The organism is Blautia stercoris (genome assembly GCF_054657695.1).
This window is the reverse complement of sequence record NZ_BAAHYF010000002.1, coordinates 57,501-115,171: the sequence shown is the minus strand read 5'-3', so window position 1 is coordinate 115,171 and position 57,671 is coordinate 57,501. Positions and strand designations below refer to the sequence as shown.

46 protein-coding genes, 7 tRNA genes and 1 rRNA gene (2 of these 54 cut by a window edge) are annotated in these 57,671 nt (G+C 39.5%); 13 read left to right on the top strand and 41 right to left on the bottom strand.

Annotation, left to right across the window (positions count from 1 at the left end; genetic code table 11):
- The 10 genes from rplA to ACYQ2D_RS10260 form a co-directional block, all read right to left on the bottom strand.
- Positions 1–449 carry the 5' portion of a 50S ribosomal protein L1 gene (rplA, locus tag ACYQ2D_RS10305; protein WP_022302585.1) on the bottom strand. Its footprint begins 247 nt before the window's first position, so only the first 449 of its 696 coding nucleotides appear in the window; it begins with the start codon at positions 447–449; the stop codon falls past the left edge of the window.
- 60 nt (positions 450–509) lie between these two features.
- Complete coding sequence (gene rplK, locus ACYQ2D_RS10300; protein WP_022302586.1) at positions 510–935, bottom strand: 50S ribosomal protein L11; 426 nt, start codon at positions 933–935, stop codon at positions 510–512.
- A 78-nt stretch (positions 936–1,013) separates the two neighbouring features.
- On the bottom strand, positions 1,014–1,529 hold the full coding sequence (gene nusG, locus ACYQ2D_RS10295; RefSeq protein ID WP_117457568.1) for a transcription termination/antitermination protein NusG: 516 nt from the start codon (positions 1,527–1,529) through the stop codon (positions 1,014–1,016).
- A 15-nt stretch (positions 1,530–1,544) separates the two neighbouring features.
- Positions 1,545–1,748, bottom strand: coding sequence for a preprotein translocase subunit SecE (secE, locus tag ACYQ2D_RS10290; RefSeq protein ID WP_022302588.1), 204 nt, complete (start codon positions 1,746–1,748; stop codon positions 1,545–1,547).
- 20 nt (positions 1,749–1,768) lie between these two features.
- Positions 1,769–1,933, bottom strand: a complete 165-nt coding sequence (rpmG, locus tag ACYQ2D_RS10285; protein WP_207726723.1) for a 50S ribosomal protein L33 — start codon at positions 1,931–1,933, stop codon at positions 1,769–1,771.
- A 186-nt stretch (positions 1,934–2,119) separates the two neighbouring features.
- Entirely contained in the window at positions 2,120–2,473 is a 354-nt protein-coding gene (locus ACYQ2D_RS10280) for an Hpt domain-containing protein (RefSeq protein WP_117457567.1), read from the bottom strand.
- 382 nt (positions 2,474–2,855) lie between these two features.
- A complete protein-coding gene (locus tag ACYQ2D_RS10275; protein WP_117457566.1) occupies positions 2,856–3,908 on the bottom strand; it encodes a sulfate/molybdate ABC transporter ATP-binding protein in 1,053 nt (350 codons plus the stop codon).
- Position 3,909: 1 nt separating this feature from the next.
- A complete protein-coding gene (gene modB / locus ACYQ2D_RS10270) occupies positions 3,910–4,608 on the bottom strand; it encodes a molybdate ABC transporter permease subunit (RefSeq protein ID WP_117457565.1) in 699 nt (232 codons plus the stop codon).
- Between the two features lie 207 nt (positions 4,609–4,815).
- Entirely contained in the window at positions 4,816–5,709 is an 894-nt protein-coding gene (gene modA / locus ACYQ2D_RS10265) for a molybdate ABC transporter substrate-binding protein (protein ID WP_459785376.1), read from the bottom strand.
- 181 nt (positions 5,710–5,890) lie between these two features.
- The gene (locus ACYQ2D_RS10260) at positions 5,891–6,721 is read right to left on the bottom strand and encodes an AraC family transcriptional regulator (RefSeq protein ID WP_117457564.1); all 831 of its coding nucleotides are present in this window, start codon (positions 6,719–6,721) and stop codon (positions 5,891–5,893) included.
- A gap of 189 nt (positions 6,722–6,910) precedes the next feature.
- Between ACYQ2D_RS10260 and ACYQ2D_RS10255 the strand changes: the two genes are divergently transcribed.
- The gene (locus ACYQ2D_RS10255) at positions 6,911–7,072 is read left to right on the top strand and encodes a hypothetical protein (RefSeq protein ID WP_459785375.1); all 162 of its coding nucleotides are present in this window, start codon (positions 6,911–6,913) and stop codon (positions 7,070–7,072) included.
- A 163-nt stretch (positions 7,073–7,235) separates the two neighbouring features.
- On the opposite strand, the gene ACYQ2D_RS10250 is transcribed toward ACYQ2D_RS10255, so the two are convergent.
- Both ACYQ2D_RS10250 and ileS read right to left on the bottom strand, forming a co-directional pair.
- Positions 7,236–9,698 (bottom strand): glycogen/starch/alpha-glucan phosphorylase, encoded by a 2,463-nt coding sequence (locus tag ACYQ2D_RS10250; protein WP_022302597.1) that lies wholly within the window; start codon positions 9,696–9,698, stop codon positions 7,236–7,238.
- 134 nt (positions 9,699–9,832) lie between these two features.
- Positions 9,833–13,030, bottom strand: coding sequence for an isoleucine--tRNA ligase (gene ileS / locus ACYQ2D_RS10245; RefSeq protein WP_117457562.1), 3,198 nt, complete (start codon positions 13,028–13,030; stop codon positions 9,833–9,835).
- A gap of 681 nt (positions 13,031–13,711) precedes the next feature.
- Here ileS and ACYQ2D_RS10240 point away from each other — a divergent pair.
- Positions 13,712–15,403, top strand: coding sequence for an AAA family ATPase (locus tag ACYQ2D_RS10240; RefSeq protein WP_117457561.1), 1,692 nt, complete (start codon positions 13,712–13,714; stop codon positions 15,401–15,403).
- 67 nt (positions 15,404–15,470) lie between these two features.
- On the opposite strand, the gene ACYQ2D_RS10235 is transcribed toward ACYQ2D_RS10240, so the two are convergent.
- Positions 15,471–15,809 (bottom strand): helix-turn-helix domain-containing protein, encoded by a 339-nt coding sequence (locus tag ACYQ2D_RS10235; protein ID WP_117457560.1) that lies wholly within the window; start codon positions 15,807–15,809, stop codon positions 15,471–15,473.
- A 434-nt stretch (positions 15,810–16,243) separates the two neighbouring features.
- Positions 16,244–17,587: an MATE family efflux transporter gene (locus ACYQ2D_RS10230; protein ID WP_117457599.1), complete on the bottom strand. Its 1,344-nt coding sequence runs from the start codon at positions 17,585–17,587 to the stop codon at positions 16,244–16,246.
- 369 nt (positions 17,588–17,956) lie between these two features.
- Here ACYQ2D_RS10230 and ACYQ2D_RS10225 point away from each other — a divergent pair, with 369 nt between their 5' ends.
- On the top strand, positions 17,957–19,333 hold the full coding sequence (locus tag ACYQ2D_RS10225) for a D-alanyl-D-alanine carboxypeptidase family protein (RefSeq protein ID WP_117457559.1): 1,377 nt from the start codon (positions 17,957–17,959) through the stop codon (positions 19,331–19,333).
- On the opposite strand, the gene ACYQ2D_RS10220 is transcribed toward ACYQ2D_RS10225, so the two are convergent.
- From ACYQ2D_RS10220 to ACYQ2D_RS10190, 7 genes are all read right to left on the bottom strand, one after another.
- Positions 19,327–20,274 carry a 3'-5' exonuclease gene (locus ACYQ2D_RS10220; protein ID WP_117457558.1) on the bottom strand — a complete coding sequence of 316 codons (948 nt, stop codon included), beginning with the start codon at positions 20,272–20,274 and terminating at the stop codon, positions 19,327–19,329. The genes ACYQ2D_RS10225 and ACYQ2D_RS10220 overlap by 7 nt on opposite strands.
- 142 nt (positions 20,275–20,416) lie before the next feature.
- Complete coding sequence (gene ftsH / locus ACYQ2D_RS10215) at positions 20,417–22,264, bottom strand: ATP-dependent zinc metalloprotease FtsH (RefSeq protein WP_187559149.1); 1,848 nt, start codon at positions 22,262–22,264, stop codon at positions 20,417–20,419.
- A gap of 190 nt (positions 22,265–22,454) precedes the next feature.
- Complete coding sequence (locus ACYQ2D_RS10210) at positions 22,455–23,246, bottom strand: sigma factor (RefSeq protein ID WP_459785374.1); 792 nt, start codon at positions 23,244–23,246, stop codon at positions 22,455–22,457.
- A 24-nt stretch (positions 23,247–23,270) separates the two neighbouring features.
- Positions 23,271–24,593, bottom strand: a complete 1,323-nt coding sequence (locus tag ACYQ2D_RS10205) for a sodium-dependent transporter (RefSeq protein WP_117457555.1) — start codon at positions 24,591–24,593, stop codon at positions 23,271–23,273.
- 82 nt (positions 24,594–24,675) lie between these two features.
- The gene (iscB, locus tag ACYQ2D_RS10200; RefSeq protein ID WP_117457554.1) at positions 24,676–26,031 is read right to left on the bottom strand and encodes an RNA-guided endonuclease IscB; all 1,356 of its coding nucleotides are present in this window, start codon (positions 26,029–26,031) and stop codon (positions 24,676–24,678) included.
- Positions 26,032–26,562: 531 nt separating this feature from the next.
- Positions 26,563–29,397 (bottom strand): toll/interleukin-1 receptor domain-containing protein, encoded by a 2,835-nt coding sequence (locus ACYQ2D_RS10195; protein ID WP_459785371.1) that lies wholly within the window; start codon positions 29,395–29,397, stop codon positions 26,563–26,565.
- Complete coding sequence (locus ACYQ2D_RS10190; protein WP_459785370.1) at positions 29,381–32,152, bottom strand: hypothetical protein; 2,772 nt, start codon at positions 32,150–32,152, stop codon at positions 29,381–29,383. The genes ACYQ2D_RS10195 and ACYQ2D_RS10190 overlap by 17 nt, the downstream gene beginning before the upstream one ends.
- Before the next feature lie 146 nt (positions 32,153–32,298).
- Here ACYQ2D_RS10190 and ACYQ2D_RS10185 point away from each other — a divergent pair, with 146 nt between their 5' ends.
- A complete protein-coding gene (locus ACYQ2D_RS10185; protein ID WP_117457551.1) occupies positions 32,299–32,808 on the top strand; it encodes a CinA family protein in 510 nt (169 codons plus the stop codon).
- A 65-nt stretch (positions 32,809–32,873) separates the two neighbouring features.
- Here ACYQ2D_RS10185 and ACYQ2D_RS10180 read toward each other — a convergent pair whose 3' ends face one another.
- Both ACYQ2D_RS10180 and ACYQ2D_RS10175 read right to left on the bottom strand, forming a co-directional pair.
- Entirely contained in the window at positions 32,874–34,178 is a 1,305-nt protein-coding gene (locus ACYQ2D_RS10180) for a glycoside hydrolase family 27 protein (protein ID WP_117457598.1), read from the bottom strand.
- A 205-nt stretch (positions 34,179–34,383) separates the two neighbouring features.
- Positions 34,384–35,661 carry a galactokinase gene (locus ACYQ2D_RS10175; protein WP_459786165.1) on the bottom strand — a complete coding sequence of 426 codons (1,278 nt, stop codon included), beginning with the start codon at positions 35,659–35,661 and terminating at the stop codon, positions 34,384–34,386.
- A gap of 117 nt (positions 35,662–35,778) precedes the next feature.
- Between ACYQ2D_RS10175 and ACYQ2D_RS10170 the strand changes: the two genes are divergently transcribed.
- The 7 genes from ACYQ2D_RS10170 to ACYQ2D_RS10140 all read left to right on the top strand — a co-directional run bounded on the left by ACYQ2D_RS10170 (position 35,779) and on the right by ACYQ2D_RS10140 (position 43,169).
- On the top strand, positions 35,779–36,681 hold the full coding sequence (locus ACYQ2D_RS10170; protein ID WP_459785369.1) for a helix-turn-helix transcriptional regulator: 903 nt from the start codon (positions 35,779–35,781) through the stop codon (positions 36,679–36,681).
- Positions 36,682–36,847: 166 nt separating this feature from the next.
- Positions 36,848–37,666 carry a methyltetrahydrofolate cobalamin methyltransferase gene (locus tag ACYQ2D_RS10165; protein ID WP_459785368.1) on the top strand — a complete coding sequence of 273 codons (819 nt, stop codon included), beginning with the start codon at positions 36,848–36,850 and terminating at the stop codon, positions 37,664–37,666.
- Positions 37,667–37,728: 62 nt separating this feature from the next.
- Positions 37,729–38,361 (top strand): corrinoid protein, encoded by a 633-nt coding sequence (locus ACYQ2D_RS10160; protein ID WP_117457549.1) that lies wholly within the window; start codon positions 37,729–37,731, stop codon positions 38,359–38,361.
- Between the two features lie 190 nt (positions 38,362–38,551).
- Positions 38,552–40,279 (top strand): ASKHA domain-containing protein, encoded by a 1,728-nt coding sequence (locus tag ACYQ2D_RS10155; protein WP_459785366.1) that lies wholly within the window; start codon positions 38,552–38,554, stop codon positions 40,277–40,279.
- Positions 40,280–40,357: 78 nt separating this feature from the next.
- Complete coding sequence (locus tag ACYQ2D_RS10150) at positions 40,358–40,897, top strand: DUF2284 domain-containing protein (protein ID WP_372555640.1); 540 nt, start codon at positions 40,358–40,360, stop codon at positions 40,895–40,897.
- A gap of 30 nt (positions 40,898–40,927) precedes the next feature.
- On the top strand, positions 40,928–41,563 hold the full coding sequence (locus ACYQ2D_RS10145; protein ID WP_022302778.1) for a cobalamin B12-binding domain-containing protein: 636 nt from the start codon (positions 40,928–40,930) through the stop codon (positions 41,561–41,563).
- 22 nt (positions 41,564–41,585) lie between these two features.
- The gene (locus ACYQ2D_RS10140) at positions 41,586–43,169 is read left to right on the top strand and encodes a PucR family transcriptional regulator (RefSeq protein ID WP_459785365.1); all 1,584 of its coding nucleotides are present in this window, start codon (positions 41,586–41,588) and stop codon (positions 43,167–43,169) included.
- Here the strand turns inward: ACYQ2D_RS10140 and ACYQ2D_RS10135 are convergent.
- Entirely contained in the window at positions 43,166–44,698 is a 1,533-nt protein-coding gene (locus ACYQ2D_RS10135) for a PucR family transcriptional regulator (RefSeq protein WP_459785364.1), read from the bottom strand. The genes ACYQ2D_RS10140 and ACYQ2D_RS10135 overlap by 4 nt on opposite strands.
- 326 nt (positions 44,699–45,024) lie before the next feature.
- Between ACYQ2D_RS10135 and ACYQ2D_RS10130 the strand changes: the two genes are divergently transcribed.
- A complete protein-coding gene (locus tag ACYQ2D_RS10130; protein ID WP_117457544.1) occupies positions 45,025–46,014 on the top strand; it encodes a uroporphyrinogen decarboxylase family protein in 990 nt (329 codons plus the stop codon).
- 77 nt (positions 46,015–46,091) lie between these two features.
- Here the strand turns inward: ACYQ2D_RS10130 and trhA are convergent, their stop codons facing one another.
- From trhA to ACYQ2D_RS10085, 9 genes are all read right to left on the bottom strand, one after another.
- Complete coding sequence (trhA, locus tag ACYQ2D_RS10125) at positions 46,092–46,754, bottom strand: PAQR family membrane homeostasis protein TrhA (RefSeq protein ID WP_117457543.1); 663 nt, start codon at positions 46,752–46,754, stop codon at positions 46,092–46,094.
- A gap of 242 nt (positions 46,755–46,996) precedes the next feature.
- On the bottom strand, positions 46,997–47,542 hold the full coding sequence (locus ACYQ2D_RS10120) for an NADH peroxidase (protein WP_117457542.1): 546 nt from the start codon (positions 47,540–47,542) through the stop codon (positions 46,997–46,999).
- 95 nt (positions 47,543–47,637) lie between these two features.
- Positions 47,638–48,057 carry a Fur family transcriptional regulator gene (locus ACYQ2D_RS10115; RefSeq protein WP_022302784.1) on the bottom strand — a complete coding sequence of 140 codons (420 nt, stop codon included), beginning with the start codon at positions 48,055–48,057 and terminating at the stop codon, positions 47,638–47,640.
- A gap of 79 nt (positions 48,058–48,136) precedes the next feature.
- The gene (locus ACYQ2D_RS10110; RefSeq protein WP_459786164.1) at positions 48,137–48,415 is read right to left on the bottom strand and encodes a GIY-YIG nuclease family protein; all 279 of its coding nucleotides are present in this window, start codon (positions 48,413–48,415) and stop codon (positions 48,137–48,139) included.
- 207 nt (positions 48,416–48,622) lie between these two features.
- The gene (locus tag ACYQ2D_RS10105; protein WP_117457540.1) at positions 48,623–49,444 is read right to left on the bottom strand and encodes a M23 family metallopeptidase; all 822 of its coding nucleotides are present in this window, start codon (positions 49,442–49,444) and stop codon (positions 48,623–48,625) included.
- Between the two features lie 73 nt (positions 49,445–49,517).
- Positions 49,518–50,402 carry a SpoIID/LytB domain-containing protein gene (locus tag ACYQ2D_RS10100; protein WP_459785362.1) on the bottom strand — a complete coding sequence of 295 codons (885 nt, stop codon included), beginning with the start codon at positions 50,400–50,402 and terminating at the stop codon, positions 49,518–49,520.
- A 96-nt stretch (positions 50,403–50,498) separates the two neighbouring features.
- Positions 50,499–51,062, bottom strand: a complete 564-nt coding sequence (gene mnmM / locus ACYQ2D_RS10095) for a tRNA 5-(aminomethyl)-2-thiouridylate-methyltransferase MnmM (protein ID WP_117457538.1) — start codon at positions 51,060–51,062, stop codon at positions 50,499–50,501.
- Positions 51,059–52,351, bottom strand: coding sequence for an O-acetylhomoserine aminocarboxypropyltransferase/cysteine synthase family protein (locus tag ACYQ2D_RS10090; protein WP_022302789.1), 1,293 nt, complete (start codon positions 52,349–52,351; stop codon positions 51,059–51,061). The genes mnmM and ACYQ2D_RS10090 overlap by 4 nt, the downstream gene beginning before the upstream one ends.
- A 108-nt stretch (positions 52,352–52,459) precedes the next feature.
- Positions 52,460–52,771, bottom strand: coding sequence for a hypothetical protein (locus ACYQ2D_RS10085; protein ID WP_187559174.1), 312 nt, complete (start codon positions 52,769–52,771; stop codon positions 52,460–52,462).
- A 125-nt stretch (positions 52,772–52,896) separates the two neighbouring features.
- Between ACYQ2D_RS10085 and ACYQ2D_RS10080 the strand changes: the two genes are divergently transcribed.
- A complete protein-coding gene (locus ACYQ2D_RS10080) occupies positions 52,897–53,670 on the top strand; it encodes a DUF6062 family protein (protein ID WP_117457537.1) in 774 nt (257 codons plus the stop codon).
- A gap of 564 nt (positions 53,671–54,234) precedes the next feature.
- On the opposite strand, the gene ACYQ2D_RS10075 is transcribed toward ACYQ2D_RS10080, so the two are convergent.
- The 8 genes from ACYQ2D_RS10075 to ACYQ2D_RS10040 form a co-directional block, all read right to left on the bottom strand.
- Positions 54,235–54,307: transfer RNA gene (locus ACYQ2D_RS10075), tRNA-Lys, on the bottom strand.
- Between the two features lie 39 nt (positions 54,308–54,346).
- Positions 54,347–54,419: transfer RNA gene (locus tag ACYQ2D_RS10070), tRNA-Phe, on the bottom strand.
- A 19-nt stretch (positions 54,420–54,438) separates the two neighbouring features.
- Positions 54,439–54,512, bottom strand: a tRNA-Met gene (locus ACYQ2D_RS10065).
- A 13-nt stretch (positions 54,513–54,525) separates the two neighbouring features.
- A tRNA-Thr gene (locus tag ACYQ2D_RS10060) sits at positions 54,526–54,598 on the bottom strand.
- 41 nt (positions 54,599–54,639) lie between these two features.
- Positions 54,640–54,721, bottom strand: a tRNA-Tyr gene (locus tag ACYQ2D_RS10055).
- A gap of 20 nt (positions 54,722–54,741) precedes the next feature.
- Positions 54,742–54,814: transfer RNA gene (locus ACYQ2D_RS10050), tRNA-Val, on the bottom strand.
- 30 nt (positions 54,815–54,844) lie between these two features.
- Positions 54,845–54,918, bottom strand: a tRNA-Asp gene (locus ACYQ2D_RS10045).
- An 81-nt stretch (positions 54,919–54,999) separates the two neighbouring features.
- Positions 55,000–57,671, bottom strand: a 23S ribosomal RNA gene (locus tag ACYQ2D_RS10040); it runs 215 nt beyond the window's last position.

Sequence of the window (57,671 nt, the reverse complement as noted above, 5' to 3'; positions counted from 1 at the left end):
GTTACGTCCATTGTTACTGTACCAGCTTTTGGGTTTGGCATTAAGCCTTTTGGTCCAAGTACACGACCCAGACGACCAACAACACCCATCATATCCGGTGTAGCTACTACTACGTCGAAATCTAACCATCCTTCGTTCTGGATCTTCGGAATTAATTCTTCAGCTCCTACGAAGTCTGCTCCTGCTGCCTGTGCTTCATCAGCTTTTGCATTTTTAGCAAATACTAATACACGAACAGTTTTACCTGTTCCGTGAGGAAGTACAACTGCACCACGAATCTGCTGGTCAGCATGACGTCCGTCACATCCTGTTCTGATATGCGCTTCGATTGTTTCGTCAAATTTAGCTACCGCTGTTTTCTTAACTAAAGAGATAGCTTCTTCTGTTTCATATAAATTTGCGCGATCCACTGCTTTTGCAGCTTCTACATATTTCTTTCCGCGTTTCATATTAATAACCTCCTAGTGGTAATTGCGGGAATGTCCCTCCCACGTTCGTTTGATAGTTAATTACTCTTCTACAGTGATTCCCATACTTCTTGCAGTACCAGCGATCATGCTCATAGCTGCTTCAAGAGAACCTGCATTTAAGTCTGGCATTTTCATTTCTGCAATTTCCTGGATTTTTGCTTTGGAAATTGTAGCAACTTTTGTTTTGTTAGGAACGCCTGAACCAGATTTGATGTTACAAGCTTTCTTTAACAGAACTGCTGCCGGCGGAGTCTTTGTGATGAAGCTGAAGCTTCTGTCCGCATATACAGTAATAACAACAGGGATGATTAAGTCACCTTTATCTGCTGTTCTTGCATTAAATTCCTTTGTAAACTGTACAATGTTTACACCGTGCTGACCCAGAGCAGGACCAACCGGTGGTGCTGGTGTTGCCTTTCCAGCTGGAATCTGTAATTTAATATATCCTGTTACTTTCTTTGCCATTTTGGCACCTCCTAATAATGTGGTAATGTCGGGGATTTCCCTCCCACGGGCCTGTGACCTACGGCCCTTTTACTTTTGTTACAATTTCTTTACTTCCGCGAATCCGATTTCCAACGGTGTTTCGCGTCCCATCATCTCAACATTTATTGTTACCGTACGTTTTGCTTCGTTGATGCTCTGGATTACACTCTCTGTGTCTTTCCATGCACCACTTGTGATAACAACGCTGTCACCCACTTCAAAATCAATCTGAACTACTACGTTCTGAATTCCAAGACGTTCCATCTCAGCTTCTGAGAGAGCAACCGGCTTGGAACCCGGACCTACGAACCCTGTAACACCTCTGGTGTTTCTTACAACATACCATGTGTCGTCATTCATTACCATGTGAATTAAAACGTATCCAGGGAACATTTTTTTCTGGACAATTCTACGTTTGCCATCTTTGTTCTCTTCTACGTCCTCTAAGGGTACGCGAACTTCTAAAATTTGATTTTCCAGGTGTCGGTTCTCAATTGTCTTATCAATGTTGGCTTTTACCTTGTTTTCATACCCTGAATAGGTATGTACAACATACCAATTTGCTTCTGACATGCTTTCACCTTATCCTTACTTAATCAATAAATTCAATGCCTGCAGAGCTGCACTGTCAACTGCTGAAATAAGTACACCTATAATCGCAGTAATAACTACAACAGCAACGGTCTGTTTTACCAGTGTCTGCTGTTCCGGCCAGACTATCTTTTTAAATTCAGCCTGAAGTCCTTTGGTCCAGCTTTTCTTTGGAGCTTTTCCTTTTTTCTCTGCTTCCATAGCTTCACCTCACAGCCAGATTATTTTGTTTCTTTGTGCAAAGTATGAGCCTTACAGAACTTACAGTACTTTTTAGTTTCCATACGTTCCGGATGGTTCTTTTTCTCTTTTGTCATGTTGTAATTACGCTGTTTACATTCTGTGCATGCCAATGTGATTTTTACGCGCACGACTTCCACCTCCATGTGTCTTTTATCGCCGGCAGATTCACGTTTCTGCCTTTGCAACGTTTCCTTGTTTACCGCGACAAATCTTTTTTTATCCTTTGTTTTAGGCACAAAAAAAAGACCCACTTCCACTGTCGCTTTTCCAGTCTAACATAGATGCAGGTCTTTGTCAATTACTTTATTTTCTTTTAACACTCATATCGTTTATCGTTTTTTATATTCCGTAATTGTTTCACGGATTTTGTTGTAATCCTTACATACTTTCTCTACCTGTTCTGCATCTGGCATAACCTTTCTGGAACGCAAAGCCTCTGTCAATACAGAACTTGATTCTGCAAGATTGTCAAATCCCATGTTCTGTGCAACACCTTTTAAAGTATGCGCCGCACGAAATGCAGCTTCCAGATCTTCCTCCTCCAGCGCTTTTTTCAGATTTTCAAAACTTGGATCTTCTTCAAATTTAAATAAAAATTTTTCTACTAATTTTTCATTATACAGACGCCTTACGGTATCTTCATAATTACCGCCTAATGCATCATAACACTCTTTTAATGTCATTATTTTCCATTCTCCTTAAAGTCAAATTATTTTATTCTATCTTTTAATAATTTTTGCCACATACTTTTGTCCGTTACTAGTCAGCGTAAATTAAGTAGCTGCTATATTGACGCTGAATGATTTTCTTATATACAAGACGGAGGAATGAGGCGTAGCGGTGGCTACGACGATTGACGACAACGCAGTAGATTAAAAATCAGGCAAGTCAATATGGTGGTTACTTAAATATTCGGTGTACTAGTAACATAAAATACTTTATATTATTTGTCAAGTTTCTTTTCCCAGAAAAACAAGAAAAGGAAAAAAGAAATTTTCTTTTCTCGTTTCCCTTTTCTCATTTGTGATAACAATAAAAAAAACTGTCTTTTGTCAATCAGCTTTTTCACTCAAGAAGCATGAGAGACTTTTTCGGAAACACCATATAAGATGGTAATGGTTGTTCCGTTGTCTCTTTTAAATCCGGTTTTTCTTCGATATACCAAAGTCTCTTGCTCTTTGGATTTTCAGCATTTTTAAACAAATGCTGATTCTCAAACGGAGTCTCTGTATAACCGGCCGATACAATTTTCATGGAATTTATTTTTTCCGGCACGTCCGACGGTTTCATATAGTGTGCCCGAATCCCAATATATTTTATGGAATCTTTTACTTCTTCTTCCGTTTCAAATACAAAATCCCAGTCCCTGGCATACACACTGTGACTGCCTCTTTTTTCTGCCGCAGAAATATTTTTACAGCCGGTCAATCTCGCTGCTTCCATCTTTCTCGGATTTGCAAAAATATCGGTTGTCTTTCCTTTTAAGATACAGCTGCCTTTTTCAAGCAGTACCATATTGTCACAAAAACGATAGATTTCATCCCTTGAATGAGAAACCATCAGTACATCCTTTTGGTATTCTTCAATCAATTCCAGCATTTCAAGCTGAAGCGTATCTTTTAAAAATCCATCGAGCGCAGAAAATGGTTCATCCAACATAATTATTTCCGGCTGATGGAGCAACATTCTTGCAAGTGCAACCCTCTGCTGTTGTCCGCCGGACAGCTGGGAAGGATATCTTTTTTCCAAACCCGAAAGTTCAAAACGTTCAAGCTGCTCTTTTATCTTCGCCCGTTTTTCTTCTTTTTTGCCCTCCATTACAACCATCAGATTCTGTTCTACGGTCATAGTCGGAAATAAGGCATAATTTTGAAATAAATATCCGACATTTCTTTTCTGAACCGGAAGATTAATTTTCTTCTCGGAATCAAACAATACTCTTCCATTTAATACAATTCTTCCGCTGTCCGGTTTTTCAATTCCGGCAATACATTTTAAGGTCATGCTCTTTCCACAGCCCGACGCGCCGAGGATTCCCATGCATCCCTCTTTTGTTTCAAATTCCACATCCAATGTAAATCCGAAAAATTTTTTCTTTATCTTTGCCTGTAGTGCCATATCACATCCACCTGTTCACATTTTTCATATTTTTTCCTGATATCAGATTGATGAGTGCCACAATCAGGAACGATAAAATTACAATCACACAGACCCAAAATGCAGCGGTATCCCAGTTTCCTGCGGCGACCTCCGAAGCAATTGCCACGGATACCGTTCTGGTTTTTCCAAGAATATTTCCGGCAAGCATGGAAGTTGCCCCATATTCTCCAACTGCTCTTGCAAATGCAAGTACCGTACCGGATGCAAGTCCCGGAGCTGCCATCGGAACAACTACCTTCCAGAAAATTTTTCTCTCAGACATTCCAAGCGTTCTCCCCGCATAAATCACATTTACGTCAATCTGTTCAAATGCTGCTCTTGCATTTCGATACATAAGTGGAAATGCAATGACAAGTGCCGCAATCACACAGCCCGGCCAGGTCTGAACCAGCTTAATGTCAAACTGTGTGTATAAATACTTTCCAAATGGTCTCCGCAGACTGAAAATCAGTAACAGAAAGAAACCTGCTACCGTAGGAGGAAGTACCAGTGGAAGTGTCAATAATCCATCTACAACTGCTTTTGCGGTATTGTTTAATTTCATAATAAACCTTGCGGCTGCAATTCCTGCAAAAAACGCAAGCACAGTCGCAAGAATACCTGTTTTCAGAGAAATAAAAAGAGGACTCCAATCTATTGTCTCCAAAATTTCATTCATAGATCTTCACCCCCTTTTCAATTTTACTTTTATGTATTTTATTTTTTACTGTTCTGTATACTGTGTCAAGTGGATATTCGCAATCCGCTTCGCTACTTGCTCATAACCAAATAGCTGCTACGCAGCTTATCAGAAGGGGCTTGCCCCCTCCTGATACAAGCAAGTCCCCACCCCTGCTTATTGCTTTTCGCAATTGAAACAGGGAACTTACTTGATTTGGTTAAATCCTGCTGCTGTTAATAATTCCATTGGTGATGGGTCTGTTGCAACATATTCTTTAAATTCTTCTGCTGCTTTTACTTCTGCATCACTTGCTTCTTTATCTTCAATTAATCCAATCGGATAGATAGCCGGGTCAACCTGGTCTGCTGTTGCTTCCGCAATTACTTCAACTTTATCTGCCATAGAAGCTGCATCTGTTGCATATACAACACCAACTTCGTTGCTTCCTTCTGCTACCGCTGTAAGCACTGCTGTAACATTTGCACCTTCGTTGATTTCCATCGCCATTACATCATCAAGATTTCCGATATTTTCAAATAATTTTCTTGCATACTGTCCAACCGGAACATCTTCACCTGCAAGTGCAAGGCTGGAAGCCTCTGTAATATTATCAAATCCGGTAACTGCTGTTTCTTTTCCGGTTGGTTTGATTAATACGATTTTATTTTCCAGTAAATTTGTCACAGAACCATCGATTACATAACCTTCTTCAGTTAAAGCATCCATCTGCTTTGTAGCTGCCGAGAAGAAAATGTCGCACTGTGCGCCTTCTTCAATCTGAGTCTGAAGAGTTCCTGAACTATCTGCATTGTAGATAATGTTTACATTCGGATGCTCCGCCTCATAATTTGCTTTAATTTCTTCCATTGTGTTCTTTAAGCTGGCTGCGATAAACACATAAACATCTGTCTTTTCACCGGAAGCCTCTGTCTCATCTGCTGCATCAGCTTCTTCTTTGTCTGTCTCGTCCGCTGCTGCATCTTCTTTTGTGTCTTTTGCACTGCTGTCACCAGAATCACTGCTTCCTGAGCCACAGCCTGCAAACATGGTTGCACCAAGTGTCATAGACAGTAAAAGTGCCATCATTTTTCTCTTCATATTTATTTTCTTCCTTCATACATAATAACTATAATTTTTATGGTTATATTTTAGAAAACAATTCGGTTAATGTCAACTAATACCGGCAATAAATTACAGGTTTTCTCCATTTTTCTAATTGCTACCAGTATGCAGAACCTTTTTAAACATACTGAAATTCATTATAGTAACTATATAGTAACTATTTTCTTCGTGCCCTCAGTTCCCTTGGTTTACATCCATACGTTTCCTGAAACATCTTATTAAATAATTTATAATTGGTAAATCCATGTTTTTCAGTTATATCAAGGATATTTTCTTTGGTACTGCATAAATCATGATAAATGTGCATCAACCGGATTTGATTTAAATATTTTGAAAATGTAACACCCATATTTTCTTTAAAAAAACGGCTGAAATACTCACGACTCAGATAAAATCGTCCGGACACTTCTTCTAATGACAATCGTTCTGTATGATGTTCTTCAATATAATCGGTAATCTCAGAAAGCCTCTCCAGTCTTGTGTCATCTTCCCGTAACGTAATCGCAGTCTTTGGATAGGAAAAAGCGAATAACAGCTTTGACATAATCTGAAGCGCAATCGCCTGCCGTTCCAGCCGATAGCCAAGTGGCTGATTGACATAAAGAGGCGGCAATTTTTTTAACAGGTCGCAAATCTGAAAATAATCTTCCAGATTTGTTCTTAATAATTCACTTCTTCGGCAGCTGATTCTATACTTTTCCAGATTTGGTTCTATCTGAATCATCGCACTTCTTGAAAAATGAATCACTATCATCATGGAAGCCCTGGCGCACCTTGCTTCATGAATCTGATTGGAATCCACCACAATAAATTCTCCGGCAATCATCTTATATTCTTTTCCTTCGATTAAAATGGTACCGACTCCATTTAAAATATACATCAGTTCAATTGCTCCATGCCAGTGAGCCGGTGTGTATTCTCCCTGATTGGTATGATACTTGATATTAATACCATTTTTTTCCAATTCAAACAAAGGTTCATAAATCATATTAACTTCTCCAAATTTTGCACGCCATTGCGTGCTTTCTTTATTTCTGTCGACTTCCTTCCATTTTTGTATACAATGTCAATATTAACCGAATTAATAGCTAAAAACTCATCTAAACACTTCATATCTTTCATGCTATTATAACACTCGTAAAGAACAAAGAACAGTATAAAAAAGGAGATGTTAATTATGGCAAGTACTACAGCTACAGCTATGGTAAAAGCAAATAAAGAAGTTAAAAAAGTTACATTATGGGAACGTTTTAAAAACTATTTAATTGAAAACGTTGATATCATTGCACCAGGTATTATCATGATGAATGGCGGAACCTATTTTCCAAAACTGAAATAATAGGCTCCGCCTTTTTTTTATCCTTTAATCTGCCGTTATTTCTGCCTCCTGCGTACCATTTACATTCAAAGTTTTCCAAATTTAGAGCAGCAAAAAAGCCCTCTGACAAAACTTAAAGTTTTGCCAGAGGGCTTTCTAAAATAAATTTTAATTCGTTTTACAATTAGTCCTCAATTGTAACTTTGTCCAGATGCCAGATTTCATCCACGTACTGCTGAATGGTTCTGTCAGAGGAGAATTTACCGGAGCATGCTGTATTTAAGAGTGCTTTCTTAGCCCAACCTGCTTCATCTCTGTAAGCTTCTTCTACTCTTCTTTGTGCGTCTGCATAAGATTTGAAGTCAGCTAAAATAAAGTAAGTATCTGCACGGTCACTGCAGTTTGTATTTAATAAGGAATCATAGATTTCACGGAACATTTCAAAGTCGCCGTTTGAATAAGTACCGTTAATCAACTGCATTAATACATTTCTGATGTCCGGGTCATTATTAAAGTACTGCATTGGGTCATATCCGCCATTATTTTCGTAGTTGATAACTTCATCAGAAGACAGACCGAAGATAAATGCATTTTCTTCGCCTACTTCTTCTACGATTTCAACATTTGCACCATCCATTGTACCAACGGTAAGTGCACCGTTTAACATGAACTTCATGTTACCGGTTCCGGATGCTTCTTTACTTGCTGTAGAAATCTGTTCGGAAACATCAGCTGCAGCAAAGATGATTTCAGCGTTGGATACACGATAGTTTTCAATAAATACAACTTTTAATTTTCCGTTGATGGAAGCGTCGTTGTTGATCACGTCTGCAACTGAGTTAATCAGTTTGATTGTCAGTTTTGCACGTCTGTAACCAGCGGCTGCTTTGGCACCGAAGATAAAGGTTCTCGGATAAAAATCTCTTTCCGGATGTTCTTTAATCTGATTGTACAGATACATAACATGCAGAATGTTCATTAACTGACGTTTGTATTCGTGAAGTCGTTTTACCTGAACATCAAAGATGGAGTTCGGGTCTACTTCAATTCCGTTATGTTCTAAGATATATTTTGCAAGACGCACTTTATTCTGGTATTTAATGTTCATAAATTCCTGCTGTGCTTTCTTGTCATCGGCATAAACTTTTAATTTAGCAAGCTGTGGCAGGTCTGTAATCCATTTGTCTCCGATGTGGTCTGTAATCCACTCTGTCAGAAGCGGGTTTGCATGAACCATGAAACGTCTCTGAGTAATACCGTTTGTCTTGTTATTGAATTTTTCCGGATACATTTCGTAGAAATCTTTTAATTCCTGTTTTTTCAGGATTTCGGTATGCAGTCTTGCAACACCGTTTACAGAATAACCACCTGCGATTGCAAGATGTGCCATCTTAACCTGTCCATCATAAATAATAGCCATTTTGCGGACTTTTTCCTGATTTCCAGGATATTTCTGATTGATTTCCTCGATGAATCTGCGGTTGATTTCTTCGATAATCTGGTAAACTCTAGGAAGCAGTTTGGAGAACAGCTCGATTGGCCATTTTTCCAGAGCTTCTGCCATGATTGTATGGTTTGTGTAAGCACAGGTATGTGTTGTGATATCCCATGCATCATCCCATTCGAGTTTTTCTTCATCCAGAAGGATACGCATTAATTCAGCAACTGTCATTGTCGGATGAGTATCATTTAACTGGAAGGTTACTTTCTTCGGCAGGTCATGAATGTCACTGTGTTTTTTCTTGAATTTTGCGATTGCTGCCTGAATACTTGCAGAAATAAAGAAATACTGCTGTTTTAAACGAAGCTCTTTACCTGCATAGTGATTATCATTCGGATAGAGTACGTCACAAATATTCTTTGCAAGGTTTTCTGCTTCTACCGCTTTTCTGTAATCACCTTTATCAAATAAGTCTAACTGGAATTCATTCATTGCTTCTGCATCCCAGATACGAAGAGTGTTTACAATTTTGTTGTTGTAACCAACGATTGGCATATCATAAGGTACGGCACGTACTGACTGATAACCTTCCTGAATGAAGTTGTTTCTGCCTGTAGCCGGGTCGTATTCTACACGAACATATCCGCCGAATTTTACTTCTTTTGCATATTCCGGACGACGAAGTTCAAATGGATAGCCATCTTTCAGCCAGTTATCCGGAACTTCTACCTGATATCCGTTTTCGATTTTCTGTTTGAACAGACCATAGTGGTAACGGATACCACATCCATAAGCACAGTATCCAAGTGTTGCAAGGGAGTCTAAGAAGCAGGCTGCAAGTCGTCCAAGACCACCATTACCAAGTGCCGGATCCGGCTCCTGGTCTTCAATTGTATTTAAATCCAGTCCTAACTCATCAAGTGCTTCTTTTACTTCTTTGTATGCACACAGGTTGATTAAGTTATTACCAAGTGCACGTCCCATTAAGAACTCCATGGAAAGATAGTACACAATCTTCGGATCATCTTTTTCATACTGTTTCTGTGTCAAAAGCCAGTTATCAATAACTACGTCTTTTACCGCCAGAGAAACTGCCTGGAAAATCTGCTCCTGACTTGCCTCATCCAAGGTCTTTCTATAAAGCATCTTTACATTCTCTTTTACACTTTTCTTGAATTCTTCTTTTCTGAAATGTGAATCTAACATACTTTTCCTCCTCTGATTTTTTCTGTGTTTTTTCATCTTTTTCTTCTCAAACATCCCAAAACACAAAATTATATTAATTATGGGAGTCCCCTTCTTCAAGAGACTCCCATAGTAATATACTGCATGCGGCAGAATTATTCGGAAATTTTTTCTACTCCTAATGTTACTTTTTCAGAGTTGATTTTCCACTCTTTGACATATCCGGCTGTTTCTGTGTAAACAACATCTTCTGCTAATACCTCGGATTTGATATCTGCTTCGTGAGCACGGAAAATCCCCTCAATTACATCATTACCGCTTAAGGAAATTTTAATCTTATCCATAACTTCAAATCCGGCTTCTTTACGCATTGTCTGTACTTTACTAATGATTTCTCTTACATATCCCTCTTCAATTAACTCCGGAGTCAGATTTGTGTCAAGTACTACTGTGATGTCATTGTCTGATTCTGAAACGTACCCCTCCATCTGAGCAGTATCAATAAGTAAATCACTCTCTAATAATACAATCTCTTCACCAGCAATGTCAAGTTTCAGCTCACCGGTTGCCTTAAGTTCATCCATTGCTTTATTTCCATCTAATTCAGCCAGTGCTGTTTTGATTGCATTTAAGTGTTTTCCATATTTCGGACCTACTGTTCTAAGCTGTGGCTTAAAGCTGTAGGAAGTAAATTCTCTTACGTCATCGGTAAATGCCATCTCTTTTACATTTAACTCATCTTTGATGATATCAGTGTAGAAATCAGACAGAGTAAAGGATGCCTTTACAAACATTTTTCCAATTGGCTGACGGTTTTTGATATTTGCTGTATTTCTGCAGGCACGTCCCATAACCACAATTTCCAGAAGGTCTTCCATGTTTTCTTCGAGTTCTTTGTCAATCCATGCTTCATTTACAGCAGGGAAATCACAAAGATGGATACTTTCCGGAGCTGTTTTATCAATGCTTCTTACCAGATTCTGATAAATATCTTCTGTCATAAACGGAATCATCGGTGCAGCTGCCTTTGCAACTGTTACCAGTGCGGTGTACAGAGTCATATAGGCATTGATTTTATCCTGTTCCATTCCTTTTGCCCAGAAACGTTCACGGCTTCTGCGGACATACCAGTTACTCATATCATCTACAAATTCCTGAAGTGCACGTGCTGTTTCCGGAATTTTGTAATTTGCCAGATTGTTGTCTACCGTCTGAACTAAAGTATTTAACTTAGACAGTAACCATTTGTCCATGACAGCGAGTTTGTCATACTCTAATGTATATTTTGTTGCGTCAAATTCATCAATGTTTGCATACAGTACAAAGAATGCATAGGTATTCCATAAAGTACCCATGAATTTACGCTGTCCTTCCTGTACGGCTTTTCCGTGGAAACGGTTTGGCAGCCATGGAGCACTGTTTACATAGAAATACCAGCGGATTGCATCTGCACCGTAAGTTTCGAGTGCGTCAAACGGATCAACTGCATTTCCTTTGGATTTACTCATCTTCTGACCATTTTCATCCTGTACGTGACCAAGAACGATAACATTCTGATATGGTGCTTTATTAAATAATAACGTAGATTCTGCAAGCAGAGAGTAGAACCATCCTCTTGTCTGGTCAACTGCCTCAGAAATAAACTGTGCCGGGAACTGCTTTTCAAATACTTCTTTATTTTCAAATGGATAGTGATGCTGTGCAAATGGCATTGCTCCTGAATCAAACCAGCAGTCAATTACTTCCGGTACACGATGCATGGTCTTTCCGCATTTCGGGCAAGGCATTGTGATTTCATCAATATATGGACGATGAAGTTCTACTGTTTTGGCTTTTTCGTCACCACTGAGTTTGCAGAGTTCTTCACGGCTTCCGACAGACTGCATACATCCACATTCACATTCCCAGATATTTAATGGAGTTCCCCAATAACGGTTTCTTGAAATACCCCAGTCCTGTACGTTTTCCAGCCAGTCACCGAAACGACCTTTTCCGATGCTTTCCGGAATCCAGTTGATGGTATTGTTATTGCGGATTAAGTCCTCTTTTACTGCTGTCATCTTGATAAACCAGGATTCTCTTGCATAGTAGATAAGAGGAGTATCGCATCTCCAGCAGTGCGGATAATCATGCTCGAATTTCGGAGCATCGAATAATAAACCTTTTGCATCCAGGTCTTTTAATACTTCAGGGTCTGCACTCTTGACATTCGGGTCTTTTTCCATTTCTGCTTTAGAAGGTTTTGCTCTCATTCCTGCAAATGGAGTTTCTGCTGTCATGCATCCCTTTTCATCTACGAATTTAACCAGCGGAAGGTCATATTCACGACCCACACGGGCATCGTCTTCACCAAATGCCGGTGCGATATGAACGATACCGGTACCATCGGACATGGTTACATAATCATCACAGATTACATAATGTGCTTTCTTATGCTGTTTTTCTGCTTCTTTTGCTGCACATTCATACAATGCAACATAAGATTTTCCTTCCAGATCTGTTCCTTTATAAGTTTCCAGTACTTCGTAGGCCGGTTTGTCTTCTTCCGCTAATTTTCCAAGAACTTTATCAAGCAGAGCTTCTGCCATATAATAAACATAACCGTCAACTGATTTTACTTTACAGTAAGTATCCGATGGATTTACACAAAGTGCAACGTTTGAAGGCAGAGTCCATGGGGTTGTGGTCCATGCAAGGAAGTAAGCATCTTCACCTACTACTTTAAAACGAACCACTGCGGAACGTTCTTTTACTGTTTTATAACCCTGTGCAACTTCCTGAGAAGAAAGTGGTGTTCCACAACGAGGGCAGTAAGGTACAATCTTAAATCCTTTGTAAAGCAGGTTTTTATTCCAGATTTCTTTTAATGCCCACCACTCGGATTCGATGTAATTGTCGTCATAAGTAACATATGGATTTTCCATATCAGCCCAGAAACCTACGGTAGAGGAGAAATCTTCCCACATTCCTTTGTATTTCCATACACTTTCCTTACACTGCTGGATAAACGGCTCCATACCATAAGCTTCAATCTGCTCTTTTCCATCCAGACCCAGTTTCTTTTCTACTTCCAGTTCTACAGGAAGTCCGTGGGTATCCCATCCAGCCTTTCTTGGAACCATATAGCCCTTCATTGTACGATATCTCGGAATCATATCCTTGATAACACGTGTTAACACGTGACCGATATGTGGTTTTCCGTTTGCAGTCGGAGGACCATCATAGAACGTATAGGTTTCTCCCTGCTTTCTCTGCTCCATACTTTTTTTGAAGATATTATTATCTGCCCAGAATTTTTCCGTATTTTTTTCTCTTTCTACGAAATTCATATTCGTATCGACTTTCTGATACATCGTGTTACTCCTTTCTTTTTTTAAAAAGAATCTCTCTTGCGAGATTCTCCGCCTGCGGCGGGTCGCTTTTGCGACATGTTTCCATACCGACGCAGTGCGAACCTCGCGGAGTGTTTTTATCATATAGAAACGAGGTTTTCTATATGATAAAAAAAACTCTCGCCCTGCAACAGGACGAGAGTAAATCACTATCGTTTCATACCACCTCTTACACATACCAACATACGCGTTCCTTTTAACGGAGGAAAACCGGCATCCCTTACTTTTTATCTCAATCGAAAATTTCAGGCAGCAACTCCGGAGTGATTTTCTTTTGTTCTTACTCGCATCGGGCTTCCACCGTCCCCGACTCGCTGTTGCTTTCAACAACAAACTACTGTCTCCATCACCGTTTTTATCTTGCTTTATTATAAATAGGGAAAGAGGGAAATGTCAAGGGGGAATTCACAGTATTAACCGTTTCATGCAAGATGGCAAAATCAGAACTTGTTGCAGATATAGTATAAATCCCATTCGATTCTATAATCTGCTTCACCAATTCTCTATATCGCCAAGGCTTTCCCTTGTAAAATAAATTACTTCATGATAGGCTATATATACACATGAATATACACGTAAATTCACTTATCATTTTATATAGATACCGGTGCAGAAAATAAAACAGGAAAGGAAAGATAGAACATGCAGAAAATACCACTTCCAACAGGAATTGATGATTTTAAAAAGCTTCGCAGTAATAATAATTATTATATAGATAAAACTATTTTAATTGAACAGGTCGTAGAAACCCGAAGTGAAGTTACTTTATTCACACGTCCACGTCGTTTTGGAAAATCATTAAATATGAGTATGCTTCAAAATTTCTTTGAAATCGGAACAGACCCTTCCTTATTTAATAACCTGTATATTTCAAAAAATACAAACCTGTGTGAAAAATATCTTGGAAAATATCCTGTCATTTTTATCAGTTTAAAAGGAATTGATGCAGATTCCTACGAAAAAGCCCGTGCACAGCTGATAAGAACGTTAAACCGTGAAGCAAGAAAATTCCAATTTCTTTTAGAAAGTGACAAGTTAACAACCATTGATAAAAAATTGTTTTTGGAACTTTTAGACCGAAACATGGAAGAAGATGCGATTACCAGCAGCCTTCAGGAATTAACGGAATTATTGGAAATTCATTATAGCCAGAAAGTTATAGTACTGATTGATGAATATGATGTGCCCTTAGCAAAGGCGCATGAAAATGGTTACTATGACAAAATGGTTCTTCTGATTCGGAATCTATTTGGAAATGCTCTAAAGACAAACACCAGTCTTGCATTTGCTGTCTTAACTGGATGCCTTAGAATTGCAAAAGAAAGTATTTTTACCGGTCTCAATAACTTTAAAGTCTATTCCATTACCAATGTTCAGTTTGATGAGACTTTTGGCTTTACTGACGCAGAAGTAAAAGAAATGCTTCATTACTATGAACTCGACGATAAATACGAAGAAGTACGAGAATGGTACGATGGATATCACTTTGGAAAAGCAGATATCTACTGTCCATGGGATGTGGTAAATTACTGCAATGACCATTTGAATAATCCAGATGCAGAACCGGAAAATTACTGGATGAATACGAGCGGAAACAGTATTATCAATCACTTTATCGACAGCATAAATGAACCGGATATGCTTACGAAAACAGAATTAGAAAGACTTGTAAATGGAAAACTGGTGCGTAAACGAGTCGATAAAATGATTACTTATAATGAATTGTATTCCACAATGGATAATCTTTGGAGCACCCTTTTTATGACCGGATATCTCACACAGCAGGGGAAAGAAAGTGACGGACGCTACTGTCTGGCAATCCCAAACAGAGAAATCCGAAATATTATTACTGAACGGATTCTTACACTGTTTCGGAATGAGGTGAAAAACGATGGCAAAATGGCGGAAAAATTCTGTCAGGCATTGATAAATCAACAGCCGGAAAAAGTCGAAGAACTGTTAAACGCTTATTTACAAAAAACAATCAGTATCCGAGATACTTTCGTACAAAAAGCATTTAAAGAAAACTTCTATCATGGTATCTTACTTGGAATTTTAAGCTATAAAAACAATTGGGATGTCTCATCCAATCGAGAATCTGGAAATGGATTCAGTGACATTTTGATTGAAACCGATGATCCAGAAGTCGGAATTGTAATAGAAGTCAAATATACCGATGACAATGGCTCACCGGAAAGTGACTGCAAAAATGCCTTAAAACAGATTGAAACGAAAAATTACGCACAGGCGCTGGAACAGGATGGAATTCGGAAAATTTTGAAATATGGAATTGCGTTTCAGATGAAGAAATGCTGCGTTAAAACTCAAGGTTGAATCATATCTGAAAACCAGTCAAACCATTAGGTACGGGGAATTTAACATATTCTCCGTACCTGATGCATTATACTAAAGCACAATATGAATTCCATTTGGTTCTATAATCTGCTAACTGATTTGCAATACGCTCCTGCTTTTTTGATGGTTCTCCTGCATAAAAAGCGATTTTATTGAAAGTAAAATGATTGATTTCAGGAATTGAGATAGAATCTTTTAAGAAAAACTCTACATCTTTTCCCAATGCCTGTGCTATTTTTTCCATATCTGTACCACTTTCATCCTGCACTCCGGTTAACAAGCGAGATAATTTATTCTTATCAATCCCTGTCAGCATACTAAGACAGTTCTGCTTAATTTTCATCTCCGACAGATATTTGTTTAAATTATTTATAAATTTTGTCATGTTATTCTATCCTCTTTAGTGTTGTGACGGTTTACACTTTATAATATATCATACACCTTTCTTCTTATTTATCGATATTTTTCTTATTTATCGATATTTTTCCTATTTTTTGAGATTTTAAATTGTTTTTTTGCTTTAATTTGATTTTTATTTTTTATTAATCTATTATATTTTCTTATTTTTTGAGTGTTTCAACGAATGGAAATAAAATAGAAGCTTCCAATTCTACTTCTATGTAAATTGAAGCTATTAAATTTAATAGCGACTTATAAATTTGATAGTAACTTTAAAAATAATCACCTCCAGGCTATAATGAAGCAAAATGATAGCTTAAAGGTGATTTTATATGGCGAGATATAAGAAAAAATTAGAGAACGTCCTCCCCCAACCGCTAAGCCGGTTGAGGGAGAACAAGCGAATATTCCGTATCGTGGTTACGATTTTTCGAATCCGTACATCCATTTTCCTCGTAAGAACAGATACAGAAAGATCACGGAACTGATACTCCAGGTTAATGGGTATGCCCAGAAAATCACTCGTATATCTGGGAGAATACGAACTGCCACAGTAATGTAGCTTACGCGAAACAGACACCAGTCACATAACATAACGATCATTGGAACGGAGGCATTGCCTGAGCCACGAAGTACTGCTGCGATACAATGAGAAAATGCCAGCAAACAATAAAATAATGCAATAATTCTAGCCTGCATGACTCCATAATGCACAACATCAGGATCTCTGTTAAAGGCTGTGATCAGTATCGGTGCTGCCGCATATATGATAATACCTATCAATTCTGCAATCGCAATCGAACAAAGTACACCAAATTTTGCTCCCTTTTTCGCCCGGTCATACTGTTTTGCACCCAGATTTTGACTGACAAAGGTTGTCAGAGCCATCGTAAAACAGGTTACCGGCAAAAAGGCGAATCCCTCTATCTTAGAATATGAGCCACATCCTGCCATTGCCATTTTTCCAAATGCATTTATATTTGACTGTACAAAAACATTTGCGATCGCAATCACTGAATTCTGAAAACCGGATGGTACACCATTCTGGATGATCTGCTTTAGCATAAAACTGTCAAAGCGAATCTCTCGCAATTCCAGACGGTATTCCTCTTCCACTCGCAGCAGATGAACCATACAGAGCAGTGCACTGACAAACTGTGAAATTGCAGTCGCAAGTGCTGCTGATCCGACACCCATACCAAGACCTGCGATAAAGAAAATATCCAGAACGACATTGACACAGGAAGAAATAATCAGATATATCAGTGGATGACGTCCATCACCGACTGACTGCAGAACTCCAACAAAGATATTGTACATGACAACACCTATAGAGCCTGCAAAATATGTACGGAAATACACAATAGATTCTGGGAGCACATCTGCAGGAGTTCCCATCAATACCAGGATCTTTGGTGCCAGAAACATCCCCAGAACGGTCAGCAAAGCACCGGACACAAGCCCGAATGCAACCGTTGTGTGGATTGCCTTTTGCAGAAAGTCACTTTTTTTAGCTCCATAATATCGTGCAATAACAACACCTGCACCCATGGCAATGCCGTTAATAAAACCTACCATTAGAAAAATCAGATTTCCGGATGAACTGACCGCCGCCAACGCATTACTTCCAAGAAAATTTCCTACAATCAGGGAATCAGCAGTATTGTACAATTGCTGAAACAGATTTCCCAGAAACAATGGAATTGCAAAAAAAATGATCTTTTGGGAGATACTTCCCTCTGTCATTCTCAGACTCTTTTTCATAGCCAAAATTACCCTTCCCCTTCCTGCGTTCTTTGCGTGAATAGAGATAAAGGACTGCTCTTTATGGCAGTTATCTCTCTATAATTAGTGAACTACTCAGCTACAAATAACCGAGCTTCTTGCTTAAAAATTAATTGGCTTTCTGTCGGTTAATAAATGATAGAAAAAACCAGTCTAATCATATCACTTACCCTTTATGTTTTCAAATAAAATCCTTAATTTTTCTCATCTAATCTCATTTTTTTTCATTTTCTTAATGAATCCTTAGTTGAGATATCGCCATAAATGGACTATACTATTAAAATGTGAGTGTCAAAGTTAATTTTGCCACTTACCAATGTACATTTTTTTATAAGGGGTTTTTATTTTATGAATCATTTAAAACATCGGGTAATCTCTGCTGTCTGTTCGATTACCCTTTTATCCGGCACTTTTTCACTTCCGGTTTTTGCCGCCGACGCAAACTCTTCCGAAAACACGGAAGCAATTTCTCAGACTTCTGAAACTGCTGCACCGACTGATACTACAACTGCCCAATCTTCTGATCCAGCTTCTACAGATACTACATCTGGCACACCGCCGACTGACCCAAATGCTCCGCCTGAAAGTTACAACTGGGAAGTTCAATCCGATTCCTGGGCTTCCTGGCCAAAAGGTCCGCAAGTCGCTGCCGAAACTGCCATTTTAATGGACGTCGATTCAGGCGAAATTTTATATGCAAAGGGAATTGATGAAAAGCGCTATCCTGCAAGTACCACAAAGATTATGACTGCATGGCTTGCGATTGAAAACAGCAATTTATCCGACCAAATCACGTTTTCCACAGATGCCGTCTACAGTATTGAACCCGGAAGCACCCACATTGGAATCAAACCGGGTGAAATTCTTACAATGGAGCAAAGCCTTTATGCGGTTCTGCTTGCTTCCGCAAATGAAGTCTCCAATGGCGTAGCCGAATATGTCGGCGGTGGAAGTATCTCTGCTTTTGTCGATAAAATGAATGAACGTGCTGCGTCCCTTGGCTGTAACAACACACATTTTATGAATCCAAGCGGTCTGCACGATGACAATCATTATACAACCGCACGTGACCTGGCTACAATTGCCCGTTCCGCTTTCCAAAACAAAATTTTCCGAAAAATCATTGGAACAGAATATTATATAGAACCAAAAACAAATCTCACTGATGAAGAACGCTGGCTTAATAATCATAATAAAATGCTGCTCTCCGGTGAAAAACATTATGATGGCTGTCTTGGCGGAAAAACCGGCTACACCACAACCGCCGGAAATACTTTAGTCACCTTTGCCGAGCGTGACAACATGCGTCTGGTCTGCGTTGTCCTTGCCGACACCCTGCGTTTTCAGTACAGTGATACGGCTTCGCTGTTTGATTATGGATTTGGGAATTTTCATAAAGAAGTGATAACAGAAAATCAGCCGGAAACTACTGTTCAATTACTGCCTGCGGATGCGTTTTCGCTGAAAATGACAACTCCCGAATTTCTCTCCTGCGTGGAAAACGGCAACTGCGTAACCCTGCCAAATGATGTGTCTTTAGATTCGGTTACTTATGAAACACGCGTGGAAGGCGATTCCGTATTTACTGACTGTCTCTTTAACAATCAGATATTAATGACGAAACAGGTAAAGATTTTACCATCAAAATCAATTCAAAAATCATTTAAAGCGATGAATCAAAAAAAGACATCAAAATCAAAAAAGGCGAAAAAAAGACATCACTGATGTCTTTTTTCACGCCTTTTTTCCCGAAGCAGATTTCGTTTTTCCCGAATCTCAACTGCTTCTTCTTCATTAATTTTCTTTACTGTTTTTACTACATAATAATTGCCTTCATCGGTTTTCTTCAACCGGATTTTCCCTTTTAAATAACCGTGTTCCGGACAGTATGCCAGGCAGACATGGGATTTGGTATTCATAGAAAACCAGCGTATTTTCTTCTTTGCTGTATTATTACAAACAATGCATTTTGTACTTACGACTTCCCTGTCTTTCATTGCGTCTTCTTTTGTTGGAAATTCTCTTGAAATATATTTTGAATAATTCTCAAACATGACATGAATTTCTTCTTTTTTGGATTTTGGATTCTGATAAGTATCAATCGAGTAATTTTTCTCAACCACCTCAATCGGCAATTTTGCAAACACCTCCGCCGTATACCAGGCATCATGAAGTGCACGGTGAAAACTCTCTGTCTTTTCTATTTTAAGAAAATCAATTGCATATTCCAGGGAACGGCAGTTTTTTTTACCCTCACAGGCAATCCCAAAGATTTTCTGAAGGTCATAATAACGAACCGGTCCTTCTAAGAAATGCAGCATGGTATAGTATTTCAAATTTCGCTGAAGTTCAATCAAATCAGTTGGTCCCCAGGTACAAAATACAACGTCCTCTCCACACCATCTCAAAAAACGCCTTACTGATTTTGAAAAAGAAAGCCCGCTCTCTAAGGTATTTTTATCAATGTTTAAAATTTCTTTTGTTCGATAATGAAGTCTGTGATAGACAGCCGGTTTTACAATCTGCTGGAATTTATCAATTACTTCTCGATTTTCATCTAATTTTACCGCTCCAAATTCAATAATTTCAAACGGCAATCTTTTATTTTCACGGTCTTTTCCATAAGGACACTGGTTCCACTCTAAGTCAAATACAATATAATTCATTTCTTTCTTCTCACTAACTAACTATTTACTCTGCTGCTGTAATATTACCATGATGACCTCTTATTCGCAACTGAAAATCATAGTACAGAAAAAAAAGCAATACATACTTTTACAAATATGTATCGCTTCTTCTCTTTGTTTTTTATTCTTCCGCTCCAATCTGCGGCATTGGCTCTGCCAGAATTTTCATAAATTCTTCACCTGTAATTGTTTCATTATCGTAAAGATATTTTGCAAGCTGATGCAGTTTTCCGATATTATCCTCAAGAATCTTATAAGCTTTTGCATGCTGGGTTTTTACCAGTTCCACAACTTTTTTATCAATCTCAGTCTGAGTTTCAAATGAGCATGCAAGGGAAGTATCCCCACCTAAGTACTGGTTCTGAACACTTTCCATTGCCACCATATCGAAATCATCACTCATACCGTAACGGGTAATCATACCTCGGGCAAGCTTTGTCGCCTGCTCAATATCATTGGACGCACCAGTTGTAATGGAATGGAAAATCAATTCTTCCGCAGCTCGTCCCCCGGTAAAGGTTGCAATCTTATTTTCGAGTTCTTCTTTTGACATCAGATAATGCTCGCCATCTTCCACCTGCATTGTATAACCAAGTGCACCGGAGGTTCTCGGAATAATCGTAATCTTATGAACCGGTGCAGAATTTGTCTGCATCGCTGCTACAAGAGCATGTCCGATTTCATGATAGGAAACAATCAATTTTTCTTTTTCTGAAAGTACACGGCTCTTCTTCTGATAACCGGCAATAACAACCTCGATACTTTCTTCCATATCAGCCTGTGTTGCAAATTTTCTTCTGTCACGCACCGCACGAAGCGCTGCCTCATTTACGATGTTGGCAAGTTCTGCACCGGACGCACCGGACGCTGCTTTTGCAATTTCTCTAAAGTCCACATTATCTGAAACTTTAATCTTTTTCGCATGTACTTTTAAAATTTCTTCACGTCCCTGCAGATCCGGAAGTTCAACAGGAATTCGTCTGTCAAAACGACCCGGACGAAGCAGTGCAGGGTCAAGTGAATCCGGACGGTTGGTTGCTGCCAGAATAACAACACCTTTTGAACCGTCGAAACCATCCATCTCTGTCAAAAGCTGGTTCAAGGTCTGCTCACGCTCATCATTTCCACTGATATTTCCGTCTCGTTTTTTACCGATGGTATCAATCTCATCGATAAATACGATACATGGGGCTTTTTCATTTGCCTGTTTAAATAAATCTCTTACCTTTGCTGCACCCATACCAACAAACATTTCAACAAACTCCGAACCCGAGATAGAGAAGAACGGCACATTTGCTTCACCGGCTACTGCCTTTGCAAGCAGGGTTTTACCGGTTCCCGGAGGGCCTACAAGAAGAGCGCCTTTTGGCATGGCAGCTCCGATTTCTCTGTATTTTTCCGGATTATGCAGGTAATCTACAATCTCTGTCAAAAGTTCTTTTGCCTCATCTTCACCTGCAACATCAGAAAATTTAATTCCTGTGGAAGATTTCACGTAAATCTTTGCATTACTCTTTCCAAATGACATTGCTCCACCGGCGCCACCGCTGATACCACTCATCATTTTCTTACTAAGCCAGTTTCCGATAAACACAAAAATCAGAATCGGCACGATATAAGACAATAATAAGCTTAAAATCGGAGAAGTTTTCTGTGGAATTTCTTCTGAGAATTTTACTCCCGCATCTTTTAAGCGTTCTACTTCCTGTGAGTCTTTGATTCGACCGGTCTTATAAACCTGCGTCTCATTTCCTTTTTTTACAGAATAGTAGATGACATCATCTTCCAGATTGACTTCTTCTACCGTTCCACTGTCGAGAGTATCCAAGAACTCATCATAAGTGGCTTCCTTGATACTTCTCTCTGCAAGGCTTGGTACTAAAAGTGTATTTAACAGCACCAACACAATAATTACGATTGCATAATAAAATATCAAGGGTTTTTTTGGCTTTTTATCTTTTATCTCCATAGCCATATCCCCTTTCTTTTTTCTTTGTAAACTACTCGGCAACCAAGTTACCAAAGCATCTAAATTAAGTAGTTCCTTAACACTTGCTATACTAACTATTACTATTATGCGCCAATTTTTACCTATTTACAATTAAGAAACCCTGTTAATTCTCTAAAAAAAAAATGAAATTTCCAGTTACTTATCTTAATTACTTATCTTCTCCGGTTAATCTTAAGATTCCCTGGATTTCTTCCAAATCCATATCCAAAAATGCAGATAACTCTTCGGCACTGTATTTATCATCATCATCATCCATGATTTCTTTGATTTTATGCTCCAGATTTCTTACTTTTTCTACTAAAATATCATCGCTCTGTTTCTGATCCGTCTGTTCCTCTAACAGCAATAAAATTGCATTTCTGATTTCACCGGATAAAAATGCAGAAATATCTTCTGCTTCCTCAAGACTTTCCAGTGCGCCAATCAAGCCGATATTTCCCTCAGAAACCATATCTCCAAGAAAAACCTCTCCGTCATGCAGCTCTTTTGCAATTTTAAGCACTTCTTTCATATATAATTCTGTTAATCTTGATTTTGCCTGTGCCTCTCCTGCTTTTGCTAATTCAAAAAGACGTTCTCTTTCGCCTTCCTCTTCCGGAAGAATCACATTTAATGTTTCAAGATAATCCTCTAAATATTCCTTCTCTTCCTGTGTCAGCTCGGTCGATTTTTTCTCTTCTTCTGCCTCCTCTGCTTCATAAGAAAACATAGAACTTTTCTTTGGCATTTCTGGCTCTGAAACTTTTTCTGCTTTCTTTTTCTCTTCATCCGTATGGATTCCCTGAATGGTCAGATAATCATATACTTTCTGAAGCTGTGTCTCATTTAAACCATCTCCCGCAAAAAAATCCTCCACTACTTCACGGCTGATTTTTCTTCCATTGTTGACTGCAAGTCTCTGTATATCCTGTAATTTCTGCTGAAATTCTTTAATTTCCATTCTAACCTAACACACTCCTTTTTCTCACCCAATTCCACCCAGTGCAATTCCAAGAATCAGCACCAGAATACAAATCGGAACATATAAATATTTGCAAACCGGATAAAACCATTTCGTAAATGCTTTTTCTCTTCCTTTATTGACCTGTTCTTCCACATATTTCTTTCCGCATACCCAGAAGAACATAATTCCTGCCAGTCCTGCTCCGAGCGGACAGATATAAATCGACAGCACATCCATCCAGTCCGATACAATTCCCTGAATCAAAAGGGAAATCACAATTCCAACTATACCTGTCAAAGTACATGCCGGTACTCTGCCAAGTTTTAATTTTTCCTGAACCGTCGCAATCGGTGCTTCGTAAAGATTAATTAAAGAGGTCATTCCTGCCAGTAAAACTGCAACAAAAAAGAGAATCGCAATCACATGCCCTCCGGGCATAGATTTCATCAGATTTGGAAGATAAATAAATAATAATCCAGGTCCTCCCTGATTTAATTTCGCACCGGTCGTTGCCATTGCCGGAATAATGACAAGTGCTGCAAGCATTGCCGCAAGAGTATCAAAAAACGCCACACGTCCCGCAGATGCCGGAATGTTTTCTTCATCCGAAAGATAAGAACCATAAATCAAAGTTCCGTTTCCAGCTACAGAAAGGGAGAAAAATGCCTGACCCAGTGCAAAAATCCATGTTTTTGGGTTTGCAAGTGCTGTTTTATCTACTCTGAAAATGTACCGATATCCGTCAGATGCTCCCTGCTGAAATAGCACATAGACTCCAAGCCCTACAAATAATGCAAAGAAAATCGGCATCATAATCTTGTTCGCTTTTTCAATTCCTGTTGCCACACCGAACATCAAAATTCCCATGCAGAGAATTAAGACTACCACCTGCCAGATATTATTTCCAAATGCAGCTGCCATTGAACCAAACTGTGCACCAAACTCATCTACACTTTCCGGTGCAAGCGTTGCTCCGGTAAGCGTACCCACAGTGTATTTTAAAATCCATCCCATAACTACAGTATAGCCGATTGCCATTGCCATTGAACCAAGTACCGGTATCATGCCAAGCAGCTCTCCGCTCTTTCTGCTTCCCTTTCTTTCCGTCGCCATTCCAAATGCATCAATCGGTCCGGAGCGTGCTGCACGTCCAAAACACATCTCTCCTATAACTCCGGTCGAACCGATCAGAATTACAAAAATAATATAGGGAATTAAAAAAGCTCCGCCTCCGTACAGGGAAACTCTGGTGGAAAACATCCATATATTCCCCATACCAACAGCCGAGCCGATGCAGGCCAAAATAAATCCCCACCTGCTGTTAAATGATTCTCGTTTCTTCATCTGTATTCTGCGCAGGAAACCCCACCCGACGAAGAAATATTTTTCGTAGTCGGGCGTGGGAGGAATGCGCACTCCTTTCTCTTTACGTAAAATCTGATTTGAAATATCCACCAGCATATTTGTGGATGCTAAGTTTTTTGATAGCAACAGATTTTTTCTGTGGCAGCAGGATTGCTCTTGCCCCATTACAGTGACATCCGGATGTCTCGAATTGTTGCCTGTTAAACACAATAATATCGTGAGGCTGGATCGAATAATGTTGTTTCCTTATTGTTCTTCTGCCAGCGGATACTTTCTGTTGTCTGTATTGATGTAGATTCTCGGAATCTTTCTTATGATTACGGTTGATTCTGCCATTGAACAGTTCCTGACCGCTTCTCTTCTTACCGTCACGACTGTCGATATACTTCGCATCGTAGAATTTCTCCAGACACCGATTGTTCCTGCGTTTCTTCTTATAGCATACTGGTCTTGAACGATGCTTCGGATGAAACTGTCCCATTACAAGAGCATCATTGACGTGCGATTTGGTGATATCAAAAGCCCTGCGCTGTTCCTTTGTCTCAGCTCCATACGTGATATGGATATTGATATCTGAAAACTTAGATTTTACCTCGTTGTACATCTTCCATCGCACGGCGGTCATGAATGTTGCACCTTTGAACGACGCAATCTTTGGTTTCCAGTTGTACAGCCTACCACCTGGCTTATGATTTGCAGGAGTATGACATCTATCGCATACTGTAGCGAGGTTGGACATACGATTTGTGCCACCTCGACTTCGGTATATTATATGATGCACGTGCAGAATTGCACCGTCTGCTATCGTTTTTCTACAGCACTGACACGTATACTTGTCACGTGCAAACACTGCTTCACGGAGCGTTGCAATACCGTATCTCTCTCCATGCTGATAATCCGTTCCCTGTGGCAGTGGTCTATTTTCTTCCAGTGCCTTCAATACCTGTGTATCAAAATTTCCCATTTCCAATGTAATGTTGGTAATCGGCATTGCATTGCAGATGCGTGAAATCGTCTGGATATGGATATCTTTCTTATGCTCCAGAGACGGTGCAATCCATCCGTCACTACGTTTTCTGTTATTGAATCGTGACTGGCGGTATCTCTTCCTACTGCGTCTCTGTCTGCGGTACATCCTGCACGCATCGTGCTTCTGCTTCTCGTCTGTTAACGTATCAATCTGCACGCCAAGATATTCGTGCTTCTCCGATTTTACAGACGTTCCAATATGAAGATACCCGGTATCCATGCAAAGTTCTACCGTCTGAACATCACCCGTCTCTCTTTCTGTCAGCTGAATCGTAAATGGATTGTATCTATATACCGTTGCCTTCTTTGACTTGAGCAGCTTACGTGCCCGATATTCGCTTGTTGGCATCAATCGCATACCTGTCTTGCTCATAACCGCAACTGACATAAGCTGCCCTCCTTACATGAAATATTTCCGGCAGAACCGGATGGCTTACGCCTTCTGTGCCGGCCACTTTGAAACCTCAAAGCAACTCGCACAGATTCTCTATCCTTTCGGCACTGGCAAGCCAGTACCGAATCAGAGTCGGTTGTCCTCATCGCCAATGTTATCCGGTAGTTTAACGCATACCACACTTCTCCTACCCTCAGAGATGTTTAATCGCATGCCGCAGAGTCTGGGACTTGAGGAGCATCCACAGAGTGCCTATTTTACCGGTAACGTAGTGTGCTGGAAGTGTTCCTGGCTATATGAAACAGTCGACTGGCTCCGCTGCACACTGAGGCTAATCAATCTGACCTTACGGTCAACGCCTTCGATAAATAAAAACGTGACTTATAAAAACATATCTGTTTTCACAAGCCCCGTCCGAGATTTATCTCGGGCGTGGGTTATTGACAAAATTTACTCGTTTTCTCCTTTACATTTTGTATCTGAATTATAACAAAATTCAGGAGAAAAGTAAATTTTGTTTGTAACTTAGTCAGTTTGGTTCTTCCACTTTGTTCCAAGTTCTTTTAATTCCTCTGCGGTGTAAAGCGGACAGAGCCAGTATTTTTCTTCCAGCCAGTTTTCCATTAATACTTTATTTTCTTTTTGAGAATAACCTGCAAACTGACCTTTGACGTCATCGCCGATTTCATAGCGGATTTCCATTTTATCCAGATTAATTAACCAGGCTCTTCTATTATGCGCCTCTGTTTCATCTTCCAATAAAATTTCATTTTGATTTTGTGTCCGCCAAACAGTAATATCTTCAGAAGTTTCGTTTTTGTTTTCTTCTGTCTCTTCCTTAAGTGTTATTTTTTCTTCCACTGTGGATAACTCTTCATTTATTTTATAAAATACTCCATCTCTTCCATACAGAAATATTTTATCGCCTATTTTATAACTCCACATAACCTCTGAAATTAATCCTTGTTTTTGCAAATCTTCTATTACTGGTTTTATTGTTTTTGATTGAGTATAATCTGGATATTTTACATTTTTATTTTGAGTTTGATATAACAGCACTTTATCTTCTTCTATTTCTTCTGCATTTTGATTTTCCAAATCCTGATAAAGATAGACTTTATTACTTCGAACGCCTATATAGTTGTTTTCATAGCTTTCACATAAATCTATTTCTTTTTCAAAGTCCTGAATTACCCATCCATACCCTTTTTCATTTTTCACGCCTTCTATTTCACGTATTCCAAGCATATATTCTTTTCCGTTTTTCAATGACACGAAAATTATTCCATTTTCTAAATATCTTATCTTAATAATCTCTGTTGGAAATGTATATTCATAAATCAATTTTCCGGTATTTAATTCTGTTAAAATAAGTTCTTGGTTTAATATTCCTAAAAAGACATCCGTATAATTATTCGTATCTTCTTTTTTAAAAATCAACGCAGATTTTTCGTCTTTGTAACAAGTATATGCATTCACTGTTATTTCAGATATTTTCTTTGCTGTCTTATAATCATAAACCCTATATTTACAGTATTCTTCATTCGTACCATAAACACTTCTTACTACAAAATAATCTCCAATTCGTTCAGCATAACGAAAGCTCTCTTTCTCTGGTGAGGTTATCCAACTCATATCATCTTTTGAATGTTCCTCTATTGTTTCCTCTAATAAAGGTGATTTATTTCTCATAATTGTTTGATTTTCTACTGCATAAGCAATAATTTTATCTGAATAATCTCCATTATCATCGTATTTTGAAATGTTTACATAACAAATATCTTCTGAGATTGACAGTATCTCATCATAAAAATACCCAAAATATTTTTCATCCTCATAATTATATATCTCTTTTTGATTGCTGTCATTCTCTTTATACACTATCAGACTATGCTTACCTGTCTCTTCCCATAATCCAGGAATTTCTTCATTCTCTTTATACTCTTGATAATCTCTTGCAAACTGTCCATCAATCTTTCGATACTCATAAGCATAGGTTTCTGAATTATAATGCCATTCTTTTTCCTTTGCATCTACTTTTTCAAATGATTCATATTCTCCAGTTTCAGAATTTACTCTCCATAAGCGTTTTTCACACGTAAGATAAAAATACGAATTTTGTGCTTCACCTTTTGTCATTATTTTTTTATATCCATATAGCATTAACTCATTTGTGCCACCACCATCTGTCATTGCATTACCGCCAGATACATTTTTTTGCAATTTTATATCTTCTAATGGTTTCTCTTTATCTAGCAACAAATCAAGATCCCAGGATGATGACTCAAACCCCATCTCAGTCTTCGTATATTTCTTCACCAGTTTTCCACTCTTTGTCTCCCACAAATAAACCCCCGTTGCATCCTGTGCCACCACATTTTTTCCACCATTTACAAATGCAACCTTCGTAATATACGAAGTCGTCTCATATTTCTGAATCGGCAAAAAGTTTTCTCTCTGAAATACTCCCAGTTTTTCTGCGGTTGCTTTCTCTGCCGAAAAAACCGACATATTATCTTCGGTATCAGGAAGTGCATCCACTGCTGTCTCAATTGCTTCTGTCACTTTTCCATCTTCCCACATATAATCCGACTGAACAGCCATACGATTGTAGTTTTCTTCCTGCAAGAGCCGTTTTTGTTCATTTAATCGGACTGCCATGATTGAACTGTAGATACCAATTCCTCCCACTACAACCGTTACACCGCCCATGACCGCAAGACTTCTGTGAATTTTTCGTTTCTGCTCCCGCTGATATAAATCATCATAACGACATCCCAGCAGCGGAGCAGCAATTCGCAAATATTCTGTTTTTAATTTCTTTAATGATTTCCTTTCGGAATCTGCAGTTATGTTTGCTGCCAGAGGCTCTACTTCAATTTTCTCCCGAATTTCTTCTCCTTCTGCATTTTTCCGGATTTCTTCCGACCAGCAGAGTTCTTCCGGAAATACATCGCCTGGATTTCCTTCAATTAAAAGTGCCAGTATGTTTTGGGTTGAATTATTATGTAACGATTTAAAATATGAAATTTCTTCCCTGCACCATTTTGACTGTGCAAGCATAGAAGAACAAATTACAATTAAATACTCTGAATTTTCTAATGCCTCACGAATATCCTGACTCAAATCAGCACTCGTCGGCAGTTCTGTTTCATCTCGAAATACTCTCCATTTTTCCTTTTTTTCAAGCTGTTTCGGAGGATGAAATGTCTCTAAATGCTTCTGTAATGTAACTGCAACTTTTCGGTCAAATGGCTGATGCCGGTAGCTGATAAAAGCTTTATATCTCCGGTTATTCTGCTCTGTCTTATTATCTGTCTTATTTTCTGTTTTCTCTCCTGTCTCAAGCTCTTTCTCCATCTTCTTTCTCTCTTTCTTTCAACCATTCTAATGCCAGAAGTCTTTTGGTATCTTTGATATTTGCCATATCATAACTGTAAAAGTCTTTATCCATTCCACATTCATTTTTTAATGCAAGTTTTAATTCTTTCTGACCCTCATAAGCACAGATACAAGGATGCAGCTTTGCCACAAACAATTGCTGTCTTTCATTTCCACATTTAACGGCAAAAACGGCATCATCTGCACTTGCAGGGAGCCAGCCACGGGACAACATCCATCTTACCCAACGGTCATGTTCCCATACCGCTATCGTCTTATATTCACTTTCTTTTACTCCTCTGCTTCGATTTGCCAGATAATTCAGCTGTTCCACCGAAGCAAATGCCTTCTCGTCCCAGATTTCCCATGCAATCGGCATAATCTGATTTCCATTAATATCCCGAAACTGGAAAATACGATACGGCATGCTAAGAGCCAGGCTATAGGAACTGTCATGATTATATTGTCTTCCATAATAGACCTTATCTTGCTGTTCTGCCTTTTCATTGCCCGCTTTGGTCTCTTCCGGGCTCAGCCCCGCAAACTGATAATGAATACACTTTGAAAGTTTTTCAAAAGTTCCTCCTGCCATCAAATCCCAGCTATAGTATGCTGAAAGATTTCCAAACGGAATAAAAGACCAGGTATTAAACCATCTGTCTCCATATATTTCTTTTTCAATTACCAGTCTTTTTGCAGTCCATGCAATCTGGTCCTTCCGACACAGAATTGCAATCGGATTTGGATTCTCCAGTGCTGTCTCATTTCTCTGTTTAATATTATTACGAACCAGAATTTCACGGATTCTTGTTGCCAGTGAAAGATTTTCTTCATCTGATTCAGTCGCTACCGCAAAATAACCATACGGAGTTTCATTCATTATGTTCTTTAAGATATCCGCTAACTGAAAAGAATGAAAATCAATATTTTCTCCTAAAACCTCCGGCAGTTCAATCTCTTCTACATCAAAATCGCTTTTTACCATTCCCGGGTATTCTGCCTTTATTTTACGAACAAATTCTTCGCCTTTCTCATCTAACACCGTAATCTTACATAAAATCGCATTTTCACGAAATCCCATCATCCAGAATGCTTCACGAACCAGCCATTTCGCAACTTTCGATGTTCCCAAAATAATAAAATGCAGGATTGGTCTGTCTTCTTTTAATTTTTTTGCACTTTCCTTTAAATCCACCGCACGAACCGGATAAAACAAAGGGTGATGAGATAGCAGCTGTTGTGCTGCTGTTTTATCATCATCAATTATAAAAACAGGAATCGTATACTCCGGAAGACCACTTAATGCTGTATCAATCAGAGCACGGGCGATTTCTGAATCATTTCGGATAAAAATTTCTATATTCAGTTCTTTGGTCTCTGGTTTTTCATCTTTTATTAACTGTAATAATTCAAATAAATCTTCTATATTTTTTTCAAAATCATCATCCAAAAATAAAAAACGTTTTGCCGTTTTTTCATGAATTTTCATTTGCATTACCGTCAGATCAAACTCTGCAAGCCATCTCTCCCAGCTTTCCGGGATCGTCTTTTCGAATATTTTGGCATATTTATTCTTTGTATTTGAATAGCATCGTCCCACTGTGGCAGTTTCCGCCCGCATAACCTGGGGTATAATCCGACTCTCATTATTTACTTTCCACTCTTCCTGCGCCAGATAAAATCCACAGTTATTACTGATTTTCAGATAATAATCTGCAGTTTCATTTGTTGAAGATTGATATTTTCCTGCACGAATATATTTATATAATACAAATGCTGCCTCTCCACGATAACTTTTTTCTACTGCAGGTGTTAAATATAGAATTTTCTCACAGCCTTTGCAGCATCTCATCACATCTTCTCCATCAGATGCCGGATTTTGATAAATGATTCGTATTTTCTCTAACATAGCTTCAGCATCTGCATTATTTTTCCAAAGTTTTGCCGGTTCATAAGAAAACTTAACTGCCTCTTTTAAAAATGCATTACCTGCTTTCTTATCTTTTAACTGATAAGCCCGTCTTGCAAGCAGATAATTGGCTTTTCCTTTCTCGTATGGATTGTTTAATGCAATCCCCAGACACTCTTTTAGTTCTTCCAGTGAGCCTTCTTCCTTATGAAGCATTTCCTGAGCTGCTTTTATCGCATCCGATTCTTCCTCTTCTTCCACAAGCTTCGGCAGAAATAAACTATGAAGTTTTAAATCCTGTTCCGAAAATTTCGTATTTTCCATTCCAAAACTGCATAACGTAGATGCAATAATCGAAAATACTGCAAGAATCTGTGCATATTCCTGTTTATCATAAAGCTGAAATAATCTTTCCTTGATAAACAATTCATCTCTTTCTTCCTCAATTTTATCAATCAGACGATAAACTGCTTTCGCAACTTTATTTTCCTGCGTCTCTGTACATGCAGGTACTAATCGTTTCCAGTTTTCTGCGAATTCCTGAAGCATTGGATTTTCTTCAAAATTATAATCCTCATGCGCCTCATTTTTTAACTGAATCAGATAATCACTCGCATCCAGAAAACGTTTTTTTGCATCAATAGTCGCACGGCAGACTAAAGAAACATATTTTCCCTGAACTTTCCCACTTCTTACAAACATTTTTTGATATAAACCATCCGGAAAAATTTCTTTTATAAATGTTTTCTGGTCTGACTCATTTTTTGTAAATTTGACATAAATATCTTCGTATAATTGCTTCCAAGTAATTTCTATCTTCCACACAGCAAATCCCCCTGAATTATTTTATGGCTTTATTATACCTCATTCAATGCACAATATCTTGCATTTATCTTATAATTCTACTCTTTTTTCTTTCGATATTAAGGTATAATAAAAACAGATTAAAATTCAAAAGGGGGAAATTCACCATGACAAAACACTACATAGAATCCGATATTCGAAATAATTACCGTGCCTTAACCAAATGTTTAATTGAAAAACACTTAAGCATCACCACAATGGAAAGTGCAACTTCCGGTCAGATTGCCTCTTTAATTACTGATACGGAAGGGGCTTCTGCCATTTTAAAAGGGGCTTTTATCACCTACTCAAACGAAGCCAAAATTATGCAGGGTGTTCCGGCTGAAATTATTGACACTTACTCCGTCTATTCAAAAGAAACCGCCGAAGCAATGGCATGTGCCTGTGCAAAAGCTTATCTTGCCGATATTGGAATCGGTGTAACCGGCACAATGGGAAATATTGACCCAGCCAATCCGAATGCTTCTGTTCCGGGTCAGGTCTATTTTGCAATTAAAATTCATAATACCGTTTCATCTTACTATGTTGAATTAGCACCACAACCGACCAGACTCGCCTATAAACTTGCTGTAGCAAAAGAAGTATATGATAAATTAATCGAAATACTGGAAAGTTAAAGTCAAACAGGCAGTGTCCATCCCTTTAGACACTGCCTGATTTTCTGCCTCTTCCAAAATTTTTTCTATTTACTCAACCGATATAATTTCGCCCCATGGGATTCCACTTCTACAACCAGTTTTCCTTCTATTTCACCTAACTCTTTTTTCTCCCACAAATCTCGCATTTTATAACTTCCACTTAAATCTAATGCCCGAAAATCAACCGCAAAGTTTTCACTCCAGTTGGTTGTATTAAAGACTGCAAGGTAAACATTTCCGTCTTCATCGTCTGCCTGCCAGACAATCATATCCCCCTGACGGATTGCCTGGTGTGCATTACGGCTTTTCTTTAACAATGCCAAAACTTCTTCGTTGGTTAAAAGTGATTTTGTCCACTCATCCATATCGGTCAATTCACAACCAATCATAAGCGGAGAACGGAAAATATTCCATAAGGTAAGCATGGTTCTCTGCTCTGCTTTTGAAAGTCTTGTCCATCTGTCACTTAAACCATGTTCGCATCCCCGAATTGAGATATGGCCAATCGGAAACATATCACAGTCTGGGAAACAGCCTTCCGATACATAAGGAGCCCAGTTATTACAGCGGTCAAACATTTCCATAATGTTTTCCCAGCAGTCCCAGAAATCATTTGTGATTCTCCACAGATTTGCATATTTTCTTAAATGTTCTGCCTGCTCTACCATTGCCGGTCCAGGAGAAAGACTTAAGACGATCGGACGTCCACATTTTTCAATCGCCCGATGAATCATTTCAATTTCATTTCCGCCATACTCCAATGTGCTTTCATCTCCAGGTCTGCCATATTTTACGCAGATATCATCCACTTTAATATAATCTACACCCCATGAAGCGTACAATTCTAAAATAGAATCATAATATTCCTGTGCTCCGGGCTGGGTCGAATCTAATCCATACATATCGGAATTCCAACAGCAGATAGAAGCCGGATGTGTCACCTGACGTGCTGTATAAGAAGTTCCCTTAATTGTCACATTTGCAGAAACTGCCTGACGCGGAATCCCCCTCATGATATGAATTCCAAACTTCAAACCTTTTTCATGCACATAATCCGCAATCTCTTTAAATCCTTTTCCCCCTTTTGCGGATGGGAAACGATTCTCCGCCGGAATCAGTCTGCCATATTCATCCATACATAAATCAGCAAACTTATGATAATGACTGGAATCCGCAGTCGGCTCATACCACTGGATATCACATACAACATATTCCCAGCCATACTGTTTTAAATGCTCTGCCATATAATCTGCATTCTGTTTCAATTCTTTTTCTGTTACCGATGCCCCATAGCAGTCCCAGCTGTTCCAGCCCATCGGCGGATTTTTCGCAAAATCGTTTTTGTTCATATCCATTCGTTCCTCCCATACAAATTTTTGCTATTTTTATTATACCTTTTCCACATTTTGTCCACAATAAAAAAGACTTTTCCCCATACAAGTTTTTTTGTTGTGGATAATGTGTTTATAGAACACAATTTCTTTTCAGACCCAAAATTAAAAACGGGACACCTGACCTAAGCCAAGTATCCCATCTTTTTCATCCTTTAGAATATTACATCTCCAAATGCACTGCACCAGTCTGGCGAATCTGCATCACATAAATATTTTCTTCTCCCATATAAGGAGTCATCATCTCCACATATTTCGGTGTTAAATCTTTTGGAAGTACTGCTGCAATGACACCGGCAAATCCACCGCCATGCACTCGGCAGTATCCTCTTCCTTCTTCTTCGATAAATAATTCGGTCAGCGCAAGTGCAACCGGAACTGCCTGTTCTGTCTCATCTTTTGTTGCAAAGCAGTTCTGTAACCATTTCCAGGAGGAATTTCCTGATTTTGTAATGCAGCTTAAGAAGGTTGCATAATCTTCTTCTTTGATTGCTTTTACTGCAGTATCTACTCTTTTTTGTTCTGCAAAGAAATGCAGGGCACGCATTACTGCACGGTCACCGGCTTCTTCTCTTACTTTATTAAGATTTGCCATAAATTCTTTTTCGTCCACATCCGCAAGCACTTCTTTTCCAAATACCTTTGCGGCACGTTTCATTTCAACCGGCACTGCGGAATATTCTTCACTTAAGTCTGCATGACCTTTTCCTGTATTTACAATAATTAAGTCATATCCTAACTTATCATAACCGAATTCCACTTTTTCTACTTTTGGCATTTCCTCTTTGAAATCAATCGCAATGACTCCGCCTACTGCACATGCCATCTGGTCTAACAGTCCGGACTGTTTTAACCAATATTCATGTTCTGCATACTGTCCGATTTTCGCATATTCAACATAATCAATTTTTCCTTCATTGCTGAAGTAGTTCATGATTGCGCAAATCAGCATTTCAAAAGACGCAGATGAACTGACACCGGCTGCACCGATTACCTCTGTTGTGATATAAGCATCAAATCCTTCTACTTTGTATCCTTTTTTTATGGCACATTCAAACATACCGATTAATAAAGATAAGGTTCCTTTGCATTTACATTCAGAATCCAGATTTTCCAAATCAATGGTAATTGCTTTGTATCCCTCACTGATTACATGAACCAGAGAAGTTCCGTTTTTTCTTGCTGCTGCAATGGTATCCATTGCAATGCTTGCAGTTAATACTTTTCCATGATTATGGTCGGTATGATTTCCAAGAATCTCGGTTCTTCCCGGTGCACTGAAGAAATCCACTTCTCCCTCGCCAAAACATTCTTTAAATTTTGTTGCCAGATGTTCATATCTTGCCTGTTCCTTCGCTAAGTTTTCTTCTCCATAAACACTGCTCAGTACGCTTACTTCTTTTTCTGATTCAAACATTCCCATTTTTTTACCTTCCTTTATTGTATTTTTCTTTTCTTTACGTTCACACTTGTAAGTTTTGTTACTTGTATTATAATGGAGTTATAGACACTAATACAAGGAATATCATGGGGATTATATGGAGGATATTGAGATTTTATGCAAATACAGACGAATCGAAACCAGAGGGAATTAAAAAGCCATGGAGATGTTTCTTTCCCGATTCTGGTCAGCCATGAGAGCATCACATCTTATGAGTTAAATACCTTTTCCTGGCACTGGCATCCTGAAATCGAATTAACATTAATTGAAGAGGGCGAAATGATGTATCAGATTAACGGACATGAAATGCATGTCCAAAAAGGAGACCTACTGTTTTCCAACTGCAATGCTCTGCACAGCGGTCACTCCATTGACGGAAGAGCCTGCTACTACTGGAGTATTACTTTTGATTCAAAATTAATTTATGGATTTGAAAACAGTCTGATTCAGACCAAATATGTCGATGCCGTTGTAAGTGCAAAAGAATTTTCCTCTCTTTTATTTGATGGCAGTGAATCCTGGCATCACGATTTAAAAGAACTGGTCTGTGAATTAATCTCCCTTTTCTCCGATAAATCCGATTTTTATGAAATCAAAATTCAAATGCAGCTTACAAAAATCTGGCTGATGCTCCTCGAACACAGAACCTCATTTTCTTTAAATGAAAATGCTCTGAATCCGAAAACATCAGCCAGATTAAAAGCCATCTTAAGTTTTATTCACGAAAATTTTGAAAAGAAAATCTCTCTCGATGATATTGCCAACTCAGTTCATTTATGTAAAAGCGAATGTTGCCGTTTTTTTAAAAAACACATGCAGGAATCACTTTTTGATTATCTTCTGCGTTACCGAATTGAACAAAGCATTCCTTATCTTAGAAACCCTGAATTTTCCATCACTGAAACTGCACTTTGCTGTGGCTTTAGTGATGCCGGATATTATTCCCGCATGTTCAAACGCTATACCGGAATGTCCCCAAGAGATTACCGGATTGGTCTGTTTCCGGATTACGACAGGTAACCCCTCATATGTCATTATTTTCTTTCCTACACTTTGTAGGAAAACTTTGAATTTTTCCCCACTTTCTGCGGCTTGTTATTTCTCTCTACCCTGCTAAAATAATAAATATAAAAAGCAGGAAACGAAAGGGAAATCCTTAATTATATTGTTTCAGGAGGTGTTTCATTTGATTATTATTGGGGAAAAAATCAATGGTTCCATTCCATCTGTAGCAAAGGCAATCGCAGAACGTGATTCCGAATTTATCAAAGAACGCGCAAGAAAACAGGCTGCTGCAAATGCCACATATATTGATTGTTGTGCATCTGTTCCGGAAGCCGAAGAAGTAGAAACTTTAAAATGGATGATTGACTGCATCCAGGAAGTAACCGATTTACCGATTTCTGTTGATAGTCCAAGCGCTGACGTTTTAACGCAGGCATATAAATTCTGCAAACGTCCCGGAATCTTTAATTCTGTATCCGGAGAGGGCGATAAAATTGACAAAATCTTTCCTCTTATGGCACAGGAAGAAAACAAAGACTGGCAAGTTATCGCACTGTTAAGTGATGATACCGGTATCCCAAAATGTGCAGCCGACCGTCTTCGTGTCTTTGACAAAATCATGGCAAAAGCCAAAGAGTATAATATCAATCCGAGCCGAATTCATATCGACCCGTTAGTTGAAATGCTTTGTACTTCGGAAGACGGAATTGCAATGAATATCGAAGTCATACAAACTGTCCGAAAACAGTATTCATCGATTCATATTACAGCAGCTGTCAGCAACATTTCTTTTAATCTTCCGGTTCGTAAACTGATTAACTACGGATTTTTAATTCTTGCAATGAATGCAGGTCTCGACAGTGCAATTATGGACCCGACAAACCGCGATATGTTAGGTCTTACCTATGCAACAGAAGCATTACTTGGTGAAGATGAATTTTGTATGGAATACATCGGAGCGTACAGAGAAGGCTTAATTGGTCCATTACCAAAGGCTTAACTTTAAACATTTGAAAATATATTGGAAAATTAATTCAATCGAAATAATAGGGAGGTATCACTATGAGTAAACTTCAAGATGTTGAAAATGCAGTTGTTTCCGGAAAATCTAAATTAGTTGCAGGTCTTGTTCAGGAAGCCTTAGACGAAGGATGTTCCGCTCCTGATATTTTAAATGGAATGATTAATGCAATGGGTATCGTCGGTGAACGTTTCAAAAAAAATGAAATCTTTGTACCTGAAATGCTTGTCGCAGCCCGTGCAATGAAAAAAGGCGTCGATGTATTAAAACCTCATCTTGCTTCCGGAAGCGCTGGTGTTTGTGGAAAAGCAATTATTGGAACTGTTGCCGGTGACCTTCATGATATCGGAAAAAATCTGGTTGCCATGATGATTGAAAGTGCTGGATTTGAAGTCATTGACCTCGGAGTTGACGTTCCGGTTGAAAAATTCATCGAAACCGTTAAAGCAAATCCAGATGTTAAAATTGTCGGATGTTCTGCACTTCTTACCACAACCATGCCTGCATTAAAATCTACAGTAGAAGCCTTAAATGCAGAAGACTTCCGCTCTCACATTAAAGTTATGGTTGGAGGTGCTCCTATCACTCAGGAATTTGCAAATGAAATCGGCGCAGATGCTTACACACCGGATGCTGCAAGTGCTGCACAGAAGGCAAAAGAACTGGTAGCTTAATTTCTATTTGATGTTTGTCATTTTTAATCCTTACACTTTACCAAAAGAGGCTATGTACTTTCATGGCCTCTTTTTCTACTTTTACTGCCTAGATAGATTTACTGTTTTTTTAATTTCTGCTATAATTGATACAAAATGCACGACAATTTCAACCTTATTTATTATTTTGACATTTATTGGGGGAATTTTATTGAAACTTTTTAACATTCACTTTATCAATGAAAATCAAGTAATCCAGGTACCAGAAAATACAACCCTGTTAGAAGCTGAAATCAAAGCAGGACTTATACCGGATGCCCCCTGCGGAGGTCAGGGCACTTGCGGAAAATGTCTGGTTCAAATAAGAGTTCAGGAAAAATCCGAACTTGTAAAAGCCTGCCAGACAAAAGTTCATTCAGACATAGAAATAGAAACTCTGAAACATACTTCAAAGCATGCCATTCTCCATGAAGGTTTTTCCCGTCCGGTTCTTTTAAAACCTGCCCTCTCCTGTCATGCAATCAAATTAGAAAAAGCAAAACCCGGAGAAAATGCTTCTGACTGGCAGCGCCTTACTACTGCACTCACAAAGGTTTCCGGAACTGACATGAGATACCTTGAACCTGACTTGACCTTTGTTTCACAAATTTATACGTTGCAAAAAGAGAAGATTTATGCCGTAACCCTTAAGAACCATCTGCTTGATTTAAAAAATGCTCCTGTCATTCCTTATGGTGCAGCTTTTGATATTGGAACTACAACCGTGGTCGGCTATCTTATTAATCTGACCACGGGAAAAGTGTGCGCTGTTGCAAGCACCATGAATCCACAGGTTCAATTCGGTGCGGATGTTATCATGCGTGCAAACTATGCATTAGAACACGGAACCAAAGAATTAAGCAGTTGTATCCAGACTGCCATTAACAAACTGATTGGACAGCTTACAAAAGAAGCAGAGATTGAACGAAATCTTATTTATCAGGTCATCATTGCCGGAAATACCTGTATGCACCATCTATTTCTTGGAATTTCTCCGGCATCTCTGGTTCATGCACCATACAATCCGGCAGTCAGTCAGATGCTTGATTTAAAAGCCTCTGATTTTTCTCTTTCTATTCATCCAAACGGACGCCTTATCATGTTACCGGATATTGCAGGATTTGTGGGAGCTGACACCATCGGCTGTCTGCTCTGTACCCGCCCGGACTTAAAAGAAGAAATCACACTCACCATAGACATTGGAACCAATGGTGAAATGGTTCTTGGAAATGAAGAACGCCTTGTCACCTGTTCTACTGCTGCCGGACCTGCTTTTGAAGGTGCTAAAATTGAGTGCGGCATGCGTGGCGCTGCTGGTGCCGTTGACCATGTACACTTTGAAAACGGTGATTTGAAATACACGACAATTGAAAATGAAAAACCGCTCGGTCTCTGTGGTTCCGGATTGATTGATTTGACTGCAGAACTGTTAAAGAATCATCTAATTGATTCTTCCGGAAAATTCATCCAGTCCAAATCTTCTTTTACTTTAATTGAACCAGATGAAAGCCGGAATTTTAACGGTGTCTATCTGACCCAGAAAGATATCCGCGAAGTACAGCTTGCAAAGGCTGCCATTGCAGCCGGAATTGAAAGTCTGGAACAGGAACTTGGAATCACCGAAGACCAGATTTCCAAAGTATACATAGCCGGAGCCTTTGGAAATTATATGAATCCACAAAGTGCCTGTGAAATCGGAATGATTCCATTTCACTTAAAAGATAAAATCGTTCCAGTTGGAAATGCTGCAGGAGAAGGTGCAAAAATCGCATTGATTAACGAAGAGGAACTTTTATACGCAGACAAACTTGCTAAAAAGATTTCATTCGTTGAACTTGCCGCATCGGAAGATTTTCAGGACTGCTTTGTCGATAATCTGGAATTTCCTGATTTTTCTTAACACATATATGCTCTCGGAATCTTTATCTTTGCCGATAAGACTCCGAGAGTACATAAATCGAATAGAGGTGTATCTCTCATGATTAATTACAAAGAATTAGAAGATATCGGTCACAAAACGGGATTTACCCACATTGTACCCCTTGACTGTAAGACCATTGAACTTTTACCTGAAGTCCGCCAGATGTGTCAGGCTGATACCTGTCACATGTATGAGAAAAACTGGAGCTGTCCGCCCGGATGCGGAAGTTTAGAGGAATGTCGTCAAATTATCGGGCGCTACACCCACGGAATTATTGTTCAGACAGTCGGGGACTTAGAAGACGAGCTTGATGGTGAAGGCATGATGGAAACTGAACATCAGCATAAATCTCATTTTTATGAAATGGAAAAAATATTAAGGCAGGTCTGGCCGGATATGCTCGCTGTCGGAGCCGGATGCTGTACGAAATGCAAGACCTGCACCTATCCGGATGCTCCCTGCCGTTTTCCGGGAAAATCATTTTCTTCCATGGAAGCCTACGGCATGCTTGTCACTCAGATTTGCGAGAGAAATCACTTAAAATATTATTATGGACCCTGCACCATCGCTTACACCAGCTGTTATCTGCTAGAGTGAACTTAATACACAAACACAGGAGGAATTTTTATGACTACACTTGAACTGCTAAAAGAGGCCATCGAAGTCGGACATCCCCGTGATGCACAGGCTCTTGTCTACCAATGTCTCGAAGAGGGCCTCTCCTCCTCGGAAATCATTGACCAGGCAATGATTCCGGCAATGAAATCAGCCGGAGAATACTACAAAAATAATGATGCTGATATCCCGCGGATTTTATCTGCTGCCAGAAGTGTGAGAAAAGCCTATGATATTTTGCAGGAAAAATTCGGTTCTCTGGAGGATGAATCGCTTGGAACCATTATTCTTGGAACTGTAGAAGGAGATTTACACGATGTTGGCAAAAATCTGGTTGCTTTGATGTTTCGAAGTGCCGGATTCAAAGTAATAGACCTTGGCGTCGATATTTCCGAAAAACAATTTTTAAAAGCCGTAAAAGAAAATCCGGATGCCTCTATCGTCTGCATTTCTTCTCTGCTTACCACTGCACTGCCTGAAATGCAACAGGTCGTAAAATCATTAAGAAAACATGACCCAAAACATAAACTAAAAATTATGGTTGGCGGCGGCGCTGTAACCGAAGAACTTGCAAAACAATTTGGAGCTGACGCATATAGCGACAGTGCCATAGAAGCTGCCGAAAAAGCAAAAACTTTTATTATTTAACAAGCAACGGAGCTTAAATTTTATGAAATTATCTACTGAACTTCTTTTTGAAAAATTACAGACCGAATTTACAATAACCGCTTACGGAAATTTATCAAGTGCGGATGGATTTTTGCGCCCTTTTTTATATGATTCCAAACCGCTTATCGATTCCCGACCGATTTATGAACCCCTCGATAAATCCAAGGGAATCACCCCGGGTCATGTCTGCCTTGCCCACGGAAAACGCTTAGAAGAATTTATTCCTCATATTTTTGAAGAACATTTTTTAGTTTTAACCGGTACCAGGGGCGACGTTCAAAAACTTTCCTCTGCTGTCTTTCCTTATGTCGTTCTTTCTGAAAATACATCTTTAAGCAGTGTTTTAAATTTTCTGCAGGACATCTTTGATTTTTATGATGACTGGAGTAACGAATTAAATACTTTTTTATTAAAAAATGATGATATTACTCTGCTTCTTCACAATGCTCTCAAAATTTTTCAAAATCCACTTTCTGTAATCAGCGTGGATTTTTCCCTGATTGCCGAGACCGGAGAAGAAAAAATCCCGGAAAAATCCAGAATTTTTTCAGATAAAGAACCAAATATTGATTACATCAATGCGCTTACACAGGACGAGACCTATCAGTCTTTCTGTAACAGTCCGACTCCGTTTTTCTTTCCAGGATATATCACAGGAATTTCTACTCTCACCATGAACATTTTTCAAAATGGAGTTCCTACCCACCGGCTTATCCTCTATGAAGCACAAAAACCCATTACCAGGGGCGAATATTGTCTGCTCTCCCATCTTGCCGGTTATGTTGAATATCTGCTCTATCATCAACATATTCCGATTTCCGGACAAGCAAATGATTTGCATCGTATTCTTCAGACAACACTTTCTGATAGAAGTGCAGACTATCTCGATATCAGTCATCAGCTTTCTTCTCTTGGCTGGAACACCCGGCATGAATATCTCTGCCTTGTCTATCAGACCACCTATCTGGATCAGAAAAATATGACTACACGCGCCATTTGTAACTACATGGAAAATCATTTTCCGGACTGCTCTTCTTTTTTATTCAAAGATGAAATCGTCACATTTTTTAATCTTTCACTTTTACATGCAGGCAGTGATGAAATTGCTTCAAAACTGACTTATTTTATCCGAGACAGTTTCTTAAAAGCCGGATACAGCCGTGCCATGACCGGACACATGAATCTAAGACGTCAGTATGTACAGGCGAAAACAGCACTTGATGTCGGCAGTCGAAAAAAACCTTATGTATGGATTCATCATTTTAACAATATCGCTCTCCCTTATATTTTAGAGCAATGTACCCGCCGACTTCCCGCTTCTATGATTTGCTATGAAAATCTGTTAAAACTCCAGGCACTTGACCAGAAACAAAACTCGGAATATGTGCTGACTTTAAAAATCTATCTCGAACAAAATTTAAATGCCACGCAGACTGCAAATGAACTTTTTATCCACAGAAGTACGTTTCTCTACCGGCTTGAGAAAATAAAATCTATTTTAGATTCTAATTTAGACGACCCCGACGAGATTTTTTACCTGAATCTCTCTCTTCGTCTGCTCGAACAGGAAGCAGAAAAAAATTAATGATCCAGATACTTTTTTTCTTCTCTTCGATAAACCGAGAGTTCCACATACAGCCTGGATGCAAAATCATCCAGGTCTAATTTTGTCAGCTCCTTGATTCGTTCTAACCGATTCAAAAATGTGCTCCTGTGAATAAACAGTTCTTTTGCCGTATGAGCCGCATTATAACGACATTTCACATAACATTCCAATGTCTTATAATACTGTGTCCCCATCTGTCTGTCATGCTCCATCAGCTTTTGCAGTGCCAGGGAATCTACTTCTTCCGAAAGAAATTCCTCCGCTCCATGCATCATCAGATACATCAATGCATACTCATCAAACCGATAATTCCACTGTTCCGGATTTCTCTTCATCCCCAGTTCAAATCCTATCTCCGTCTGTCTGACCGCAGACATAAAGCGTTCTGTCTTGGTAAATTCACGGCTCGATGCGGCAGTCAGCAGATTCTCTCTCAAAAAATAAGCAAGGTCTGACTGAAAATCCACCATTGGACTTCTTGAAGTATTTAACAAAACATACAGACCTCTATCTGCAATCACACAGCATGTATCTTTCCATCTGCGTTCCATTTCCGGACAAAGATAACGTTCAAATAATTCCCTGTCTCGTCTGCATTTAGAACGAAGCTCAATCAAACAGAAATGTTCCCCTTTTTTCCATCCAACATTTTCAAATGCAACGTCCCACTTCTTCTCCGGACAGCTTTTTCCATCCAGACATTGTTTCATCACCCGATGTAATTCATCCATTGACACATCCGATTGATTAAAAGAACCATAACGTGCATACATTTTTTCTACATAATCTGCAAGCAGTTCCAATAAATCCTTATGATAATCGTTTTTCAGTGGAAAACTCGAGGAAAGTGCCGTAAGTTTTCCTACATAAGTCCCTTCAAAAAAAATATTTTTACATAAATAAGTTCCCTGTTCTAAACTATAACTATATACACCTTTTAATTTAATGGTGTTTTCGTAAGAAAAATCGCAGATAAATTCACTGACAAATTTTAAATCCAACGCATTTTGAGAATTTTTGAATGGTACAAAATATCCATCTCTATCCACGGCTGCAACATAAGCAAACTTCTCATCTGTCAGTGCCACCGGTGTTTCAAAAATCTTTTCGCAGCAACTCATCAAGTGTGTAAAATCAAGATTTTCCATAAACACATCTATAACCGATTTTTCAAACTTTTCAAAATAAAAAAAGATTTCCTGAAGCCGGTTGAAAACTTCCTCTCTTTCCACTTCTTTATCCAGTATGATTAAATCTCTATCTGTCCTGCAAAATATAGTGTCTACCTCTCCAAAACAGATAAAAACACAATCTTTTAAAGCGGGAGAGTCCAACGTGATTTTCTCAAGTTTTTCATTTTCCACTAACACGATATGCCCTGAAAGATTCTCCCCTTTCCTGTAATAAAGTGGCTTTTCTACAAGAATTTTCTTTGGATTACAGGAAATTCTGCGAATCAAAAATAACTTTTTCAGATGATAATAAATTTCGTTAAATGTAAGCTTCATAGTACATTTCCTCCATACTACAAAGTGTAGTGTCACACCCTCTAAAAGTCAATTATTTCATCGGATTTACGATTTCATAAATTCCTGCTATGATAAAACTATCTTAAGAGAACGAAGTCAAGCGGATATTCGCAATCCGCTTTCGCTACTTGCTCATAACCAAATAGCTGCTACGCAGCTTATCAGAAGGGGCTTGCCCCCTCCTGATACAAGCAAGTCCCCACCCCTGCTTATTGCTTTTTGCAATTGAAGCAGAGGACTTCCTTGATTTGGTTAAAAAAAGTAAAAAAAGAATAACGAACGTAACAAATAAAGGAGGTTTTTTTATGTTAACTAAACGTCAGAACTTATTAGAAACCATCCATGGCGGAAAACCAGACCGCTATGTGAATCAGTATGAAGCATTTGCTATGTTATTCAACAACCCACACAGCATGCATGACCCTGCTCCGGAATATGGAAAACCACCGGTTAAAAATGCATGGGGTATCACAAAAGTATGGCCGGAAGGCACACCTGGCGCATTCCCGATTCATGATGAAGAACACATTGTATGTAAAGATATTACAAAATGGCGTGAAACTGTTCATGCACCACGTCTGGATTATTCCGATGCCGAGTGGGAACCTTTTATCAAAGAAGCAGAAAAAATCGACCGAAATGAATATTTTGTGACACAGTTTATTGCTCCCGGAATTTTTGAACAATGTCATTATCTTCAGGAAATCCAGAATGCATTAATTAATTTTTATGAAGAACCGGAATATACTCAGGAATTAATTGATTACTTAACAGAATGGGAACTCGAATATGCAGAAAAAATCTGTAAATATATTAAACCGGATGCACTCTTCCATCACGATGACTGGGGAAGCCAGAATTCTACTTTTATTTCTCCTGATATGTTTGAAGAATTTATTCTGCCATCCTACAAAAAAATTTACGGCTATTATAAATCTCATGGTGTTGAGCTAATCGTACACCACTCCGATTCTTATGCGGCAACTTTAGTTCCTTACATGATTGATATGGGAATCGATATCTGGCAGGGAACCATGAGCTCCAACAATATTCCAGAATTAATCCAAAAATACGGAGACAAAATTACCATCATGGGTGGAATTGACAGTGCCTCTGTTGACCGTCCGGATTGGACACCGGAACTGGTTGAAAAAGAAGTACGCCGTGTCTGCGAAGAAAACGGTACAAAATTCTTTATTCCTTGTATCACACAGGGTCTTGGAATCAGTACCTTCCCTGGTGTATACGAGACAGCAAGCGAAGTAATTGATAAAATCAGTAAAGAAAAATTCTAATCTCTTCTCTATACCAAAAGGACGAAGCTTCAAAAGCTCCGTCCTTTTTTCGATACAGATCATCAAACGATATCAACTTAAATCGGCATATTTGCAATAAATAAATACATCACAATAAAATGGCAGATACTTCCCCCCATCACAAACAGATGGAAAATTTCATGAGAGCCGAAATTTTTATGCTTTGCATTAAATAACGGTACTTTGAGTGCATAAATCACTCCACCAACAGTATAAATGATTCCACCTGCCAACAGCCAGCCAAATCCTGCCGGATTGAGTGCTTTTACAATCGGAATAAAAGCAAATACACACAACCAGCCCATTGCGATATAAATCACAGAAGAAAACCATTTTGGACAGGTAATCCAGCATGCCTTCACAATCGTTCCAACTATTGCTACTGACCATACCGCAATACAAAGAATCGTTCCTGTTTTTCCATGAAGTGCAATCAGGCAGACAGGAGTATAGCTCCCGGCAATTAAAAAGAAAATCATAATGTGATCCATTTTTCTAAGTCTGCGGTTTACTTTCTCAGTTGAATCCACTGTGTGATAAATTGTACTCGCTGCATACAACAGAATCATACTCAGAATAAAAATGCTCATCGCAATCAGGTGAATCTTATCCGGTTCTCTTGCTGCCTTTAAAAGCAGCGGGGCAGCCGCAAGTACTGCCATCACACATGCAATAAAATGAGTAATTGCACTTCCAGGATCTTTTATTTTAAATTTCATACAAAACACTCCTCTCTGTTCTGCAAAATTATATGATTAGTATTGTTTATTATTTTATGTAGTTTTAATTACTACTTGTTACGAAATATAATACTACTTATTTCTTCTTTTTGCAAGTAATTTTTGAGAGAAGTAATCGACTTATTTTGACAAAACAGAAGTAATAAAAAAAGAAGTACGAATTGAAGAATTTCTTCATTCCGTACTTCTTTTTTTATTACTTCTTATTTCAGGCTTATAAATTATCCAAAGTATCTCTTTAACAGTCCAGCAAATGCTTTTCCGTGTCTAGCTTCGTCTCTTGCCATTTCATGAACAGTATCATGGATTGCATCTAAGTTTGCTGCTTTTGCACGTTTTGCCAGGTCAAATTTACCGGCTGTAGCACCATTTTCTGCTGCAACACGCATTTCCAGGTTTTTCTTTGTGCTGTCTGTTACAACTTCACCTAATAATTCAGCGAATTTTGCTGCATGTTCTGCTTCTTCGTAAGCTGCTTTTTCCCAGTATAAACCGATTTCCGGATATCCTTCTCTATGAGCAACTCTTGCCATAGCCAGGTACATACCAACTTCAGAACATTCACCTTCAAAGTTTGCTCTTAAGTCTGCTAAGATATCTTCGCTTACGCCTTTTGCAACACCAACTACGTGTTCTGCTGCCCAGCTCATTTCGTCTTCTTTCTGTTCTACAAATTTGTCAGCGCCAACGCCACATACTGGACATTTTTCCGGTGCTGCTTCGCCTTCATAAACATATCCACACACACTACATACAAATTTTTTCATAATCGTTTTCTCCTTTTCTAATTGATAATTTATTTTTTAGATTTTTAATAACAATAATTATTACTGTTTTAATATAACATACTTGACTTTTTTTGTCAACTAGTTTTTTTCTTTTTTAATTCCTGACTTTTGTTTTCCAGACACTCCTTACAGATTCCATAAAATGTAGTTCTATGTCCGTGGATTTCACCATCAAAGTTTTTGGCAATCCGTTCTGTAAGACCTGTCAGATGCTCATCTTCAATATCAAAAATATTATGGCATCTGGTACAGATGAAATGACTATGCGGTTTTGCATTTCCATCAAAGCGATCCGGTCCGTCTCCTGTCGGAACTTTTACAATTTCATCTAATTCCACTAAGAGCGAAAGATTTCTATATACCGTGCCAAGACTGATATTGGGATACTCTTTACGAATTGACGCATATACATCATCAGCAGTCGGATGCTCTTTTGAGGCTTTTACAAACTCTCGAATGGATTCCCTCTGACGGCTGTATTTCAATGTAGCCATCGCATTTCATACCCCCTTTAATTCTTACTTTGATAACAGTAATTGTTACTGTGATTAAAATATATCATACTTAACAATTTTAGTCAAGTATATTTTTAAAATTTTTTTCAATTAATTTAAGCTTGTCCTTTCTTGCAAGCTGTTTGATTTCCCACTCTCTTCTCATTGCTTCCTGCCTGGTCAAAAATCTTTCATAATAGACCAGCTCCACCGGGCGTCTTGCCCTTGTATACTTTGCGCCTTTTCCGGCATTATGATTCTGAATCCGCTTCTCCAGATTGTTTGTCCACCCTGTATAAAGACTGTCATCCTTACACCTTAAAATATACGTATAGTTGGCACTCTCCTGATTTTCCATTTCACAAATTCCTTTTATGTAATGGGCACTGACAAAACAGCACCCTTCTATTTTTAAGCCGCCGATTTTAAGAAGTATTTCACTCAAAAAATTTTCACTTTTTTATAGTCTAAATTGAATCGGCTGCGGATTTTCTTTTCCGCATACTTTATTATACTCCTCTGTGCTTCAAATGTGAATCTTTACGCGGTATTTCCTGTTCTGTTTTTATGGCAGATATTCCAGCGGGTCAACCGCTACTCCATCCTTTGTCATTGCAAAATATAAATTAGAACCTTCTTTGCTGTAGTACTTCGTCGGTTCACTCACATAACCCAATGTTGCTCCGGCTTCCATATAGCTTTCCGGCTCAAATGCTGTCTCTTTTAACTGTCCATAAACTGCCTGATAGCCATTCCCCAAATCAACGGTCATGGTAAGTCCGGTTTCTTCGTTATTTACAACAGAAACAACCTTTCCATTTGCAACTGCAAGCACCGGTGTTCCCACGCCTGCCCCAACTGCAATTGCCGGACTGTAGCGGTATTCATTTAACGTCGGAAAATAAATCGTATGATCCATGTTATAATCCAAAAGCACCTGTCCTTCTACCGGCCACTGCATCAGCGAACTTTCCGTAAAATTCACTTCCGGTATTGATTGCACAGCTTCTGTCTGAGTTTCAACAGACTCTTCTTCCTTTATTTGTGTTTCTATATTTTGCTCTGCCTCGTCTGTATTTTCCGCTTCTTCCGGTTCTTCTGTTTCTTCTTCCATTACTCTTTCTCCCTCTACCTGTGAAGTATTTACATCCTGTGTTTCTGGATCCTTCGATTCTGGATTCTGTGTTTCTGAATTCCGGTTTTCTTCCGTAGTTTCTTTTTCCTCTGTTTTCATTGCCTCATCAATGGAATCGCCCTCATTTAAGACAAATTCTTTTTCATTTGGTACATTTTTACTTCCGGACTGATAAACCACCGTACAAGTACCTGCAATTACTGCCATCAGCATCAGTCCTAAAGCAAGATGGGTTCTGTTTTTTCTTCTCATATTTTCACCTCAACCTATATGGAGCATCCGCCCCTTCTTGTTTTCATCTATAGGATTGCCAAAATATGAGAAGTTATTCATTTTTTTGCATCTCTACTTCTATTAATTCTAAACCCGGAAAAAAATAGTTTAAAATTTCCTGATACTGCTTGTTTTCCTCCGCCATTTTTCCAGCCGTCCACTGGCTGAGTCCCAGTCCATGTCCGACTCCCCTGCATAAAAAACGAATCATTTCCTTATCTGTCTGTACAATAAAACAGGAAGAAGGAAGCTTTAGAAGTTCACGCATTTCTTCCCCTTGAAAGTCCTGATTCCCTGCCTGAATCTCCAACACATACCCCAAACGATCTGTTTCTTTGATTTTAATCTCCCCGGCATCTTTAATTTCAAATCCTGCATATTCTTTTTTTATTAATCTGCGAAACTCTTTTAACTCAAAATAACATCCATTGACATAAAATGGACTCTTCTTATCCTGAATCGTGTCTACAGAAATCAAATAAGCAAAATTTTCACCCAGAAGTTCCTTTCCATCTCTGCTTCGTTCTGTTCCCACTGCATAAAATGGAATCTGTTTTACCTCATGATTCAAAGCCAGCACTTTTCCTCTCGTTTCCTCTGCTGATTCTAAAAATACATGAAATCGCTCTAAAAAAAATGGAATTCTTCTTTTCGCTTTTAAATATTTTGCTGCCTCTTCTGCTTTCTGCTTTTCTTCTCCTTTTTCCCACTGCAGATAAAAATTTCCACGTGCAATCACAGTCTGCGCCTTAATGCTCTCCTTCGGAGCTTCCCAGTCTATCTGCATTGCCGTTAAAACTGCTATGTAATCTTCAAAATCCGTTTCATTTCTGACCGGTGGACATTCTTTGATTCCCAATATCAAGACAACAATCAAACAAGGAAGCCCTGCCATAAAAAACAAAAGGCATACTCCGGATTTTATTTTCTTTTTCATAAATTTATAAAACCCAGACCTCTTTTGTTTATTCTTATGACAAAACTTCCCTGTCCTATTCATATTCTTATAATTTCAAAATTTAACTAAGCCTCATTATTTTTTTATAATCAGTACCGGAATCGGTGGATTATTTTTGCGGTTGTAATAAGCACTCACAATCACCAGATATTTTTTTTCATCAAGGCTCTTTAAATACGCTAAAAGTGTATCCCTTTCCTCAAATCCGGTCTCTCCTCCGCTGTAAATACAAAGACTCATCACTCCACCTTTTTTAAGCAGTCTCAGACCCTCTATAACGGCGTTTTTACTGCTTTCAGGCTTCGTAGCAAGAGAATGGTCACTTCCCGGCAAATATCCGAAATTAAAGCAAATACCGTCCACAGAAGCCTCATCTGCATACTTTGCCATATTTTCATGACTGTCCAGTATTAATCTTGCCTTCTGCTCCATCCCCTCTGATTTTAATAATGCTCTTGTTGATTCAAGTGCCTGCTTCTGAATATCAAATGCAAGCACCTGTCCCTCTTTCCCTGCAAGCTCACATAAAAACAGCGTATCGTGTCCATTTCCCATTGTTGCATCAATATACGTTCCGCCTGTCACTGCCTGCATTAAAAACAATTCATGACACCATTCGGTTATCTGAAATGATTTCATAATGTCTTACTTTCCTCCAATGCCTGTGCAAGGTCATCGATAATGTCTTCTACATTTTCAATTCCGACAGAAAGACGAATCAATCCCGGAGAAATTCCTGCTGCCTTGAGCTGTTCGTCATTTAACTGTCTGTGAGTATGACTTGCCGGGTGTAAAACACTTGTCTTTGCATCTGCAACGTGTGTCACAATAGATGCCAGTTTTAAGCTGTCCATAAATTTAACAGCCGCTTCTCTTCCTGCTTTTAATTCAAATGAAATGACTCCGCAGGTTCCGTTTGGCATGTACTTTTTCGCCAGTTCATGATATTTATCATTTGGAAGTCCCGCATAATTTACATGACCGACTAACTCATGCGCATCTAAAAATTCTGCAACTTTCTGCGCATTATAACAATGTCTCTCCACACGAAGCGGAAGTGATTCCAGACTTGCATTTAATAAAAAGCAGTTCATCGGAGACGGAATTGAACCTAAATCACGCATTAACTGTGCATTAATTTTTGCAATGTAAGCAGATTTTCCAAAATGCTCTGTATACACAATACCATGATAAGATTCATCCGGTCTTGTCAGCCCATGGAATTTTTCTCCATAAGCGTCCCAGTCAAACTTTCCACTGTCAATAATTGCACCACCAACCTGCATTGCATGTCCATCCATATATTTTGTCGTAGAATGAGTGACAATGTCTGCGCCCCATTCAAACGGTTTACAATTTACCGGAGTAGCAAATGTATTATCTACAATAAGCGGGACTCCATGTTCATGCGCAAGTTTTGCCATTTTTTCAATATCAAGCACAACCAATGCAGGATTGGAAATTGTCTCTGAAAAAACAGCTTTCGTATTTGGCTGAAATGCTTTTTCTAATTCTTCTGCCGGTGCATCCGCATCTATAAAAGTACATTCGATTCCCATTTTCTTTGCTGTTACGCCAAGCAGATTCAAGGTTCCGCCATAAATTGCAGAAGCACAAATCACATGGTCTCCGGCTTCGCAGATATTAAAGACCGCATAAAAGTTTGCCGCCTGTCCGGATGAAGTTAAAACTCCGGCCACTCCGCCTTCCAGATCTGTAATTTTCTCCGCTACCATATCATTTGTCGGATTCTGAAGTCTGGTATAAAAATATCCTTCATCCTTTAAATCAAATAAGCGTCCCATTTCTTCAGATGTATCATATTTAAATGTTGTGCTTTGATAAATCGGCATCATTCTCGGTTCGCCTTTCTTTGGTTTCCAACCGGAATGTAAGCATTTTGTTTCGATGTGTAGCTCTTTTCCCATTTCTCATATCGCCTTTCTTGGTATTATATTTCTTTTATTGTACCACTTTCAGACATATCCTGCCACTGACATCTTATTTTTCTCTTAATCTTACACAGTTATCGACAATTATCGACGAAACTTCTTCTGTCCATAGATAATCAGACCTACAAATACAACGATTCCAATTGCAAGAATTATCAGCTTATTTCCGCTGTCTAATTTATTCATGGAATCTAAAAATCCAAGCACCATCATATCAATGCCGATAACTGCAATTGCACCACCTGTTGCCATCATAAATTTTCTTTCGTTCTCCGGTGACACACCTTTTGAAAATCTCTCACGAATCATACTTGGCTTTCCCCAGATAACAAGATATAAACCAATCACTACAACTACTGCAGCTAAAATAATCATCATCAGACAATCTCCTCTCATTTTCGCTCACTCCTTCCCTTATAGTATATATAAGACTCAAAAAGTATTTTGACCCTAACATCATAATACTGTAAAATTAATATCAAGTAAAGAAAATATAAGACCAACGAAAGGATTGCCTGATTATGAAAGAACAAATTTATACCATTCCTTTAATGGATGCTTTTAATGCCGGTGATGAGTGCCCATTCTGCTTTATCGAAAGAAATCTGGAACAGCATGCCATGGATTTTGTACTTGGCGCCGGTGCTTCTTATATGGAAGATGATATCCGTGCCGAAACCGATAAAGCAGGATTTTGCCGTGAACATTATAAAAAGATGTTTGAATATGGAAACCGCTTAGGATGCGGTCTGATTTTAACCACTCATTTCAAAAAGAAAAACGAAGAATTAAAGCAACAGATAAAAATGTTTTCTCCTGCAAAAGCTTCTATGTTCAGCCATTTTAAAAAGGCTCAGTCTACCACGGATGCTCCAAAAACTTCTATCGGTGTCTGGGCAAAAGCACAGCAGGAAAGCTGCTATATCTGTGACTATTATAAAAATACTTATTTGCGCTACCTCGATACGTTCTTTGAACTCTATCGAAAAAATCCTGAATTTGTCGAGCTTTTCAAAAAAAGTAAAGGATTCTGTCTCCCGCATTTTGCTGATTTAGTCGAAAATGCAGAAACAATTTTATCAGACAAAGAAAAATCGGATTTTTATGAAACGTTATTCCCACTGATGACCGAAAACATGCAGCGTGTCACTGACGACCTTGAATGGTTCTGTGACAAATTCGATTATAAGAATAAAGATGCAGATTGGAAAACTTCAAAAGATGCAATTCCAAGAGGAATGCAAAAAGCTGCTGGCAGCTATCCAGCAGATCCGCCATACAAATCGGCTTTATAGAATTTTAGATGCTCTGGTAACGTAGTTGCCGAGCAGGTAAAGCGGACATTCGCAATCCGCTTCGCTACTTGCTCATGAACGCAGTCGCTTTGCGATCTGTCAGTGGGAGTTGAAAGCTCCCACTGACAGAAGCATCCCCCTCACCCGCCGCTTAGTGCTTTGCGCACTTGAAGTGGGGGAATGCTTATCTGCGTTCAAAAATGACACAAAAAAAACAAGAGCCTTGAATCTTGAGGGGGGATAGATTCAAGGCTCTTATTTTTCACGTCTACTTTATAAAAAAGAAGGAGAGCCGATATAAGGGAAATATCGGCATATGAAAAAGAAAAAGATTTTTGAAAAAAGTCTTATTGGCTTTGTTCAAGTAATAATATACACAGAAATTGTGATGATTTTGTGTTCAAATAATGAAAGAAATATGAAAAAGTATTTTATACTTTTTTTATGAATTGGTATTACCGGTTTGTTTTTTGCTTCTTTTAGTGCGTGAAACGCAATTTCCCCTGCAAAAACGCAACAAAAAAAGATTGAAATCTTGATAAGAGATTTCAATCTTTTAAGCAGTGAAGCATCGGGGATTCGAACCCCGGACAACTTGATTAAAAGTCAAGTGCTCTACCGACTGAGCTAATGCTCCATATTTCAATAATTTCATCCTGACTATTCGCAGGAAAAATGCCCAGAGCCGGAATCGAACCAGCGACACGAGGATTTTCAGTCCTCTGCTCTACCAACTGAGCTATCTGGGCCTAATAAAATTAAATTGAGTAGCGGGGACAGGATTTGAACCTGTGACCTTCGGGTTATGAGCCCGACGAGCTTCCAGACTGCTCCACCCCGCGTTATTAATTTAAAAGCCGATGATCGGACTCGAACCGATAACCTGCTGATTACAAATCAGCTGCTCTGCCAATTGAGCCACATCGGCATAAATCAATGAATAGAATCGCACCTCATCGGTACTTTCAATGGGCGATGGTGGATTCGAACCACCGAAGGCGTTGCCAGCAGATTTACAGTCTGTCCCCTTTGGCCACTCGGGAAATCGCCCATATTAATTTTTAAAATAAATGGGACCTACAGGGCTCGAACCTGTGACCCTCTGCTTGTAAGGCAGATGCTCTCCCAGCTGAGCTAAGATCCCATTATTCTTTTCGTTTCCTTTCGGAAACAACGACCCAGAAGAGACTCGAACTCTCGACCTCCGCCGTGACAGGGCGGCGCTCTAACCAACTGAGCCACTGGGCCTTATGAAGAATATATCTTCAAAACTACATATACAAAACCGAAACCATGCAGACACTTGCCGCTCCACTGATTTCTCAGCTTCTGGTCAAGCCCTCGACCGATTAGTAGCAGTCAGCTCCATACATTGCTGCACTTCCACCTCTGCCCTATCTACCTCGTCGTCTTCAAGGGGTCTTACTTCTTTCGAATGGGATATCTCATCTTGAGGGGGGCTTCACGCTTAGATGCCTTCAGCGTTTATCCCTTCCAGGCTTGGCTACTCTGCCATGCAGTTGGCACTACAACAGATACACCAGCGGCCTGTCCATCCCGGTCCTCTCGTACTAAGGACAGCTCCTCTCAAATATCCTACGCCCACGCCGGATAGGGACCGAACTGTCTCACGACGTTCTGAACCCAGCTCGCGTACCGCTTTAATGGGCGAACAGCCCAACCCTTGGGACCTACTACAGCCCCAGGATGCGATGAGCCGACATCGAGGTGCCAAACCACTCCGTCGATGTGAACTCTTGGGAGTGATAAGCCTGTTATCCCCAGGGTAGCTTTTATCCGTTGAGCGATGGCATTCCCACTTAATACCACCGGATCACTAAGCCCTACTTTCGTACCTGCTCCACCCGTCGGTGTCGCAGTCAAGCTCCCTTCTGCCTTTGCACTCTTCGAATGGTTTCCGTCCATTCTGAGGGAACCTTTGGGCGCCTCCGATACCCTTTCGGAGGCGACCGCCCCAGTCAAACTCCCCGCCTGGCATTGTCCCACCGCCGGGTCACGGCGGCTGGTTAGAAACCCAATACTGCAAGGGTGGTATCCCAACATCGACTCCGTAGCAACTGGCGTCACTACCTCTCAGTCTCCCACCTATCCTGTACATGCAATACCGAATCCCAGTACCAAACTGGAGTAAAGCTCCATGGGGTCTTTCCGTCCTGGCGCAGGTAACCAGCATCTTCACTGGTACTTCAATTTCACCGGATGCATTGCCGAGACAGCGCTCAAATCATTACGCCTTTCGTGCGGGTCGGAACTTACCCGACAAGGAATTTCGCTACCTTAGGACCGTTATAGTTACGGCCGCCGTTTACTGGGGCTTAAATTCAATGCTTCGTTTCCTGACATCTCCTCTTAACCTTCCAGCACCGGGCAGGCGTCAGCCCATATACCTCACCTTTCGGTTTCGCATAGACCTGTGTTTTTGCTAAACAGTTGCTTGAGCCTATTCTCTGCGGCCCGCTTTTACACGGGCACCCCTTCTCCCGAAGTTACGGGGTCATTTTGCCGAGTTCCTTGGCAATGCTTCTTCCGTCGGCCTTAGGATTCTCTCCTCATCCACCTGTGTCGGTTTACGGTACGGGTACGTTACAAACAATAGCGGCTTTTCTTGACGCATGGCTCACACACTTCCCTACTCTAGTTCGGTCCGCATCACGCCTTTGGATTGCCACACGGTTTTTCCTATGTGACTCCTCCTTCGCTTGCCCCGGGATTCCATTCCCGGGTTGTGCTCTCCACACGTGTCCCCACAGTTCTGTTCTAACGCAGTACAGGAATCTCAACCTGTTGTCCATCGGCTACGTCTTTCGACCTCGCCTTAGGTCCCGACTTACCCAGGGCAGATCAGCTTTACCCTGGAAACCTTAGATATTCGGCCATAAGGATTCTCACCTTATTCTCGCTACTCATTCCGGCATTCTCTCTTCAATACAGTCCACAGCTCCTTTCGGTACTGCTTCTTCCCGTATTCAATGCTCCTCTACCAATGTATTTAATACATTCTTCAGCTTCGGTGTCGTGTTTTAGCCCCGGACATTTTCGGCGCAGGACCTCTCGACCAGTGAGCTATTACGCACTCTTTGAATGTATGGCTGCTTCTGAGCCAACATCCTGGTTGTCTTCGAAATCCCACATCCTTTTCCACTTAACACGTACTTTGGGACCTTAGCTGGAGGTCTGGGCTCTTTCCCTTTTGACTATCCAACTTATCTCGTATAGTCTGACTCCCGATAATCAATTCCATGGCATTCGGAGTTTGATATTCTTCGGTAGGCTTTGACGCCCCCTAGGAAATTCAGTGCTCTACCTCCATGTATCTCTATCGAGGCTAGCCCTAAAGCTATTTCGAGGAGAACCAGCTATCTCCGGGTTCGATTGGAATTTCTCCCCTATCCACACCTCATCCCCACCCTTTTCAACGGATGTGGGTTCGGTCCTCCACTGCCTCTTACGGCAGCTTCAACCTGGACATGGATAGATCACCCGGTTTCGGGTCTGCACATACTGACTCTGGCCCTATTCAGACTTGGTTTCCCTACGGCTCCACGCCTTTAGCGCTTAACCTTGCCAGCATGCACAACTCGCCGGACCGTTCTACAAAAAGTACGCGGTTCCGCATATAAAGCGGTTCCACAGCTTGTAAACACAGGGTTTCAGGTTCTCTTTCACTCCCCTCCCGGGGTCCTTTTCACCTTTCCTTCACAGTACTATGCACTATCGGTCACTAAGGAGTATTTAGCCTTACGGGGTGGTCCCCGCTTCTTCCCACAAGGTTTCTCGTGTCTCGTGGTACTCTGGATCCTGCCTTGTCCTCTTTCCTTTCCCATACGGGGCTTTCACCCTCTCTGGCTGGCTTTCCCAAAACCATTCTGGTAGAATCAAGGAATCAATTTTGCAGTCCGAACCCCAGCATGCACGCACACTGGTTTGGGCTCTTTCCCGTTCGCTCGCCGCTACTTAGGAAATCGAGTTTTCTTTCTTCT

Excerpts from the sequence above, each read along its gene's own strand:
- rplK (WP_022302586.1), bottom strand. The coding sequence starts at position 935 with ATGGCAAAGAAAGTAACAGGATATATTAAATTACAGATTCCAGCTGGA.
- nusG (WP_117457568.1), bottom strand. The coding sequence starts at position 1,529 with ATGTCAGAAGCAAATTGGTATGTTGTACATACCTATTCAGGGTATGAA.
- secE (WP_022302588.1), bottom strand. The coding sequence starts at position 1,748 with ATGGAAGCAGAGAAAAAAGGAAAAGCTCCAAAGAAAAGCTGGACCAAA.
- rpmG (WP_207726723.1), bottom strand. The coding sequence starts at position 1,933 with ATGGAGGTGGAAGTCGTGCGCGTAAAAATCACATTGGCATGCACAGAA.
- ACYQ2D_RS10280 (WP_117457567.1), bottom strand. The coding sequence starts at position 2,473 with ATGACATTAAAAGAGTGTTATGATGCATTAGGCGGTAATTATGAAGAT.
- ACYQ2D_RS10275 (WP_117457566.1), bottom strand. The coding sequence starts at position 3,908 with ATGGCACTACAGGCAAAGATAAAGAAAAAATTTTTCGGATTTACATTG.
- modB (WP_117457565.1), bottom strand. The coding sequence starts at position 4,608 with ATGAATGAAATTTTGGAGACAATAGATTGGAGTCCTCTTTTTATTTCT.
- modA (WP_459785376.1), bottom strand. The coding sequence starts at position 5,709 with ATGAAGAGAAAAATGATGGCACTTTTACTGTCTATGACACTTGGTGCA.
- ACYQ2D_RS10260 (WP_117457564.1), bottom strand. The coding sequence starts at position 6,721 with ATGATTTATGAACCTTTGTTTGAATTGGAAAAAAATGGTATTAATATC.
- ACYQ2D_RS10255 (WP_459785375.1), top strand. The coding sequence starts at position 6,911 with ATGGCAAGTACTACAGCTACAGCTATGGTAAAAGCAAATAAAGAAGTT.
- ACYQ2D_RS10250 (WP_022302597.1), bottom strand. The coding sequence starts at position 9,698 with ATGTTAGATTCACATTTCAGAAAAGAAGAATTCAAGAAAAGTGTAAAA.
- ileS (WP_117457562.1), bottom strand. The coding sequence starts at position 13,030 with ATGTATCAGAAAGTCGATACGAATATGAATTTCGTAGAAAGAGAAAAA.
- ACYQ2D_RS10240 (WP_117457561.1), top strand. The coding sequence starts at position 13,712 with ATGCAGAAAATACCACTTCCAACAGGAATTGATGATTTTAAAAAGCTT.
- ACYQ2D_RS10235 (WP_117457560.1), bottom strand. The coding sequence starts at position 15,809 with ATGACAAAATTTATAAATAATTTAAACAAATATCTGTCGGAGATGAAA.
- ACYQ2D_RS10230 (WP_117457599.1), bottom strand. The coding sequence starts at position 17,587 with ATGAAAAAGAGTCTGAGAATGACAGAGGGAAGTATCTCCCAAAAGATC.
- ACYQ2D_RS10225 (WP_117457559.1), top strand. The coding sequence starts at position 17,957 with ATGAATCATTTAAAACATCGGGTAATCTCTGCTGTCTGTTCGATTACC.
- ACYQ2D_RS10220 (WP_117457558.1), bottom strand. The coding sequence starts at position 20,274 with ATGAATTATATTGTATTTGACTTAGAGTGGAACCAGTGTCCTTATGGA.
- ftsH (WP_187559149.1), bottom strand. The coding sequence starts at position 22,264 with ATGGAGATAAAAGATAAAAAGCCAAAAAAACCCTTGATATTTTATTAT.
- ACYQ2D_RS10210 (WP_459785374.1), bottom strand. The coding sequence starts at position 23,246 with ATGGAAATTAAAGAATTTCAGCAGAAATTACAGGATATACAGAGACTT.
- ACYQ2D_RS10205 (WP_117457555.1), bottom strand. The coding sequence starts at position 24,593 with ATGAAGAAACGAGAATCATTTAACAGCAGGTGGGGATTTATTTTGGCC.
- iscB (WP_117457554.1), bottom strand. The coding sequence starts at position 26,031 with ATGTCAGTTGCGGTTATGAGCAAGACAGGTATGCGATTGATGCCAACA.
- ACYQ2D_RS10195 (WP_459785371.1), bottom strand. The coding sequence starts at position 29,397 with ATGGAGAAAGAGCTTGAGACAGGAGAGAAAACAGAAAATAAGACAGAT.
- ACYQ2D_RS10185 (WP_117457551.1), top strand. The coding sequence starts at position 32,299 with ATGACAAAACACTACATAGAATCCGATATTCGAAATAATTACCGTGCC.
- ACYQ2D_RS10180 (WP_117457598.1), bottom strand. The coding sequence starts at position 34,178 with ATGAACAAAAACGATTTTGCGAAAAATCCGCCGATGGGCTGGAACAGC.
- ACYQ2D_RS10170 (WP_459785369.1), top strand. The coding sequence starts at position 35,779 with ATGCAAATACAGACGAATCGAAACCAGAGGGAATTAAAAAGCCATGGA.
- ACYQ2D_RS10160 (WP_117457549.1), top strand. The coding sequence starts at position 37,729 with ATGAGTAAACTTCAAGATGTTGAAAATGCAGTTGTTTCCGGAAAATCT.
- ACYQ2D_RS10150 (WP_372555640.1), top strand. The coding sequence starts at position 40,358 with ATGATTAATTACAAAGAATTAGAAGATATCGGTCACAAAACGGGATTT.
- ACYQ2D_RS10145 (WP_022302778.1), top strand. The coding sequence starts at position 40,928 with ATGACTACACTTGAACTGCTAAAAGAGGCCATCGAAGTCGGACATCCC.
- ACYQ2D_RS10140 (WP_459785365.1), top strand. The coding sequence starts at position 41,586 with ATGAAATTATCTACTGAACTTCTTTTTGAAAAATTACAGACCGAATTT.
- ACYQ2D_RS10135 (WP_459785364.1), bottom strand. The coding sequence starts at position 44,698 with ATGAAGCTTACATTTAACGAAATTTATTATCATCTGAAAAAGTTATTT.
- ACYQ2D_RS10130 (WP_117457544.1), top strand. The coding sequence starts at position 45,025 with ATGTTAACTAAACGTCAGAACTTATTAGAAACCATCCATGGCGGAAAA.
- trhA (WP_117457543.1), bottom strand. The coding sequence starts at position 46,754 with ATGAAATTTAAAATAAAAGATCCTGGAAGTGCAATTACTCATTTTATT.
- ACYQ2D_RS10120 (WP_117457542.1), bottom strand. The coding sequence starts at position 47,542 with ATGAAAAAATTTGTATGTAGTGTGTGTGGATATGTTTATGAAGGCGAA.
- ACYQ2D_RS10115 (WP_022302784.1), bottom strand. The coding sequence starts at position 48,057 with ATGGCTACATTGAAATACAGCCGTCAGAGGGAATCCATTCGAGAGTTT.
- ACYQ2D_RS10110 (WP_459786164.1), bottom strand. The coding sequence starts at position 48,415 with ATGGAAAATCAGGAGAGTGCCAACTATACGTATATTTTAAGGTGTAAG.
- ACYQ2D_RS10105 (WP_117457540.1), bottom strand. The coding sequence starts at position 49,444 with ATGAGAAGAAAAAACAGAACCCATCTTGCTTTAGGACTGATGCTGATG.
- ACYQ2D_RS10100 (WP_459785362.1), bottom strand. The coding sequence starts at position 50,402 with ATGAAAAAGAAAATAAAATCCGGAGTATGCCTTTTGTTTTTTATGGCA.
- mnmM (WP_117457538.1), bottom strand. The coding sequence starts at position 51,062 with ATGAAATCATTTCAGATAACCGAATGGTGTCATGAATTGTTTTTAATG.
- ACYQ2D_RS10090 (WP_022302789.1), bottom strand. The coding sequence starts at position 52,351 with ATGGGAAAAGAGCTACACATCGAAACAAAATGCTTACATTCCGGTTGG.
- ACYQ2D_RS10085 (WP_187559174.1), bottom strand. The coding sequence starts at position 52,771 with ATGAGAGGAGATTGTCTGATGATGATTATTTTAGCTGCAGTAGTTGTA.
- ACYQ2D_RS10080 (WP_117457537.1), top strand. The coding sequence starts at position 52,897 with ATGAAAGAACAAATTTATACCATTCCTTTAATGGATGCTTTTAATGCC.